This window comes from Butyrivibrio sp. AE2005 (genome assembly GCF_000686965.1).
Taxonomy (GTDB): Bacteria; Bacillota; Clostridia; order Lachnospirales; family Lachnospiraceae; genus Butyrivibrio; species Butyrivibrio hungatei_A.
In genome coordinates, this window is sequence record NZ_KK366045.1 from 1 (window position 1) to 54,789 (window position 54,789).

Consider the following 54,789-nt stretch of genomic DNA (forward strand, 5'->3'; position numbering starts at 1 on the left):
GATCTTATCGTAAAGTCCTTTGAATGTACGGCTGTCATGCTCATTGCCTGGGTTGACAGTGAAATCTAAAATCCATCCGTTCTTGTCACAGGCTGTTTCAATTCCATACGCGAATACATTCTTATGTTCACCTTTCCTGAACCATCCACTTTCAGGATCGGTAGTGCTGCACCTTACTTTCTTGGTATCTTTAGGAACGTCGTCTGTGAAATCACTGAAATCATCATGTCCACCAGCACCTTTATCGTCATCATCATCCTTGTCTTTAAGTGGCTTTTTGCCATGCTCAGCTCGGTCTTCGTTTATTTCCTTTTTGAGCATTTCTTCGTAGAACAATGCTTCCTGCTTTGCAAGTTTATGCTGCATCTTTCTGTTGTTTGCTCTCGCCTTTACATGAGTAGCATCTACAAATACAGCAGTAGGGTCTACCAGCTTGAAGCGATAGCAGTCTTCAAGAATGCGCTGGAATATCTGCTCAAAAAGGTCTGTATCCTTAAAGCGTCTTGTATAGTTCTTTCCAAAAGTTGAAAAGTGTGGGACAGGCTCGTTAAGCTCTAAGCCCAGGAACCATCTGTATGCAACGTTGACTTCTATTTCCTTGATAGTTTGTCGCATGCTGCGAATTCCGTATAGATACTGAATGAAAGGGATTTTAATGAGTGTGACAGGATCCATGCTGGGCCTGCCCATATCTGATGAATACTTATCTTCAACAAGGTCATATATGAATGACCAGTCAATTGCTTTATCAATAAGCCTGAGCATGTGATCCTGAGGTACCAGATCATCCATGCTCACAAACTGCATTTGTTCACGCTTTCTTTCGGTATTAGAAGTCATCATAAAGGCAATCCTCATCCCCAACTTTGATACTTCTATTATACCAGAAAAAGTACCTCAAGCCCAGATAAATACTGGGCTCGAGGCACTTTTATAAAGAAAAATCCACGGCAGATGCCGTGGACTTTGTCTACAGTCTGAAGACTGTGCCCTCTTTTTTAGAAGGCACAGTCTTTTGACACTCACATCTTTTTAATTATTTAGAAGACGATTAATCTCATCAACCATGTCATTGATTGCACTAGCCTGCTGTGCAACATGCTCAGTATTTGTAGCATTATTTCCAGCCATGGTACTGATAGCCACAAACTGCTCGTTCTCACTTCTGATACTCTCTGCGATATTCTGGTTAATCTCAACCTGTCCTGTAATCTCTTCTACGTTCTTCTGAACTCTTTCAATTATTGCACCAACGTCCTTAAGTGAGCTCTGCGTGTTTTCTGCAAGCTTACCAACTTCAGTTGCTACAACAGCAAATCCCTTTCCATCATCACCCGCTCTTGTGCTATTGCTCCTACCTTCGCTATCAGAACCACCTTCTCCAGAATTTTCTGACGTTCCATCATCTTCACCAGGATTCTCAGCATTGCCACCTTCTCCGGGTTCGGGCTTATCTCCATTTTCCTCATCATCTGAGTTCTTGTCAGCATCTTTGATAACTACAGAAAGTCTTCCGCCATCGTAGCTGTCGTTTCCGTCAGGATCCACAGCAAACATTACGATGTCACCTTCGTGAACAATATACTCTTCATCGAATGTTATCTCTTTTTCAGAATCAAAGTTGCCCTGGGTAATTCCACCAAACCACTTCTTTTCTTCGCCGTTTACGAAAATTCTCATGCAAATGCCGTTGGCATCAGGGTCTTCATTATTGGCAAACTTGGTGTAGCTTCCGCAAACCTTTATTTTTCCTGTATTAACTGCTTCCCATCTGTATGCAGCGTTTCTGCCATTTCCGGGCTCTACAAAATCCCTTTTCAGCTCAGGTTTTCCGTTATTATAGTATCTTTCATTATCAGGATCATAGGAAAGCTCTTCAAAGTTCTTTCCATCCCAGTCGCACATTCCATAGGTCCAGCCATCTGTGCCCTGCTCACCAAATGATTCAAAGAGATTAGTGTTGTTAGTCCGCAGTTCCTCACCTTCAGCCTTCTCTTTTGCCGCATAAACCCTCGCAGACAATCTACCTGCGTCATAGGCTATATTATTCTTTCCGTCAATAACAAATGAAAGCTTATCACCTCTCCTGACGTCAAGCTGAGTAAACATGAAGTCTGCCTTGTTATCATTGCCATCTCCCTGCAAAACCGCTATATCTTTTTCCTCAAGAAGCTCTTCATTTAAGAACACCTTAAGTCCCACACCATCCGGATAATCAGGATTTGCGTCAGTCTGCCCGAATTTGGTATAGTCGCCAAGCACATCGATTTTTCCATCTTCGTACACTACCCATTGATATATTGCTGCCTTCTTCTCTCCGGGATGAACAAAGTCTTTCTTCATTTCGAGATTCTTATTGGAAGGAGAAATAAAAGCAGTCTTATCCTCATTAGCATATACAAGGACTTTTGCACTGTTTAAGTCTTTTCCTTCAAGGAACCACCATCCGTCCTTACCCTGCTCGAATGATTCAAGATTACCGAGTACAGTGTTGTTGGTCCTGACTTCATCGCCTACTGAAACCTTGATTCCTTCAGAATCAGCAATATCAATTTCAAGTCTTCCTCCGTCCCAGGCATTATTCCTGTTGCAGCCTATGTCAAAAGTAAGGATGTCTCCCTTCTTAACCTGCAGTTTCTCGATGTTTACAGCTCTTGCATTATCGTTTCCTTCACCTTTCGAGCAGTTGCAAACAGTGTTATACAGTCTGGAGTTGTTCTTGAAGATCTCGATAGTTACGCCGTCAGGCCAGTCTGCATTTGGATCTTCATGGCCAAACTTCACATACTGACCGGTTATATCTATTTCTCCGTCAACTGCCACAACCCATTTGTACATTGCATCGGCATTGAGCCTTGGCTGCACAAAGTCCTTCTTCACTTCGAGGCCGCTAAATTTTCTTGAAATAAACCCTGTTCCATCAGCAGTCTTCTTTGACAAGACCTCTGCTTTGTCTATTCTTCTGCCTTCAAGATAGTACCAACCGTTACTGCCCTGCTCCCCAAAATCATAAGAAAGATTTGCATAATTCTTCCCGCTGTTATTGACCATCTTCATGGTCCTAAGCTCTGCATCTTCGATCACAAAAGTAAAGTTTCCGCCGTCATAAGCGGTATCTGCCTTTCCATCTACCAAAAGAGTAATGCAATCTCCGGCACGTACCTCAACATCCTCTACTGACAGATCCTTCGTGATCTTCTCATCGGTAAGTGGCGCGAAATCCTCTTTTTTCAAGACTTCTCTGTTCTTGAAAAGATACACTGTCACGCCGTCCGGCCAATCCGGATTTTTATCTTCATTAAGAAGTTTTGTATAGGATGCCATTATGTCGATCTTGCCGTTTTCAGCTGCGACCCACTTCACATTTGCAGATCTTCCCTTGTTAGCAGGCATGATGAAATCACGTTTTATCTCTATTCCGTCAAGAGTCGTGTATTTCTCGCCATTTTCTTCAAGTCGCTCAACGTTCACAGCAAAGTATGGATCCTGATAGTATCCTGACTGGAAGCACCAGCCGTTTTCTCCCTGCTTTCCGAAATCATCCTGGAGTGATGCGTTGTTTGAACGGCCTTTATCCCAATTTATAACGTCTCTCTCTGTCTGTCCCGTAAGCGCAGACAATCCCTTTATGGAAAAGTTATAAAGACCTGCATCATAGGCATTGTTTTCCTTACAATTGATGACCATTGATATATAGTCATCCTTGGCAACATCAAGTCCTGCAACATCAAGTCTTTTGGTAACTTCATTGAGTTCAGCATCAAAATCCTGCTGAACTAAAACTGTGCCATTATGATACAGTGTCACCCTTGTTCCATCCGGCCAATCCGGATTTTTATCCTCGTTCTTAAGCTTTGTATATGAAGCATCAATCCTGATCGTTCCGTTCTGGGCTACTTTCCACTTGATAACTGCGGACTTGCCCTTTCCGGGATTCACAAAATCTCTCTTTATCTCCAGATCGCGTGAATCAATGTATCGCTCTTCTTCAGGGCTGTATTTTCGCATATTGTAGGCGACGAACGGAGCATCTCCTATGCTTTCCTGGTAGAACCAGCCATTTTTTCCCTGCTCACCAAAATCATATTTAACATCAGCAAAGTTCTGCCTTGTCTCGCATTCGTTGATCGATATATCATTTTCTGTGGTAACATCGGTGAGGTCAAAAACGGAAAACTCGTATTTTCCCGCGTCATAGGCGTTGTTTTCCTTACAATTGATGACCATGGAAATATAGTCGTCCTTATTTACTTTTAAGGACTCAACATCCATGCGCTTAGATATTTCCTGCTTGGTGTCTGGCGCAAATTCCTCCTGTGTAAGAACCGTATTATTATGATAAAGAGTAACCCTGGTTCCGTCGGGCCAGCTTGGATTCTTATCCTCATTCTTAAACTTGGTATAGGAAGTATTAAGCCTGATTGTTCCTGTTTTTGCGACCTTCCATTTGATCACAGCAGATTTTCCTTTTCCGGGACTTACAAAATCGCTCTTTATCTCCAGGTAGCTGCTGTCAAAATATCTGTACTCCTTTTCGTCAAAGATGCGCATATTGCATACATCATTTGGGTCATCTCCATAACCTTCCTGATAGAACCAGCCGTTTTCTCCCTGTTTGCCAAAGTCATATTTAACGTCTGCGTAGTTTTCTCTTGTATCATCTCCGGCAATAACAACGTCTTTTTCGGTTGTGGCGCCGGTCCTGTCAAGGATTGCAATATCGAATGCGCCGCCATCGTAAGACGCATTTCCTCCTGCATCAACCACAAAGTATAATCTGTCTGACGTGCTTACGCTTACATTCTTTTCCCTGAAAGAAATCTCATTCTTGCCCTTCTTTGGTGCTGCAACTTTTTGGGAAAAGAGCTTTTCTCTGTTCCTGTAGACAGACACAGTTACACCATCCGGCCAGTCAGGATTTCCGTCGTTTTGCTCAAACTTGGTGTAAGTTCCTCTTATTTCAACGGCACCATCGACCGCAGGCTGCCAGCACAGCATCGCCTCATCATTTATTGATGGATGAATAAAGAACTGGCTGATTGAAAGATTTGGAGATGTAGAATTCATGTACTCTCCGTCCTTTTCTGTTGATACAAGTTTTGCATCAGCGATGCTTTTTCCGCACATATAAGTCCAGCCATTATTTCCCTGGTGGCCGAAATCATCAATGGAATAAGCATTATTATCAATTCTGTCTGTATCCTTTTTCGCTGTAGGACCGCCGGCATTTACATCGGAAATGGCAACATATAATGAACCACCGTCGTAAGCGTTGTTCATGTTCGGATTCACAACAAAGTACAGGCTTTCCAACTCATCGACATGTATATCTTTTAAGGACTCTTCTACAACTTCTTCCTTGTCTGTCTTTGCATCGACCTTGTATCTTCCGATAGGTTCATCCCCCTTGTAAACGTACAGTGTTACGCCATCAGGATACATGGGATTTTTATCATTATTTACGTTTTTGACATATGCAAGGTCAATATTTATATCTCCGCCCTTTGCAGCTCGCCACTCCAGTATTGATGCGACTTCCTCCGCGGTATGAATAAAATTGGACTTTATCTCTAATCCCTTTTGTCCGGGCTGAAAGTATCTCTCTCCATCATAAGATTCAAGTCTCTTAGACCTTGCCGGGTCCTGTGATGATCCATATCTGTAAAACCATCCGTTATTTCCCTGCTCTCCAAAATCTGCAACGTTAAAAGCATTATTGGTGCGGTTTTCATCATCAACATATTCCGGTTCGATATAGTCATGCGAAAAAAAAGATGAAGGCCATGAACTCGCAAGCGCAACAATCTCATCCTCGATTGACTGCTGAAGCGCTTCTTTAGTTCCGCATACCGCAATTCCTGTGCAGGTTGCAACGATCGCGAGCATTCCCCCGAGTGCAACTTTATATTTTGATGCAACTGCCACTACTTTTTTTAAATCTAACCCCATAACATTCCACCTCTATAAACGATATCTGCTTCCTAAGCCTTCTCCCAAAAGACAACTATCCTATCCTTACTTAAATGCCTTCAAATCTTCAAAACTTGCCTTTGATTCAACACTAAACACCCCAAAATCAGAGCCCTGTGACATGTACATCCTTGTTGTGAAAGCAATCTCATCGTTGACATACATGCACACAACGCCGTCTGCAACAAGCAGTGAAACATTCAGCTCATTCTTATCTGCTAAATTGAAATCAACATATGACTGAGCTGTTCTTTCCATAATATTGCTGCCGTTGTAGAACTCAATCCTGTTGTTGGCGCCGTTAAACACAATGTTCAGGCTTCCGACACTTTCTTCGTTTGTATCAAAGCAGAACCCAAACATACCGTCTTTATCAAAATCCCTGATCGTGGTCTTAATAAGATAACTGCCAAGAAGCTCCTTAAATCCCGCCATCTCATATTTTTCACCGGCAAAAGATATAACGCCCTCCGAAAGAGAAGCTGAATCAGTCATCTTGACTGGTGTAAGCGAAAGCTCATTAGATAAAAGCTTTTCAAGCTCAGGGTTTAAAACAGGTGTGAGGCTTCCATCTCCATGCTGCACAAGCTTATGAGTGACCATATTTCCGCCCCAGTCGTAGTCCTCATTGTCTGTATGCTTTTTCTTCGTTCCGTTCCATCCGACAACATATAAGTTCTCTCCGTCTGTCTCCATTCTTCCTGCATAGAAGCCGTTGCAGTCAAAGATGTCCTGTGAAGGGATCTCAAACGGGCCCTCAAAATTGTCTGCTATCCTGTAATGAACAAGCCTGTGAGGCCACTGATCAGAGAATGACAAGTACCACCTTCCTTTATAAGAAAGGAGTGTCGGGCATTCCAGATTTGAATCGGTTCCCATATCATTTTCAAAGAAAACACCGGCATCTTCCCAGCTCTTTAAGTCCTCTGAAGTGTATCTTGCAATGACTCCGATGTTGTTCTGTCTTGTTGCAACAAGCATTGAATAGCACTTTTCTGATTCAACATAGAAAACAAACGGATCCCTGAAGTCGTTCTGTGCATAATTCTCGTTTGCATAAAGTGTATCTTCGGGAATCTTTTCCCAATTTATAAGATCGCTGCTGACAGCATGCATCACTGCTTCTTTTGGCTCAAACATATCGTTATGTCCAGTATAAAAAGCATGGTACTTACCGTCATTTCCCTTTATTACACTTCCGGTTCCAAGAGCTATGTCCTGGTCTTCTACAGCGTCTCCATAATTCAAAACAACTCCCTTGTCATCATATGAGGCAAAGTCTGTAGTCTGGATCAGCCCCCAAGGGTGATATCCCTGCTTACCGTCTCTCTGGTCTGCCAGGTAAAAGACATTGTACTTTCCCTCGTCGTAAAACGGCATTGTATCGCCCACAAGTCCCTCCACTGATGACGGAAAAACGATATGATCTTCAATGTTCTCTCCCAGATACTTTTCATCCGCTGACTGCACGTTTTCCTCTGTTGTTTCATCTAAAGTAGTATCCGGTTCTGCGGCTTTGTATGAGCATCCAACACTGGCGATGGTCATAATGCCAATCAAAAGCAATGTTTTTATTCTATGCATAATTCCTCCCTTGGTGATTTTGCACTATCACTTGACAGAAACAATATAGCATTTTGTGTCATTTGTATCAATCTAAAAGTGCATATGACACTGCTTTTCGTGAAATTCAGTGTTTTTATGGGTTTCTTTTTTGTAAATTATGCACAATTGTCATACAGAAATTAGTGCATTTGACACATTACTATTGCAGCGTTATGATATTTACCGAATATAAAAAAACTCAGAAAGTATTGAGGGGACATCCATTATGGGAAAAAGAGTAACATTACAGGAAATTGCAGACGCACTTGGAATGTCAAGAAATACTGTTTCCAGAGCACTTAACAACTCAGGAAGCGTATCTTCGGAAACCAGGAGTAAGATCTGTCAGATGGCTACAGCCATGGGCTACAAGCAGTTTAGTTTAGCTGATACCGCTGATACAGCATCAAGTACGCTCTTAGCATTAAAGGACGGCAAGACAGAAATAGCCCTGTTCACTCATTCTTTTCCCGGTGCATCCCATTCAGGAACCAAGCTTCTTGAGGCATTTCAGAACAGAATAGATTCACTGGGCTACAAGCTTTCAATCAACATTATTAAAGATAATGATATTGAATCCTTAAGCCTCCCAACTAATTTTTCCATGGACAATATAGCAGGAATTCTCTGTATAGAGCTCTTTTCCGAAAAATACAGCAAATTCCTCTGCAGCCTGAATATTCCCATTCTCTTTGTAGATACCCCTGTTCTTCAGAAATTCGGATTGGCAGCTGATACTCTCTACATGGAGAATGTTACAAGCGTCTACCGCCTGATCAGTTCATTTATCCAAAGCGGAAAGAGAAACATCTCATTTGTTGGTGACAGATTCCATTGCCAGTCCTTCAATGAGAGGTGGCAGGCCTACGTTTCAGCCATGACAGATAGCGGGATTGGCATCGACACCGGATCCTGTATTCTTGATGACGACACGAGTCCGTACAAAGATACAGATTATCTCGCTGCAAGGATCAGCGAGCTTGGGAAAATGCCTGAAGTTTTCTTTTGTGCCAACGATTACCTTGCAATCTGCACCATAAAGGCCCTTAGGCAGCTTGGTAAAAAAGTTCCGAAGGACGTTGCGGTCTGCGGATTTGATAATGCGCCCGAAGCCACCATCATCGAGCCAAGTCTTACCACGGTGAAGATCCATTCAAGCTCCATGGGCTTTATTGCTGCGGATATTCTGCTTTCCAGGATCGCAAATCCAAATACTCCTTACAAAAAAACATATGTAGAAACAGATATCATAATAAGAGAATCAACCGGAAATACGATTAAATAAACTACACTTTTTAAAATATTGTTCAGCAAAGTGCGAGAAGCCCTTGCCCTGGTATTTGAACGCCATAGAAAAATAAATGAAAAGACCAAGACTTCTATATCCCCAGCAGATGAGGAATTACTAAAAAGTCTTGGTCTATATATCAATGATCAATTTCTGAAAATGATCTTACCTGTTGCAGGATCCATTCCATCAACTATTGCAAGCCTTGGTATGCGCCGATTGAATGTTGACAATTACGTTGTTCTATACATTGTAGATGAAACCAATGAGCGCGTTGAAATTGTCCGTAAACCTTATGGCGCAATGGATCTTGATAAATTCTTTGAAAAATGACCTAATATTTCAAAAAGCACAAATAACTATCAAACTTTTGCTCCCTAATCACTGTATTTATCGGTTTAAAAAATTGCACGAAAAAACGTGTAACCATGCAGCTTTATCGGGTTATAGTCGGATAAAAAAGTTTCCCTTGTATCTACCTCATAAGGGCAAAAACAAGGGAAAACCGCAATCCAATCACTATATAAAGGTTCACAATCCTTGTAAATAAGGGAAAGTTACCTTGTTATATCTTTGAGAAAATAGCCGTTTCCTCATCAAGTTCGCCTGCAATACGGCTATTCTCATCCATACGTCTTGAAATATTGTCCATATCGGATACAAGTACCTGAGTGCTTTCAGCTGCTGAAGAAACACCGCGGACGCCGTCTTCTATGGATGTTGTGATATTGTTGATAGACTCTGCTATATCACTGAAAGTTGACTTAAATCCTTCTGTCTTATTGCTGAAGTCGTTCATGACGCTTTCGATGTAATTGGCATTCTCTTTATATTTTTCGCCATCTTCAACAAACTTTTCAAACTGAGGCAAGATTGAATTCTGCAAATAATCAACAAGTTCATTTGCGCTGCTTGAAAGATTATGAGCCGCCTCAACAACAACAGAGTTGATTTCCTGAATGTTTCCGGCAGTTCTCTTACTGTTTTCGGCAAGAGATCCAATCTCACTCGCAACAACCGCAAAGCCTTTTCCGGCTGCTCCTGCTCTTGCAGCTTCGATAGAAGCGTTAAGAGAAAGAAGGTTTGTCTGTGTCGCAATACTCATGATCTCAGCTGTAAGTGAATTAACCTGATCAACACTCCGGCTGTCTTCAATAGCCTGATTAAGAGATGTAAGAATATCCTCAACCTTAGCATTTGTTTCAGCCATAGTTGTTCTTGCAGACTGTTCCATAGCATCCGCATGCTCTTTCATAATCTTTGAATATTCATTTATCTCGTGACTCTTATCAGCCATCTCATCAACTTCAGCTCTTACAGCTTCCGTATTTTTATTAATAGTACCTGCACTGTCCGCAACCTCCTCCATAGTAGCGGTAAGTTCCTCCGTAAGCGCAGAAAGATCTGCGGCACTGCTGTTTGATGTCTTTACACTTCCCAAAACATCGCTTACAACCTTATCCATTGCAGATGAATTGTTTGTGATGGTCAAAAAGATATTCTGAAGATGTTCAATAAATGAGTTGATACCCTTACCAAGAGCTCCGATCTCATCATTGGATTCAATCGTGATACGCTTTGTAAGATCCCCCTCACGTCTGTTGATACCTTCAATGATTTCATTAAGCTCCGCCTCAGCCTTGATCACAGGGCTTATTACATGTCTAAGTACAATGTAAAGTGCAATTACCACAGCAAGAATACTTATAAAAATCACCGCAAATCCCGAAATTCTTGCAACCATATAACTGGAGCCGAGATCCTGTCTTGCTGTATCGGAACTATCACGAAATACACCAATAATATCGTTGATGTCTGCATTCAACTGCTTTGAGCTCTCAGCAACAAGGCCATTTGCAGTCGCATATGCATCCTTGGTTTTCTGAGCTGCGCTCTGTGCCAAAAGAACCTTAACCGCATCTCTGAAACCATGATAATCAGCAATCATCTTATCATAGCTTGCCGTGCTATCCTTGGTGACATACTTTTTGTAATCAGCCATTGTCTGATCCATAACTGCCTCTTCCGCTTCAATTTCGGTAATTACATAAGTCATCGTCTCAAAATCAGTGGCTACAATATGTGACAGAGCCAAAGTATGGATGCTTTTGGATGTCTGTCCGATAGTATCAAGTTCATTTATGGCAGACATATAGTCATCCGCAATTGTTGACGCTGTCTTATTTACTTTTCTAAGGTTTGTTAATGACATTACATTTGAAAAAATGGAAACAAATCCCAATAGAAGGACCGGAACCATAATCATTACACGAATACTTGCTTTTCTCTTCATCGATCCAACCTCCTATTACTCACTTACCTCAGAACTTGCTTCTGCGCCGGCATCACTATCCGAGCTATCACCCTCTTCCGCAGTTTCTTCCGCAGAATCTTCTGCTGCCTCTTCTGTATCTGTTTCCTCTCCCGAAGTCTCAGTACCTTCCGCATCTCCTGTTGATTCTATACCTGTAATGTCGGTAACCATCTCATTTAAAAGTGTCTGCAGATTTTTGCCCTTAGTATTACCCTCGCTTATAATTGTTCCAAAATTTGTTGCAGGATCCCAGAATGTTCCACCGACTCTCTGAAGACTTGCAAACTCAGCCTGCTTCTGAAGTGCCTGAAGTCCCTTTGACTGAGCAACTTCACCTGAAGATGAAGCTGCAGTATTTGAAGGTCCCTGACCTCTCATCGAGAATCTGAGACTCTGATTCTGTTCATTTGTCATCCAATCGGCAAACTTATTTGCCCAAGCAGTATTTTCAGAATACGAATTGACACCTACAAGCTTATATCCTGCATAGCTTGACATCTGAAGCTGCTGCCCGGCAACAGTATATGTGGGAAGCTTTGTTGCAGCATAATCATTGCCCCATGCTTCCTTAATCTCGTTTTCATCCCATGTTCCGCTAATTCCCGCAATAATAGTTCCATTTGCAGCCCCAACGCCAAAGTCATCATTAACCGCACTCAAAAATCCCGGATTGCGAGCGATATCTAACATAGCCTGTGCAACATCCACACCCTTTATCTTGGTATTTTTTGCATTCCAGTTACAGAAAGTAGATATTCCGTCGTCATCAAGACCGATTTCCATATCTGTATTACCGAAAAATGAATAAATATACCAACCTGAAGTCAGTTCCATGAATAACTTTTTTCCCTCCCGTTCAGCAACAGCAAGGATTCCGTCCATAGTCTGCACATCTTCATCAGTCAAATACTTTTTATCATAAAAAAGAAAATATCCATTATCCGCTGTCAAAGGATAAGCATACAGATTTCCGTTAAAAGAAGCAGCCTCACTTGAAGCCGCAAGATTTCTTCCTGATATTTCCGAAGCATTGGGAACTTCTTTAAGAACACCCGACGCAATCAGCGCAAGCAACTGGTCATCCGCAAAAGTAAAAACATCAGGTGCATTGAGAACATCACCGAGAATATCATCCTTGGCAGAAGACTCGCTATGAGCTTCAAATGTAATATTGAATTTTGCCTGTGAGGAATATTCAGCTTCAAAACTTGATATGATCTGATTAATAAGATCTGTATCTTCTTCAGATCCCCATACTCTGAGATTAATATCTCCTGAAGGAAGCTCATTCTCATTAACAGCTTCTGCCTCAGAAATTCCTTCCTCACCGCCACTTGCACCACAACCTGCAAGTGAGCACAAAGAAATCACTGCAGACAGTAAAATTGTTAACACTTTTTTGAACATATTACGCCTCCTATTTCATTCTGAGGAAATAACCTATCATAATATTTTATACAATTCAATCAGTGCTGTAAATACTTTATAAATTATTTATAATCGCTTTATCGTTTTTTAATATTTTCCCGAAATTTCATTTTAAATTCTTTACAGCCCCCTTCATCAATTCTTGTCCCAATAATCATTAATCATTTTAAGCGCTTCTTTATCGATAAATGCCATCTTTGCAAGCTGCTTTGAAAAAAACGCACCTATTCCCAAAGTCGCATTTTCACCGATGCTATCAATCATGTAATACTGCTTCTTGTCCGAATGATAGAACTTAAGCTGCTTCGCCATGTCATTTGAACTTTTTTCATCAAAGCACGCTGCAAGTTTTTTTCCCTCGGAAATACTCTTTTTCATTCCTTTAAAGTCTCCCATGCAAACGCAAAGATATGCCTTTATCGCATTGTAAAAAGCCTTGTATTTGTAAAAGCATCCGACTTCGTCTTTTGCAAAAAAATCGATTACTTTGATCATCGTATCCGCGATGCAGACCGCCTCACCGATATTCGTCTTTCCACCTTTTCCGGAAAGAGCCAGAATCATGTATGCCGTAGAACCTATCAGTTCGCCAAGGTGGTTTATTATGCCCGATGTACTATAATTTAGTGCCTGATTTATTTCTCCGTTCTGAAGATACACAAACGCCAGGATTGTGTCGTTTATCCCACCGAAGTTGATTTCCTTAAACATTTCAAGGGCGGCCTTTTCATCTATGATCATGTAATTGTACGCGATCTGCGTTCTTATCACGAAATCATTTATGTCAGGATCTGTGTTTTGCGATATATAATCCATAGATCTTGTCAAAAGCCCCATTGCCTTACGCGCATCTTCCTTATCCATATTCTCAAGCGCCTTCACACAATAAAGTTTGGCAGATGCGTAGATGACAGAAAAATCATGAGGGTACCTTGAAATGGCATCTTTTGAAAGATTTTCCGCTTCATCGAATCTGTGCTCACATACAAGTGAATCTATACTTTCAACCAGTTTCGCGGCTTTCTTAGATGCCATGTCATATCCCAAAAGGACATCGATCGACACATCAAAAAAGCTTGCTATCGTTGCCAGCATCACTATATCCGGTGTATTGTTTCCATTCTCCCACTTAGACACCGCGCCAACAGTTACTCCCAATATCTCTGCAAGTTTTTCCTGCGTCAGATTTCTCTCTCTTCTTAATCTTTTTATATTTTCATGCAACTTAAGTTTCATCCGTTGTTCCTTTCTATAGTAAATAATCGCTTATGGAATAATTCTATTTGACTCTTTGGAAAAAAATAATACATCAAATGCACAAATAAGATAAAATATTTTTTCCAATTTGGAAACTTGCTCTCCAATAAAAAGAAACAGCTATCAACGTGACAGCTGCTCCTTTAATTAATCTTTATTCAATATCAAGTTTCGCGTAAAGCTTATTCTTAGCGTCATCCCCTGAAGCTAACGGTCCGGGGATAATGCCCACACCTCGGTGGTTTCCGAGATAATCCACATCAAAAGTAATCGGGGTTCCGTCGGGATTTTCAAACTTCTGCTGAGGTTCAAAAGCTTCGCCGAGAGTCTCGGTCGAAATCATACCGGCCTTAAAATCGCCAAGCACCTCGTAGATATTGGTATCAAGGAAGTATTCACCATCCTTTTCAACTATATCAACGTGTACCTTTCCCGAATCATCGAAAAATGCATTCTCCTCTTTTTTCCAGGGCAGTGCACCCTCAAAGTATGCATTTCCGTCAATCCATACGGGAAGATGGCTAAAGTGCGCATCTTCATGCTTCCTCATGTTTGGATATTCCGTCTCCATATCGAATTGCGGGATCCACTCATCATAAGTAGGATATTCGTCAAAGCAATATGTTCCGACTTTCCTGTTCTCCGTATACTTCTCATCCGGGTCAGAATCATTTAAAAGCTCAAGATCTTCGGCCGGCCACTTCTGTATGAAGATATTATTGTAGAAGCGGTCATCCCCGTGAAGAATCGTCATAAAGCCCATAACTTCCGTTCTGTGCTGCATATGATAAGGCGTATATCTCCAGGTCGTTCCGTCTCCGACATAGGTAAAAGAGCCCGCGCAAAGATTATGTACCATCGCAACGCCCTGAGTCGCGATCCTGAGCGAAACATCCGACAATAAAATGTTGTTATCGATAAGCGTAGGTCCGTGGCTTACTTCAACAAACAGATCCTGACAAGTCATACCGCCCTGCAACTGCTTTGCAAAAGAAGGACGCTGATTGTCGTGCAACAGGTTCTGCGTTATCCTTGTTCCCTGCGCCTCCCAGTCACACCAGATTCCCATTGTGCAGTGGTGAATATGATTTCGTCTCATTACAACATCGATTGCGGCATGCATCTTTATTCCCGCTATCTCGGCTCCTCCAAGCTCCATCATATTGTTTATGTGATGAATATGATTGTCCTCGATAACGCTGAACACTCCGCCCATACGGCCTATGATTCCGCCCTGCTCGCAGTGATGAATATTGTTTCTTCGGATTATATGGCCGCCGATCTTTTCTTTTAACCAGCCGTAATACTGACCGCGGCACACAGAATCTCTCTCCATCTGAGTAGGACTCTTAACATGCTTTGTTGTATAAAAATTGCTATTCTCGGGATCGTAATAGCGCCCGACGCAGATGCCCGCGCACTTACTGCCCCAGATCTCGCAATCCTCTATTATCCAGCCTTTACTCCAGTGCGGGCTTATCATTCCGTCCTGATAAGCAGCGGGAGGCGCCCATGTCGTTGCAGCTTTGTTGATATTAAAGCCGCTTACAGTTATAAAGCCAACGCCTTCTTTTTCAGGCATGAAGCACTCGCGCCTTACGGTAATCTCGACATTTTCTTTATTTGGATCCGCTCCGCCGAAATTGGCATAAAAAACTGTCTCGTCATTTTCATTATCCTGCTCCGCATACCACTTTCTCTTAGAGCTTTCGGGTTCCCACGAACACTCGTAGATTTTTCCTTCAGCGCACTCATCGATACTAAGAGCTTCATACAGAGCCTCATCATTAAGCCAAACGCAGCCTGTGTGCTTATTTGGCGTTGCAAAATACCAGTCGCCATAAACAAGCGTCGTGTAAGGATTGTAACTGCCAAAGATACTGTTTTTTACCCGTGCCGTCCACACACCGCCCTTAAACTCAGACCATTCCGTAACCTTCTCTGCACCTGTTATAACAGCGCCAAGCGGTTTTTCACTTCTGTAAGTTATGCGACTTTCTGCAGTTCCGTGATTGACCGGATTTACATATTCCCTATAAATTCCGGGCGCAACAACAACCTCATCTCCCGGCATCGCAACTTTCGCCGCTTCGTTTATTCTTTTAAAAGGTAAATTCCTGCTTCCGTTTCCGTCGTGCTCAGCACTTGCATCTACGTAAATTATCATAGGCCCCTTCCTTTACATTAAAAAAGTTTTTATTCCCGTAAGTTCTGTTTATATCGCCGTTTTCAGCCTTTAACCGCGCCTGCCATCATTCCTTTTACAAGTTTATCCTGGAAAACGATAAAAAGAGTTATCATGGGGAGCACCGAAAGAGTCAGTACCGCCAGGATTATCGGGATATCAAGCGAATGTTCGCCCTTAAACTGTCCAAGTGCAAGAGGTAATGTCTTTTTCTCGGGAGTAATGAGCAAAGTGTTGGCAAAAGCAAATTCATTCCACATCGAAACGCCGTTGTATATAGCAAGCGTTGAAAGTCCCGATTTGGAAAGAGGAAGTATCATCTTAAAAAAGTTCTGATAGCGGTTGCATCCGTCAATTTCCGCAGACTCCTCCACTTCCTTCGGAATCGTTTTCATAAATGCCGTCAAAATAAACACCGACATCGGAAGTGCAAATGCAACATAAGGTCCTATCAGCGATCCGAGCGAATCGTAGAGTCCCACCGATGTAGTGAGCTTAAAGATAGGTATCAAAGTCACATGCATCGGAACCGACATCATAGCCACGATAAGCGCATAAATGAACGGATTTAATTTAAAGCTCATTCTCGCAAGCGGATATGCCGCAAATGCCGAAATGGCAAGCATAAGTACAAGCGATATCGCAACCACGATCACACTTCTTAAGAAATATCCGAAAAATCCATGCGAAACAACATTTACATAATTATCAAAGAACCATGGATCGGGCAGATGGAAAACTCCCTGTTGCAGCATATCAAACTGTTTTCTGAACGAATTTATTATCATAAAGAAGAACGGTGTAAGCGTAAGTACCAGCCAGATGCATGCGAAAAATATCGCTACTCCCCACGCAATCCTTGATTTTATCTTGGACTTACGATAATCCGCTTCACTCATATTTGGATTGACCATACTCAATATTCCTCCTTAACCTTGAAAACTTTGTTAAATATCAACGCGATAGCCGTTATAAGAAGGAACATTCCTGCTGCCACTGCCGAACCATAACCCATATTGAACTGCTGGAACGAGAGCTTGTACATGTATGTAGCCATAAGTTCCGTCGAACCTGCAGGCCCTCCCTGAGTCATGTTCCAGATCATATCAAAGTACTTAAGCGAACCTATAAGAGACATCGTGCATGCGGTCTTGAAAATAGGTCCCAAAAGAGGAATCGCAATATGCTTTATATACTGCCATCTTGTTGCGCCGTCGATAATAGCCGCCTCATAGATCGAAGTATCGATGTTTCCGTATCCGGCGATGAAATAGACCATGTAAAAAGGTGTAAACTGCCACGCCATAACACCTATTACGGTATAAAGCGCATTGGGCGCGGTTCCCAAAAGATCTATCGTAGTTTTCTTACCCATAATAAGCGTAGCGAGTGATGAAACAATTCCTCCGTTTGTTGCAAGTGCATATACAAAAAGGAAAGCTATCGCAACAGAACTCATCAGATACGGCAGAAACCAGATGATTTTAAATATGTTGAATTTTTTTCCTCCCGCATCCAGGAATGTTGCAAGAAGCATACCCATGGGTATCTGCAAAAGAATCGAGAATACCATGACGATCAGATTATGTTTAAAAGATTTCCAAAACATCTCATCTTTAAAGAGTGATACCCAGTTCTCTGTTCCTATAAAAATCCTGTCGGATGAAATACCGTTCCACTTATATCCGCTTATCACAAAGGTATCAATTACCGGATAGATTATATATATCGTTATAAGCAAAAGAGCCGGTATAAGAAAGACCGTTGCCGCTTTTGCCGTGCTTTTTGCTCTGGCCTGTGCAAGCCCTATATTATTTTCATTTTTCACATAAACTCCTTCCTGCCGCATTTTCACTTTTTTATAACAGTCGCTGCCCGCAGGAAAAACTCCCCGCAGGCAGCGATCTATGCGCATTGCTTTTTATTTTCACTGTTCGGCAATAGCTTTCTTCATAGCATCATCATGCTCTTTTCCAATCTCTTCCGGTGTCTTTTCAAGGCCAAACAGCTCAGTCATGCAGTTCTTGTGTACTTCCGTTACTGATGCGGGAAGATACTGATCATACCAAAGCTGTACATTGGAAGCATTGAAGAATACATCAGCTATAACCTTCATGTTAGGATCGTCGATATTTTCTTCCATTCCTTTAATTGAAGGCTGTGTTCCGCTTGAAAGCTGGTCATTGTTATATGTGTCATCATTGTAATACTGTGTTGCAAGCACATAGCATGCGTCAAGTTTTTCCTGATCCACAGTTTTATCATCTTTGAAGCAGTTAAATGACATTCCCATACCGATTGCTGTACCGATCTCTACATCCTGAGGAACGCCCTTTGCCTTTGCTTCCGAATCTTCAGGGAAACGGAATACGCCGACATTTTCGTTGTACCACTCTTCGCTGTCCGCTTTTATTCCCGATACCTGCCATGCACCGTGAAGCATCATTGCAGCCGAACCGTCATAGAGAAGTGCTCTGTCCTGATTATCATCAGCTGAAAGTGAATTAACGCCATCAGGGAAATATCCTTTTTTAACCCAATCCTGAATCTTGGAGCCTGCATAAACAAATGCGTCGCTTGTGAATGTTCCGCCGTTTTCCTGTGTATAAGCCGCGTCAAACTCAGCATTTCCGGAGTGACGTGCTACAAGATACATGTAATACATTGAGCCTGTCCACTTTGATGCATTTGCAAGCGAGAACGGAATGATATTGTTTGCTTTCAGTTTCTCGCAAACAGCCTCAAGTTCATCAATCGTTTTGGGAACCTCAAGACCAAGATCTTTGAAGATTGTCTTATTATAGAAAATATCACAGCCCGAAAGTCCGCCGAAAGGAATTGCAAGCATCTTTCCGTCATATGTTGACTGCGCAACCGCAGCGTCTATAAATTCGGGATGATCGTATTTTGCATACATTTCGGTAAGATCGTTGGCAAAACCTGATTTGTAATACTCCGCCATAGGACCACCGCCCCAGTGAACATAGATGTCAGGCGCCTGTCCCGAACTCATCGCAACAACAAGCTGCTGTTTATAATTGTCATTCTGCTGATGTACCTGATTAACCTTGATATTCGGATAATCCTTCATAAATCTCTGTACAGCACCTTCCTGAGTGGTCTTTGCGGGATCCTCAGTAGCTATGTCCCAAAGGGTTATTTCAAGCGGCTCAGTCGTAAGTGTCGGTAGATTCTTTCCATCCGTCTGCTTTCCCGCTGAAGAATTTGCCTGCGCCGTCGCATCAGCTCCGGAGCCACCTGTCGACGGTGTCGTAGTGGCAGAACTTCCACCACATCCAACAAGCGTAGTAGTTGCCAAGATCGTTGCAAAAAAAGTAGCCAATACCTTTTTGTTCATACCTTACCCTCCTATCATATAAATACCTTTGTTACTTTTCAGATTCTCTGAAAATCTCTCCTTCATGAAACAATAAACTGTTTCATTCCTTTACATAATTCTATAATAATTTACTTTTTTACGCGTGTGGAAAATTGCCATCTACCATACCAAAATTGCTCTATTGTTTGTGCATTTTTTCACAGTTTACATTATTTATCTACATAAATTATGACATAATGCTGAGCTGTTAGACATTTTTACCATCAATTCATGCTATAATGTTGTATCATAAAACAAAAATTGCCTTTTATGATTTTGCACCGTTTTTTATTATTTCAGGAGTTCTTTTTGTAGTATGAAATATTGTTATTCAAGCACCAAAGAAAATGTCAGACACAAGATCAACACAAGTTTGCGGATGTTCATAAACCGTCTGCACGCCGATTTTCCGCCGCACTGGCACACAGATATCGAGATTATCTGGCCAAAAGAAGCACCCTACAAGGTAATCTGTGCCAATCAGACTTATCATGTCGAAATAGATGACATTCTATTAATCTGCCCCACCATTATTCATGAGATTTTTTCTCCGACACCGGGAACCAGAGTGTACATTCAAGCCGACTTTTCCGGAATAATCAATTTAAAAGAAATGGATCGGGCATTCCGTCTTATGTCCCCCGCTCTGCACATTAAGAAAAAGACATGTCCGCCTGATATATATAATTATCTGTGTGGCCTTATCGATACGATAATGAAGTTATATTTCGGTTCCGCACCGCGGGTTCATATGCACGAAGAAGAGATGGACGACGAAGTTATATCTTTTTCAGAACTCGCACCTTACGATGAACTTGAGATTTATTCAATTCTTATGCAATTTATTGCTTTCTGCGGAAAAAACATTAATCTTTTCCGTGAGCCCGAGTCTGCCTCAGCTTCGACTAATTTTAAAAACAATGCCTCTCTGAGCAATGTATGCAGCTACCTCTCAGAGCACTTTACGGAAGATCTGACTCTTGAAAGCGTCGCTGCTCATGCAGGTTTCAGCAAATATTACTTCGAGAGGATTTTTTCCGAATACACCGGAATGACCTTATATCAATATCTTCAGCAGATGCGAATAAGCTATGCCAAAACGCTTCTTTCAAATCCCGAACTGACCGTCACAGATATTTCCTATCAGGCCGGCTTTACAAGTTGTACAGCTTTCACACGTGCATTTAAGAAAGCCACCGGCTATCCGCCTTCACAATTCAGGATACTTAACGAGGAGCAACATCCGCTCTCCGCAAATCCGCATTTTGCAAAAATAAGGCCGTAATAAGCAATATCGCTTCACCAAAGTCCAAAGAAAAAGGGTTGTGAAAAGTTTTTGCTTTCCACAACCCTTATATTGATCGCTTTTTAGTATTCTCTTTTATCCCTGTGTATATTTCTGAAGTTCCTCAATCTTCGCAATAATACCGTCCATAGACTTCTTGAACTGTGCAACGAGTTCAACGTTTCTTGAACTTGCCTTGGAAGCCTCGGTCGAACTTGCACTTATCTCTTCACTCGTAGCTGACAACGTGCTGGCGCTGTCTACAATCTCGTTATTTGCACTGCTGAGTGATGAAATGAAATTAGCAATATCATTGATAGCCTGACTAAGTTCCGCAAGTTTCTCACTGATAAACTCAAACTTCTTGGATGCGCTCTGTGTATATTCAGTCTCGCGGATTGCAGACTGTGAGCTTATTGTAGCACAGTCAGCGACTGTATCGGCATTCGCTGTAAGAATCTCAATAATACGTGTGATATTCTCTGTCTCATTTCTTGTCTGCTCGGCAAGATTTCTGATCTCATCGGCAACTACCGCAAATCCCTTACCCACTTCGCCCGCTCTTGCAGCCTCTATGCTGGCATTGAGTGCAAGAAGGTTGGTCTGTGATGAAATTGAAAGGATAATGCTTGTGATTCCGCTTACATCCTCAGTGTTGGAACGAAGTTCATCCGCAGCTGTCTGAAGATTTTCTCCTGCTTTTCTGGCTTTTTCAACCTCTTCAAACAAGGATTCCATGACACCCATGCCTTCTTTGAGGGCATCTGAAGCTTCGTTGTTTATGTTCTCAACTATATCCGCACTCTTCTTGGTATCATCAATAATATCCTGAATATCATGCGTCTGGGTTGTCTGATGAGTGATCGCCTCAGCGGTATTCTGCGTTCCAACCATGATGTTTTCCATAGTCTCATCAAGAAGCTCTACAGATTCACCGATAGTTTTAAGCGCTTCGCTTACGGAAGAAACGTCTTCCACTACACTGTCGGCAACTTCCGTGATTTTTTCGGTGATTGTCTTATTTTTATCCGAAACCGATGTAACTTCATCAAGTGATTCCTCAAAGAATCTTGAAAGAAGCCCATAACCCTTAAGGATCGTAACAACCGTAAGGATTGAAATGATCGCCTCTATCATGATAACTTCAATATCATTCTGAATATTCGCTGAAGTAGTAATAGTAAGTATTACTCTTATAAGATTGGAAACGGCAAATCCGATAACTCCGACTTTTACACTTAAGCTATCAAGTGTAAGAAGAAATACGATCAAAAATGGGATCATATATGGATATGTCGTACCCGTGTTCCCGCTGTTAAGCATTGCACAATAAACTATAGAATATGTGATCGCAAGTATTCTTATATATGTAACTCCACCCTTACTGATGAAAAGATACACCGAATCTGCGATAAATACCAATATAACCATTATCAAGGGGATAATTCCTCTGATCGGAGCAAGATCTGACATTGTGATCTGCGACATTAGACCGACAATTGAAAAAAAAGTCGTAATTACGTGAATTAGAAATACTAGTTTACAAGTGCGTTTTAAATGATTTTCCTGCATAGCGCCCTTCCTCCGTTCTTTTACTATATTATAGATTATACCACCCTATTACGCATTTACGTAAATCTTGACAATCTTTACGGATTTTTAGCGAATTTTACAACTTTTTTATAAATATCAGTTGTATTTAAATCAAGAACAAAGAGTTGCAAAGCAATTTCATATGATATAAAAAAACTTCAACTGCCTATTTTCTGACAGTTGCAGACTCTTATATATATCACAGCAAAGGTGTTACCGCCTTATACGTTGAACTTATCTGTTGTATCCTGAAGATTTATAATGCTATCCATTACATCCTTGGTCTCACCCGAAACATTCGCACTGTATTCTGTGATACTCTGCATATTGTTCGAGATATCACGAACCGCTTCGCCAAGCTCTTTCTGCACGGAATTTATTCTTTCCAGTACATTGTTGATATCGGCTACGGATGTGCTTACTTCCTTGGCACCGCTGCCAAGCCCCTTACTTATGTCGCTGTAATAATTTGCATCATCCATGTAATTCTTCGCAAGAGTCTCAAGATTATCATAATCTTTAAGCACTCTGTCGGTAAGAAATGTGATGATCTGATTACTTACTCTCGAAAGCTCATTTACATTGGCTGTAACTTCGTTTGTAAGTGCATTTACCTTATCAATCTCATTTCCTGTTGTAGTACTTAAGCTGTTGATCTCACTTGCGACAACCGCAAAACCTTTGCCCGCTTCTCCCGCTCTTGCCGCTTCTATGCTGGCATTGAGCGCAAGAAGATTTGTCTGGCTTGCGATATCCTGAATTGCACTTGCCACATTCACGATCTGCTCAATTACCTGAATTCCCTTAAGAGCTTCTTCAAGCTCCTCTTTTGCCCTGTTCGTCATCTCAACCGCATGATTCTTGTTTGCAAGGATCTCGGGAACCATCTCTTTAACTCTTCCGATCACTTCATTGGTTCTGTCGCTCATACTCTTGGTATCAGCCGCAAAGCTCTCCGTTGCAGTCATAACATTATCACATATCTTGTCAATGTTCTGGATGCTGGCCGTCTGGGTCTCTATGCCTCCCTCCGTGCGTTGCATCGCTTCATTTATCTCGGAAATACTGTCTTTGATATCGGTAATCTTATCGGACGCACTCGTCATCTTGTCTTTTATAAGCTGCGATTCGTCTTTAGTCTTATGTATCGTATCAATGACGCGGTCTTCGAGCTCTGTCAAAAGATATCTTATTTCTTCCGTCTCTGAGCGGGTCTGCTTGATATTTTCATTGCCTATGACTTTCTCTTTTACAAAAGACTTCATTTCTTCCATAGGCGCAAGCTGCACACCTATAAGCTTTGTCATAATAACAATTACAGCAGCTATTGCTATCAACGTAATAATTATGGCAGTTACGATAAGTTGTGTTATGGTACCGCTGACGTTTTTCCTTGGCATAACAAGACCAAGCGCCCAGTTACAGCCTTCTATAGTGGATGTTGCGATGTAATTCTTTTCGGAATCGTAGTCCTTCGTAAGAACCACTTCGCTACCCGGCGTCGTAATTATCGAAGATATGCCCGGCATAACGTTAAGCACAGCCGTTGCCGTCTCTTCCCCCGGAAGGAACGCATCATTTTCATGCATTATGTAATTGCCGCTTGCATCAACAAGGAAGCCGTACTCGCCTTTGCTGTACGGAATGCTGTTGACAACATTTGCGATATAATCAAGGGTAAAATCTGCTCCGAGAACGCCCGCAAGCTGGCCGTTCCTGTAAACAGGCGTTGCGATTGTGATACACATACCACCAATCAAAACGTCCATATAAGGATCTGTCACTATGGTCGTTCCTGCTGCCTCTGCTGCCTTGTACCATCCCCTCTGTGTGGGATCGTAGCCCTCCGGCGGCTTTGCATTTGGATCCATCTGCAGATGTGTCTTATCTGCCATACCATAATAAAGATTAAGAAACTCAGAATGTCCGGCAGCCTGCGTCGTGACCATCTGCTGAGCATGTTCAACATTATAGGATTTGTCGGGAAGTGCAGCCAATGCCGCAGCACCTGCACTGTTAAGACCTTTTTCCATCTCAATCCAGGCATTAATCGAATTTGCATACTTATCAGCGTTTATCTGAAGCTGATTTGTAAGCTGTCCGGTAAGCTTGCCACCCGACGTTCCGACAATAACTGCCGAGGAAATGACCATTGCCGCGACGACAATGAGAATTACAACTAACGTAAGCTTTTCTTTGATAGTACCTTTCATATAAAACAGTTCCTCCTGCCTTTTACAAACCGGATCAAGCATTCCTAAAACGCCATTCCCCGGAAATTTTCAGTACACTCTGTTATTACTACGTTGATGCGTTATTGATTCATTTTAACATATTTTTACGATATACAGTATATTTTTCTGTGACTCAGACGACAGGAGGAATTGAACGCCTTTACTTTCTGTTGACCACATATATTCCCAGACTGACAAGCAAAAGAGCCGTCACATACCTAAGACTCAGCTTATCCCACTCAGCAAGGAAGAATGCGGACAAAAGAGCTCCGAAGATCGGATTCGAGAAACCGTAGATTGTAACCGTCGATACAGGATTGTGCTTGAGCAAAATCCCCCATATCGAGTACGCAACCGACGATATCAATGCCATGTATATGATAAGCAGAATGCCGATCGGTCTTGTCAGGTGAATCCTTCCACCTGCCGCAAATCCTACAACCATCATGACAAAGCCACCAATAAGGAACTGATATCCGCTGAGCGTCACCGGATTCTCTTTTACGGAGTACTCCTTTATAAGCACCGATGAAATTGCATACGAAACCGCAGCGATCAGGATAAAGCCTTCGCCGTTAAGCGCAAATCCCGCACCGATACTTCCGCCTGACAAGCTGACAATGATAACTCCCGCAATTCCGAGAAGGCAGCCGATTATCTTTTCCGAAGACAGGTGCTCCTGCTTCCTTACAAGGCATGCCAAAAGAATCGCAAAAAACGTTGTCATCCCATTGATTATCGACGACTTCACTCCCGATGCATGCGCAAGTCCTATATAAAAGAAAAAATACTGCAGCATCGTCTGAAAAACACTGAGAGTGCAGACCATCTTCCACGATGTTTTCTTAGGAAAAAGAACTTTTCTCTGAAGGAGGCTTCCGAAAATGATCGTCAGCACTCCCGCCAGCAAGAATCTTATTCCCGCAAAAAGAATCTGCGACACGCTGTCCTGCGCGCCGATCTCAAACATCTCATATCCCGCCTTGATACTCGGGAACGCACTCCCCCACAAGAGGCAACAGAATACCGCCAACAGACATACTACAAATTTGTTCTGCAGCAAAGTGCTTTTGGTCCCGGGGGACGGGGTTTGTGGTCCATTTTGTTTCATGAATAATTACCTTCCAAAGCTTTTATTTAGTAATAGTTCTCTCTGCCGGATCATGTCACAGCTCTTTTTCATAGCATAAAAAATCCTGATCGTACAAATGACACTCGCCCACTTCATTAAATCCAAATACCGCATATGAGCGGATTGCCTTGGTATTGTACTTACCGACAAGTATGTGAATTCCGTTACATCCGCGTCTCTTAAGCTCCTCCATGCCATGCTTAAGCATTATCCTTGCAAGTCCCTTATTCTGCTCCGCAGGAAGGACTGCAAGCCTAGCAAGCTCTCCCTCAGGTTCGAGATTCTTATCCCAACAGGGAAGCCTGTTAACTTCCTCATCTTCATCAATCGAAATCGCAGCTTTTATTATCCCGTCTTCCTTTAATACAAACAGTCCGTCACGCGCAAAATCCGCATCGATTGTCTCATTCGACGGATAATACTCATCCCACGGGCAAAGTTCCCTTCCGATCTGCGCTTTATACAGCGCCAATATCTCCTCACGGTCTTCCTCCGTGGCTGTTATGATCTTGTATTCTTTTTCCAAGTCTATAGTCCTTTCCATTGTTGTCATTTATTCATTCCGTCCACAACCTCCGTAGGCTTCACCGTTACTTCAACCCACGAGGGCACAAATCCGCTCCTTATCGCATTTCTTGCCGACCTTACATTCGACCACGCACAGCAATAAAACGGAACCTTGCCGCGTTTAAGTATCTCTTTTGCCAGCATATTAGTAAGAGCTGACGCTATTCCATTCCGCCTATACTCGGGAAGAACGTCCACTCCTATCTGCCACATATCGTCGCAGTCCGCAGAAGCCCCTGCAAATCCCACAAGCTTATCGCCATCGTACGCGCCCATTCCAAGAACATCGAGTTCCTTGCGGGCACTGCAAAGTGCATTGCTCCACTGCGGAAGATACAACGCCTTGAAATCCTTAGGTCCCAGAATCCTTGTAGCATATGGGCACTCAAGCACCGGCATCTTTTCAATATCGGGCAAAAAGAACTCTGCCATGAAACACACCTTATGCCCAAGTTTTTCAATCCTCTCAATGAGCCAATTCATATTTGGCGTCTCAAAGCAGTGATAAAACTCAAACTTTCCGACGTACTCTTTTACAATATCCGCAACTTCATCCGATGAAGCCGCAACCACGTTATTACCGTACGTTATGAAATTGCACGTTATCGGCTCCTTATAGTACTTGCGTGCCTTCTCACCTAGCCTGAACGGAACAACAATATTTTTATCCGACAAAAAATCCTCCGCACGACAACCGTTGTCTTCCGCCGACTGCCGAAGCGCTATTTCCAGTATTTCTTTGTTAGTCATTTTTAATCCTCTATGGTCTACAGGGGGACGGGGTTTGTGGTTCATTTTTCAAAGTGCTTCTTTTAAAAACTCCACCACACCGATATCCTGCCTGTTTACGTAATTCTCAAGTTCATCCTTGTTTTCTTTTCCAAAAGCAACAAGATTGTCTATCTCGTTATTATGCGTACTGTCCTTGAATCTGCCAAGCGCCGTGGTTAACTCATCCGCACTCATAGATGACTGAAGCACCGTGCCTATACCATATTTTCTGCCGTTAGTTATAAGATAGGTTTCTCCGACATTTTTGATACTATTCCTAATCTCTTTTCCGGCTTCTTCCTCAAGTTCTCTCATCGCGGTAATAAGCGGATCAAGTTTTCCCGTCACATCATCCTTATCTTCAGGATCCATCGCGCCTCCAATAAACTGTATCTTGCCTGTAAATTCAGAACCCGCACCATTTAGAGCAACAATATATTTTCCTTCACAAGATTTTAAAAGACATCCCGCGTAAAGATTCCTGCACGCAAATTCTCCCAAATCATGTATTTCACTGTACTTGTAATTCGCATAATCGGAAAGTGCGCACTCCAAGGTAATCTCGCCGTTGTTGTTCTCCATATCAAGCACCGAATACACCGGCCCGTTAAACATTCCGGGATGCTGCCTTTTTTGCTCATTCCAATATATTGAAACCTGTTCTTTTAGATTCTCCGGTAATTCCAGTATGTTCTCTTCGCCTTTTATGATCAGTTCTTTTGCCTTGATAATTGTAGTCATGTTCACCTCTCATCTATTTGCTATAGTCTACATGGGACGAGGTTTATGGTTCATTACAAAAAGTCGCATATATCCTATTTCTAAATTTATCTTTCACCCGTCTTAATGAATCGTATCAATTCCTCAACATCATCAAAATCGTCATAGTCTCCAATAATACCTTTCCTGTGATAGACTATGCCGTTTCGCTCATTCCTTTCTAGACAGTTAAGCAGTTCTTCCTCTCCGTATCTCTTTACAAAAAGTGTGAATCCATACGGCTTTATCTTGCCAAACATGCCTTTCTTGCAGTCGCTGTCGCAATCGTAGCAATGCCCATAGTCTTTCTCTTTGGAGCACTTCCTGTTCTCGCACCAAGCATCTCCCGGGCACTCACCAGAGTCACAACCTCCGCAATGATCGTTCTCACTGCAAAGGCAGCACGCCAATCCGCACCTTGCTATACCAAGTTCTCTTTTCATATTTTGCCATCTCCTACACAAATAATTCACTCACAAAATATACTGTCTCATCTCTTATCCTTATCCTTGTCTTTATCTTTTGCCATAAGAGTCTCAAGTGCCTTAGCCAGTTGCTCCGCAGAAACCGCTGATATCTTATCCGCATACTTATTCTGCTTGAGCTCGATTTCTTTCAGTTTCTTATCCTGGTTCTTTTTATCCATGCTTATCACCCTTTAACAAGCGCCGCAAGCCTCTTGCCGCAGATTACGCCGACAATACAGCACGCAAAACTAAGCGCCACATACACTCCGCCTGCGCCATACTGCTTCTTTTCAAAAAGATTGACCGCCTCAAGCGAAAACGTAGAAAACGTTGTAAAGCCTCCGCACACTCCCGTTTTCCAGAAAAGAACAGTATTTCCCGATATACCCTCATGGTTATCGGCAATCCCTACGATAAATCCGATCAAAACTGCACCTAAAATATTTGTAACAAGCGTCAGTATCGGAAATCCGGATTTAACCGGAATAAGACTTATCGCATACCTTAGCACCGCTCCCAAAGCTCCTCCGAGAGCAACAAACAAAAAATTCATACACACCTCTCCACCATATCAATCTCATAATCCATCAGCTCATAAATCCAATCACCAAGCTCCGAAAACTCAAATCCCAGCGCCCGCGCTTTCTGCGTATCAAGGCTCATGTCATTTTCAAGTCCATTATAAGGAGCCACGTCACCATCTTTGCTGTAAACCGCAGCCTTTCCGGTTTTCTTTTCAATATAACCGATAAGCTCAGAAATCTTGACAATTCCCTTAGAGCAGCCATTTATCGGCCCGCACACATCGGCACTTGTAAGAAACGCGATAAACTCGCCTGCTTCTTTTTCATGGATAAAAGAAATCCCATAATCAAGGTCATCCACAAACATCGGCAACTCATTCATGATATGCTCTACATAAAACCGAAGCCTTCCGGTATAGTCATTCTCGCCCAGCACGATGGGATACCTGACAAACACGCATTTTTCCGCATTCATAAACTCATAAGCCGCTCTTTCCGCCTGCCGCTTGGACTCACCATAATCCTGCGTTCTGTCCGCCCAAACCAGCGGATGTGCAGCCGCATCAAACTCTTTTTCCCCGATAAGCAGCGCATCTTTCGCATAAACCGAGCACGTCGACATCTGAATATACCTATCACACTTGATATTGGGCAAAAGAGCTCTCACATCATTTGAACTGTACGCAACCTTGTCAATTACAACGTCGAAATGTGCATCAGTAGCTTTTCCACAGCAACCTGGACTTGTCATTTCAGTAAATCTATTGCTTTCAAATGCTTTTTTCACACTATCAGCGTCCGTTCTATCCATAACAATATGCCTAACGCTCCCGCAAAAACCAAGAGCATTATTCCCGCGCGTCGCGACCGTCACATCATGCCCCGCATTTATAAGCGCATTCACCATAGGAATGCCAAAAAATCTCGTCCCACCAACAACTAAAATCTTCATACTCTGTCACACTCCCGCCGGCCAACCTTCATGTTTCCTTATCCTTGCATAAATAATGTATGAAGCAATGACCGTAAACATATCCGCGACAGCCTGCGTCCACACGATTCCCGTCATTCCAAACCAGTGATTAAACAGAATCAGAATAGGGATATTAAAGACAATCTGCCTTATCACCGCAAGCCAGAACGATTCCTTGCCGCGACCGATTGCCTGCGCAAAATGAACCATCGAAAAACAAAGGAACATCAGCGGCGTAGCAAAGCACCTCGCACGAAGGAACTGCGTTCCAAAGCGCACCGTGTCGGGATCTCCGATAAATGCCCTCATGATCAAAGGCGCAAATGCATAATACAAGATCACACTCACAACTCCTATCGCAAGCCCCACTACTCTGCCGAATCTGAAGATTCCGTCCATTCTTTTTCTATCACCCGAAGAATAACTGTACGCGATAAGCGGCACCATTCCCATGCAAATTCCGATTCCGATATTAAGCGGCAGACGCTCGGCTTTCAGCACGATACCGATGGCAGCCAGCTCAACATCGCCATATGACGCTGCCAGGCGATTTATAACGATCGTACACAGGTCAAAAAGAAGCACTCCCACAGCCGCAGGAATTCCCACTCCAAATATTGAGTAAAAAGACTCTCTCGAAGGATATTCGCCGTTTGTCCTAAATCTGAGAATAGTTTCTTTTCCCGCCTTATGGTAAGTAACGATAAAATACACCGAAACCACAATATTACTTAGCATAGTTGCAAGCGCGGCACCCATAACCTGCTTTCCGTCAGGCAAAATCACAAACATAAAAATAGGATCAAGCACAGTATTAAGCACGCCGCCCATACTAAGCCCAAACGATGCCTTTGCCGAAAGTCCTATGCTTCTTAGCATTGATGAAACCGTGCTGCTGAAAATAAACGGTACTCCACCGATAACAACCACAAAAAGCATGTACTGCCTGGAAAACTCAAGCACATTTTCGCTCGCCCCAAGAAAAACAAGTATCTTCGTCATCCCTATCAAACTAAGTAATGAGAAAAGGCATCCGACTCCCAGCGCCATACATATACAGGCCGCTGACACTTTCGATGCTTCTTCATCATTACCCGCACCGATAAGGCGCGCAATAAGCGTACCTCCACCAGCTCCAAAGATATTTGATATCACAATTGTCAGCATATAAATCGGCATCACCAGAGAACAAGCCGCCACCATGTACGGATTATTTGTCCTTCCGACAAACCACGTATCCGCAAGGTTATATATCAGTGCAATCAGCTGACTCGCAATCGCCGGAAGCGCCATCACTCCCAGCGCATGCGGTATATTATCTTTTTCAAAAAGAAATTTCTTATCTTCCATGAGTTTCTCTTTCGTTGGTATCCGTCCTTTTGGTCCATAGGGACGGGGGTTGTGGTCCATTATTGCACAACATATAATATATACCGTTTTTCACAGATTTTTTGCCATACACACCGCTCCGACCAGATTATCATACGGCGGATAATTCTCGATTTTGCTGTAGCCAAGCTTCTCATAAAGTCCAACAGCATCAGCCATTATCGCTCTTGTTTGAAGAATTGTTCTTTTATATCCAAATTCTCTAACTCTATCTTCAATCTGCTTCATTAAATCTTTGGCAATGTGCCTGCCTCTGTAATCAGGTTCCACCCAAACACGCTTAATCTCAGCATCATCGTTCGAATACGGCTTAAATCCTGCGCATGCAACGGCAACATCCCCGATATATGCAATAAGCACATTGGGTATTCCGTCAGAATGGTTATATGGCACAAAAGCTCTTCTGTTCTCTATTCCGCCAACAATCTTGCTGTAATATTCCTCTGTCTTTCTATAAAACTCCTGAAAATCCTTATTACTTCCGTCTGTCCAGTTATAAGCAATGCTGTCTGACATAAAATCTCCCTCTTAAGCACTATTCATGTGCTTTCCCATCAAGCGTGCGTTATCGCCTGAAACATAAACTCATCCTCACCGTTTTCGTCGAAGAACTTCCCTCTTACAAAAAGATGTGTATCTTCCTCTACAACCTCGCTCTTATCATAACCTGTCGAATCGTTCGGTGTAAATGCGAGAATGACTTTCTTAATTTCTTTTCCAAAAGCAGATATCACGCGGTCTATCGCGCCACTACCGACAACGGCATGAAGAATCAAAGTATCGTCCTCAATCTCTGCAATCGCATAACTGTCACAATCCTCGATATAAAAAGTATTTTCCCTCATGAACTGAGCCAGGTAAAACATGTACAGCCCAGCGTTGGAAACCATATACACCTTGGCATTTTGCTCGGTTTGATTAAGAATTTGCACCATTTTGTCCCAATCTCTCTTTTCCGACATTGGAACAAGCTGCGCAGTCCGCTCTGCATCATTATTAACAGCCTTACTAAACTGAAATTCTCTACTCTTTCGAAAGCCAAACTTAGGATAGAAATCAACGACAGAATCGTTTGCAAAAAGATATATTCCATCAACTTTGTTTTCGTAGTCTTCAACAATCTTCTCCATCAGCATCCTTGCGTATCCCCTCCCCCTGTAATCAGGATCGGTCATTACCGTTCCAATCTGGATAAGCTTAACAATTCTGCCGTCATAATTCATATTGCAAGCATTCACCGAAACATTCGAAACAACTTTTCCATCGATAACGATCGAATACGGAATGTAATTATCTTTCCAAAAGCCGTTTCGGTACCAGTCTTCAAAATTCAGCCCGCCAAACACCTTGCCTGCAAGCTCATTGAAGGAATTTCTGAGAGATTCGTTATCTCTGTAATTCTTTTCGATTGTCATATTACAAACCCTTCCTTATAACTTGTCACAGCTCAAGCAACATATATACAACTTCCTGATACCCGCTTACTCTTGAGTTAAAACCTCTGGGATTGCGGCCATACTCCACAAATCCCATCTTCTTGTATAATGCCACCGCTCTTTCATTCTCTGCAACAGCATTTAATTCCAGCTGCGTATAGCCTGCTTCTTTAGCGCATTCGATGCAAGCCTCCATGAGTGCCTTGCCAAGCCCAAGTCCCCAGTATTCCTTCAAAATAGCTATGCCGAGCTCCGCGCGGTGCTTTAGCTTGTACTTTGCTCCAACCGCTTCGATACCAGCTGTTCCGGCGACAACACCGTCTACCACTGCAACTATCTCAATCTCATTTGGACTCTCCGTTTTCTCCTTAAGAAACTCCGCCTCCTGCTGCGCATCGAAACTATTTTCATCAGGATAGGATAAAAGATAATCCGTCTCCGCATGAGTCTCATTAAAATTCACAAAAACAGCCTCGCCATCAGCATATTCGCCGTTTCGAAGAAGTGCCTCTCTTCCGTTTTTTAAAGTAATAATCTTGTTATATTTCATTTCTATTCTGTCCTCCAAAATTCTGTACGGTCCATTTTACGTCTGCCTGTACCGTACGCATCTTCTGTTGCTCATCTGTGCGGTGCTAATTTACTTTCCTGCACCGTACAGATCTTATCCCGCGCCTGTGTGCGGTGCTTATTCACTTCCCCGCACCGTACATATCTTCCACGACTTTCCTGTACGGTGCATATTAGCTTTTCTGCACCGTATATATCTTATGCCGCTCATCTGTGCGGTGCTAATTTACTTCCCCGCACCGCACAGATCTTCCACGACTTTCCTGTACGGTGCATATTAGCTTTTCTGCACCGTATATATCTTATGCCGCTCATCTGTGCGGTGCTTATTCACTTCCCCGCACCGTACATATCTTCCACAACTTTCCTGTACGGTGCATATTAGTTTTTCTGCACCGTACATATCTTATGCCGCTCATCTGTGCGGTGCTCTTTCACTTTTCTGCACCGCACGCATCATACGCCGCTCCTCTGTACGGTGCTTATTCACTTCCCTGCACCGTACATATCTTCCACGAATTATATATATGTTTCATCCAACATTCCGTGTTCATTTAGTTTCCTCAAGCCCCTCACTCGTAAGCAAATATCTCTTCGTGCACACTTCCTCAATATACTTCCTATCATGCGATATGCTGATCACCGCACCGGGAAAAGAAGCTATCATCTTCCTGATAACAGGTCCCGAAAGTGGCGAGAAGTTACGCGTTGGCTCATCCAAAACAAGCACATTCGCATCGGAAAGACTCATCTTAAGAAGTAGTACCTTCGCCTTCTGCCCGCCCGAAAGCTCCCTGATCGGATGCTCCATCTCATCCGCGGTATATTTAAGCGAACCAAGATAAGTCCTGATTCGTGTGCGAATTTCCTTATCCCCCGTGTCATCCAAAAATTCCACCGGCGTCACATCAAGCTCAAGCAAATCCTCGTAGTTCTGCGGCATATACTGAACCCGTAGGTCCCCTCTTGCAAGAAGCTCATCCGCGATTAGCCTAAGAAGCGTAGTTTTCCCAACTCCATTTGTTCCAACAATGCATACCTTCTCAGGTCCTCTTACCCTTAGAAAAATATCTTTTGCCAAGACCTTTGAACCATCGGGCGCAACCAACTCATCAAGAGAAAACTCGATAACCGTCTTACCTGCCGGCATCCTCGAATTTTCTTTTCCCAGTTTAAAAAAGATTGCCTCCTCCTGCTCAGGCCGCTCCGTTATGTTCGCATCCTGCTTCTCAAAGCGCTTTTCCATCGACTTCACCGCGCGCATTTTATCCTTAAGCATCTTTCCGACTCCCGGCTCCTGCCGCGAAACATTCGAAAGCGCCCGCTCAACCTTATCATGAATCCTGTTGTATCTCTCGTCACGAAGCTTCTTTTCCTTACGGTCATTAAGCGCAAGCTGCTCCTGCCTCTCGAAAGCCTCCGCTCTATGCGCAATGTAATGCCTGTAGTTGTCCTTCACGACCACGTAACGGCTCTTGGTCTTGCGCATGATCTGCTCGATATGAATTATCACATTGGCCGTGTTTTCAATAAGCGTCTCGTCATGCGAGATGAAAAGAACTATGTGCTTCCACCCATTTATCAGCCTCTCAAGCAGTTCGAGCGTGCTTATGTCGATATCATTTGACGGTTCATCTAAAAGCAGAACCGTCGGCTCGTCAATCAGTATACGCATCAGCTGCGCCTTTACTTTTTCGCCACCGGACAGACTTCCCATCTTTTGATCTGCGTAAAAGAAATCCTTAGAAACCCGGAATTCATTTGCCATCTCCGAGAGTTCTTTCGGTGTCTTGTCAAAAAAGCTCCCGGCTTCCGAAAAGTAATCATAAAGAGTTTTTTCTTTTTCCCATTCAGGAAGTTCCTGCGGCAGATAGCCAAGGACTTCGTCGCCAAGAATTCTCTCGCCTTCGCACTCTGCGTACTCTTCTGCAATCTCCGGATTGTAGATCCATCTCATCAGCGTGGACTTCCCGTTGCCCTCCTCGCCGATTATCACGGCTTTATCGCCATTATTAAGAGTCATATTGAATTTATCAAGAATGACGCGCAGGTCCTTGCGGTGCGTTATTGTTAAGTTTTTTACGTTAAGCATATTGTTCCTCCAAAGGTAAAATGATGAGTACGTAAGGAAGCTCTGCTCTCGCATTCGCTCGCCAAAATGGTCCACTACCCCCGTCCCCTGGGACCATATGGAAAAAGAAAAAGCCTATTCTGCATACGCAAAATAGACTCACACAAATAGACCCACATTACATATAGGCTAAACATGCATGATAATCCAGATTAAGCGCACACAAAACAGCCGCCGTAAGCAGCCTCATCATCACTGATAGTGTTCACCTAAACTAATTATCTTCTGTACATATCCTCACCTAAACGCTACGCGTTCTTTCTTTATATTTTTATACTATTACATGCTAACATCGATAAGCCCGCCATGCAAGCGGTTTTTTAAGCCTTCTGCATGAAAGTCCGCCGAAGGCTCACAACCTTTTCCAAACTCAAGGATTTCTTAAATATTCTCCGTCAACTTCCCTTTCGCCAAAACAGCCAGATGCTGCGTAGCTCTGGATACAGCCGTATACAGGCAATGTTTGCCGAGTTCATCGGAAGGATAAGACTCCGCATCTGCATCGGCCAGGATCACGTTATCAAACTCAAGACCTTTCGCAAGTGCAAGCTCTATCAAAAATGCACCTTTCTTTGGCAAACTGTCGCTTTCAGCAATAAGCTGCGGTGCTTTATCTCCGAGCGCCCCCGCAATCTTTTCAAGGCTGTAACCGCTTCTGCAAATAACTGCAGTGAGGCCGTCTTTCTTTTCAAACTCATTTATAAGAGAAGTAAGCTCCTCATAATACTCGCCATCTGAAGCACAGGTCTTTATAACAATCTCTTCTCCCGAGCGCTTTACCGATGAGACCATCATTTTCTTTTCCTGCGGAAGGAGCGAAGCGAACATTTCTGTTATCTCCGGTGAACTTCTGTAGCTTGTCATAAGCGGAAGCTCCACGAATTCTTTTCCTGCCGCTTCTGACATCTCTTTTATCCGGTCAAAAGAAATCGTGCCTTTTCTAATTGCCTGGAACTCATCTCCAAGCAGCATAAAACGCGCGTTGGGGAAAAATTTACTAAATACCATGAGCTGTGCCTCAGTGTAATCCTGCACTTCGTCGATCATGACATAACGCACATTTCTATCACACTTACCTGTAAGCTCCATCTTAGTATAGATCCACTCCGCAGCAGTGATATACTCGCTTCCGAGAATACGCTGCGCAACATGCTTGATGTTGACGAAATTACAACGTCTGATAAAGCTAAGCGCTCCGCCAAAGTCATTTTCAATGCGGTTTTCCTCAGCCGCATCAGATCCTGCCGAATTCTCGGAATCCTCATTAAAAATATCTTTGCTCCTTAGAATGTTTTTGGCCCGCTCTTCAAGTTCATCCGCAACCGTCTGGATCAGGCGCACTCCCATCGGGAATTTGGAAAATCTTTTTACCACATCAAACACATCGCTCTTTGACATCACAGTCTTGCCGTTGTGAGTAATATTGTAGAAATCATCCTCTTCGGGGCTCAACGTAAGCAAAGCATCATGGATCTTCTGCAAACTTCCGTCACCTGTGCCGTCATATTCGTTATCCGCAAAAGGAACGCCCACTTTCTTAAGAAACTCATGCCACGTCAAAGTCGGCGGATTGGTCTCTCCAAGATCCGGAAGGACATTGTCGATATAATCGCGGAATACCGGATTAAGGGTTAAAAGACATACATGCTCGGGACGAAGTGTCTTTCTCTTTTGATAAAAAAGATATGCTATTCTCTGCAAAAGAACCGAAGTCTTACCACTACCTGCAATACCGTTCACCAAAAGAACCTGCACATCGGGATACCTGATAACCGTATTTTGCTCTTTCTGAATTGTGGCTGTAATAGCCTGCATCTTGTCAGAGCGGGTCTGCGAAAGAGACTTAAGAAGCATCGGATCCTCAATCGCAATCTGTGTATCAAAAAACGAAACAAGCTTGTCCTTATTTATCTCAAACTGACGACGAAGCCTTAAGTCAACAGGTATTGTCCTGTCCTCAACCATGTAACTTGTGTGCCCGTTCTCCTGATTGTAGTAAACTTCGGCAATCGGAGATCTCCAGTCTACAACCATCTGATCATAGCCGTTTTCTGAGATTGCAGCTCGTCCGATGTAGTAACTTTCAGGCACACTCTCGCCTTCAAACACAAGCTCGATCTTTGCAAAATAAGGCGACTCCAGAAGTTTATTGACTGTCTCGAGTCTTTTACCCAAAGAATTACTCTCAACATTGTAGGTATCAATGTAACGGTTCCATACCTCAATCTCAGCGAGAGTCTCCATCGTAGTCTCAACATCTGCGTAATCAAAACGGATGTTGTCACGAATATCATTTTTATCTTCAACCGCTTTCTCATTCAGGGCAGTAATCTGCTCCTCGAGATTCTTCTTAATATCCAGCAGTTTATTATAGGTCTTTGTCAAATGGGCCTGTTCATTTTCAAATATTTCATTTCCCATGTCATTTCTCCATACATGCATCGCATGCACATTTCATCATTCTTTAGTTCTGCATATAAATTGTAAAGAAATACTCCTCAATTGTACAGCGTCAAAAAATATACGCATAAAAAGTAGCACTTTTTTCAAATCCGAAAGTGCTACCTAAAATCAGACGTATTTATTATCATATCACAAGCTTACAAATTTATCTCTCACAAAACTCCAGCACTCTGTCATAAAAATCCTTTGCTTCTTCAAATGCGCCGTGTCCAAGTCCATTGTAGATGTATTTATCGCTCCCCTTGATGCCGTCGCTAAGCTCTGCTGCCGCATCATTTCCTACCGTTTTATCATCGCTTCCCGCAATGATCAGCGTCGGCGCGGATATCTTTGAGAGTTCATCACGTACATCAAAATCCAAAATCGCATACGCATTCTTATAAAACCTATCATAACTTGCAGGCTTGGTAAGCTTTGCAACAAGCGGAAATATTTTTCTGTTCTTATCAAGGTACTTTTGCGAGTACATTTTTTCGGCAGTATCAATCATAAGCGTCTTGTGATCATCTCTCCTTGCCATATCGATCCACCCCGTCACAGCATCCTTCAGAACAGGATTGGCATACGGCGCCGTCACAGCAAGAATCAGCTTTTCAACCATCTCAGAATGATTTACGGCAAGACATTGTGCTATCATTCCGCCCTGCGACACGCCAAGAACAGAAGCCTTCTCAATTCCCAAACTCTTCATCGCCAAAGCCAGATCATCCGCCATATCCTTGATGCTGTACCCATCCGGCATGTCTTCCTTCCTGCTAAACATATAAACGGTATAGTCAGCCCAAAATTTCTTGTATGAACCCGCAAGAATCCACGCTTTTCCTTTCACCGTAGCAAGTCCATCCGACAATCCCGGCAAAACAACCAGTTTTTTCGCCCCATCTCCAAAAGCAACATAATGCATCACAGTATTGCCCAAAGTTACGTAACCATTCTTTTTCATGTTTCAAGCCCCATTTCATCCAGTTATTTAGTGTAATTAATGGTCCACTACCCCCGTCCCCCGGGTCCATTCAGCACCCACGAGAACGCCTTCGCAGTCCTTATGTCCGCATCCTTGAAGTGGTTTCCTTCATTCCATTCAAGCATACTCATAACGCCTTGCTTCCGCAACAGGTCAAAAGAAATCTCAATGCAATCCGCAACAGTCGCCATTACGGGATTCTTTGTCTTTGCCTCGCGATTTCCAAGACTCAGATACACCCTGTCCGCATTGATCTTGCCTGCTTTCATATGATCAACAAATCCCGGAAACCATATAGACGGCGAAGCTGCTGCCACTCCGGTAAAAAGATCTGTCTGATAAGCCGCCCACAGCGCAAATAAGCCCGCGAGTGAATATCCGCCGATGAAGTATTTCTTTTTCTCACGTGATATTCCCGTAACTTCTTTGCCAACTGTCAGCGGTGAAAACAATTTATCTTTAGTCTTCTCTGACAGTGCCTCATCATTCGTATACTCAGACAGCACATTATCACTTCTCAAATCCTGTAATAATTCTTTCAGCGTCTCACCCGCACCGCCTCCAAAACCTTCATCTCCAAACACTGCAGGTGCCTGCCACGGCGACAGCTCCATATTCCAATCTTCAACCTTATAGGCAAGCAAAAAGAAATCGTCTCCGACATTCTCTTTTATATGCGCAATTTCTTTTTCCATCCCCGAAACTTCGTGTTCCCCGATCATCTGTACAAGTACATTTGCAGAATCGGGATTTCCGTATTCGTAACGTTTCATCCGATAAGCCTCCAAGCCAGCATATTAGCTACATTTGCTCTATTCGGTTTCATCACCGTAAAATCATGATTAGCATTGTTTCCATCATCGGAAATCAAGCTCAGTATCGGTTTCATCACCAAAATCATGATCAACATCGATTTTAACCTATAAATCCGCGTCTTTTCGCCTCATCAATCAGCTTTGGCTGAATCAGCGGATAAGTCAGCTCTTGCGGCACCTCATCAAATAACGCAATTCTCTCGATCTCACTGTGGAGCTCTTTTTCCAGCTCTTTAATCTCAGCATAGAACAGGCCGCCGAAAGTTTCCGCTCCATCGAACTCATCAGGCTCCGTAACCGAATAGATGCAGACAGGTTTGATATCATACTTCACCGCGCCGGTCTCCTCATAAAGCTCACGCTTTGCAGCATCCAATATGGATTCACCATCTTCTCTGTGCCCGCCCGGAATCTCATATGTACTGCGCTCTCTGTGCTTGCAAAATACATACTTTCCATCCATCTTAGCAATAATAACCGCAAATTTAAGATGTGAATCTTCCATCTTGTCGTAAAATTTTATCTGCATGCTTTCACCTTCGTTCTATATTGTTGTGGATTGATTTCATGGCGCCGATTGACTCAACCTGGTGATTTTCTTTTCCGCAGTCATGCGGCTCCCCCGGCAATTGACTCAACTTAGCATTTTCCCCTCTGCAGTAATCCAATTCCGCTCCTGCGAATGACCCTATTCCGCAATTTCCTCTTCCAAAGTCATAGCATCTCGCAAAGCCATATGACCCAAATCAGCTTTTTCACCTTCTAGGGTCATAGCAGCTCGCAAAGCCATATGACCTAAATCAGCTTTTTCACCTTCCAGGGTCATAGCATCTCGCAAAGCCATATGACCTAAATCAGCTTTTTCACCTTCTAGGGTCATAGCACCTCAACAAGCCATATGACCTAAATCAGCCTTTTCACCTTCTAGGGTCATAGTATCTCGCAAAGCCATATGACCTAAATCAGCTTTTTCACCTTCTAGGGTCATAGCATCTCTCAAAGCCATATGACCTAAATCAGCCTTTTCACCTTCTAGGGTCATAGCAGCTCGCAAAGCCATATGACCTAAATCAGCTTTTTCACCTTCTAGGGTCATAGCAGCTCGCAAAGCCATATGGCTCAGATTGCCATTTCTTCTCCTGCAGTCATCCGATTACGCCCAAGCAGTTGACTCAACGTGGCATATTCTCTTCTGAAGTCATCCGATTACGCCCAATCACTCTTCGCCCCTACACCTGTATCAATACCCTCTCGCCTTATCAACCACATGCTTAAGCGGCCTGCCCTCGGCGTAATTGACCATATTCTCGCAGAACATCTCAACATTTTTATCAAGCGTATGATCAAGTGTCAAATTGCCTGCCACATGCGGCGTTATGATCAGGTTCTTGGTATTCCAAAGAGGACTCTCCTCCGGAAGCGGTTCGTTTGCAAATACATCCAGCGCTGCCCCCGCAAGCCTTCCACTCTCAAGATTCTCTACAAGTGCGCTTTCATCAATCGCCGATCCGCGTCCGACATTCACAACATATGCGCCCTGAGGCAGAAGTGCCATTCTTTCTTTGGATAACACCCCTTCTGTCTCCGTAGTCCCCGGAAGACACATAACCAACAATTCGGTATCACGGAGCACTTCATCAAGCTCATCAATTCTGAATATCTTGTCAAAAGAACTTTCGCTGCATTTTCCACTCCTGCACACGCCTACAATACTCTTAGGCTCAAACGCTTTCGCTCTTTTTGCAAAAGAACTTCCGATATCACCGGTACCAAGCACTGTAATCCTACAGTCTTTAAGCGATTTCTGAGGCAGAGGTTTTCCCCATTCACACGAAATAGACTTTCTGAAAAAGACATGCATCTGTCTCATCAACATAAGACTCAACATGACTATATGTTCTGCAATACTGACTCCATATGCCCCTGCAGAATTAGTAATGATGCAGTCCTCATTTGCAAATACACCCGGTTTCAAAAGAAAATCAACACCAGCTGAAGGTGCACAGAACCACTTAATATACCTGCTCTTTCCGATTGTTTTTAATCCTGTTCCATAAAAGACTTCTGCATCCTCAAACCCTTCCGGGATACTGTCTTCAGAATCTATAAAACAGACTTCAGCACCGACTTTATCTGCCATTTCGCTGATCATATTCTTGTGCCTCGATTTTAATGCATTGTTATAAACAATTACTTTCATCTAACCCCCATCCTTGTATATCAATTACAAAGCTGTATCATCATCCTTGGAGAGACAGCTTTGTAATCCAAATAGACTCTTTTTGCCCTCACACTAGAATTCAATTACAAACTTTATATCCGTAAAAAGCCATTTAGCATTCACTTATTTCTACGTGTACAAAATCTATTTATGGATTCTATGTCCGTATTATTACTCCTAAATCCACTTACCTCTACGTGTACAGATCAATTCTAAGGTTTTAATGTCCGTAAAGTCACTTCTACATTAGCTCATTTCTACGTGTACAGATCCATTTCTCAGATTCTATGCCCGTAAAGCCATTACCACATTCACTCATTTCTGCGTGCATAAATCTTTTTCTCGGATTCTATACCCGTAATACCATTCTCTATTCGATGCAAGAAGTCAGCCTTGCACAATAAAAGACAGCGTCTTTGCAATCTCAGACTCCGTGCATCCAATCTGCTGCGCCGCATGTTCAACAGTATCTATAGTCTCCGCATGCTCTGTAAGCCTGTCTCCAAAACCTTTTTCTTCAAGAAATTCTTTTACCTTTATATTAAGCATTATTTTAGCTCCTCCAATCTGCTTTTTATCTTAGATTTCCTGAAGGTACGCGCCCCTCATCTTCGGGAGAATATTCACTCCAAATTCCCTTTGAAAACCCAAAACTGTAAATTGAAAATCTTTCAAGTGTAGATCCATTCTTCAGATCATATGCATTTAAATCTTTTTTCAAATACTCCGTTTGAATCGTCCCCGATTCATCATTCGCTATATCGGGATGTGATAATAATACATAAATAATCCGCTTATTTTCATTATCGATAAGTGCATACTCATAAACACTACTATACCCGTCCGATGCAACATATGCAGGAAACTTATAGCTTTCAGTATCATATATGATATTTCCTATATGATAATCACTATCCTCATGCTTTGATTCGAACACCGTGCAAGATATTTCTGACAAACGTTCGACTTCTTTTTTGAACTCATCGTCTTCATATGTGGCTGAAAGAAATATATATCCATCCGTATCAAACATCCCTGATTTTAGAGACGATTCATATTCTACAGAAACAGCATTTTGGCCATCATTTGGAAAAATAAATAATCCGGTATCAAGATCAGATCCGTATTCTTCAAGCAAATACTCTTTATCATAGTTATCGATTCCCGACTTCTTATCATAGGGCTGGCTAGCCTCCAAAAGGCCAAGTCCGATAATAACCGTACTCATCATGATAAATTTTATGCTTATTACGATAAGCAAAATGACAATTACACGCACAACTGTTGTAAAATGTTTTTTCTCGGCAAGTTTTTCCAATATTCCATTGGCATAAAGCGTTGTTATGGCAAATGCCACCAATCCCAAAAAAGATAATACAACCGCCCCAAACCTGAATATATTAGGCTCATATTCAATGCACTGAAACACAACTGCCAGAGTCAGAAACATTGTTCCTATCAGGCTGATTATCCTTACCCATTTGAAAAGACTGCTTTTCTCCGTTCCTGCGTAATCTGCCATTTTGTCGGCAACTTCTTTTATTTCTTCATTCATCCCGCTTTTCCTTTCGCCATCAATTATTTCTCGCACATCCACATCGTAATAATCAGCAATAGCGGACAAAAGAGAAATATCCGGCATATTAGATCCTGTCTCCCAACGTGAAACGCTCCTTGAAGACACACCAAGGAGCTGCGCAAGTTCTTCCTGGGTAATCCCTTTTTCTTTTCTCAAGTCTTTTAAAAATAAGCCTATCTTCTTCTGATCCATGGGATACCTCCTTCCCTTGCATGATAATTTAATCCGAAGCAGCATTAACACGACACAAAGCGGGAATTGCCGTATTTACTGCATTAGACAGTAGTGTCTATAGTTCTTTTTCCCAAAAAAATCCCTATAAAACGTAATCATTTCACACGCTTTCCATGTATTTCACAATCAAGAGTGTAAGAGCCATCATCAGAAATCATTACGTTTTTCCAAGTAAAACTGTTGTCAGTAATATCAGAAAAAATCCAATAGGTATTCTCTTCATCCAGAACCTTTCCCACAAGTTCATTGCCTTTCTTATCAAAACGCAGTCTCTTCATACAGTGATCGCATGTATATACAACATCATAGCAATTCTCAAAATGATTAAACATGCGCAAAGAAGAGCCGTATTCGCCATCCGGCTGAGGCGCTTTTTCTTTGGTATCACGCGACGGAAATATAAAAACATCCTGTATTCCCGCACCTTCAAGCACTCTTCTAAAGAGCCATTCGCCTTTCACATATCTTTTTTGACCATTAAATTCATCATAGTAATCACAATCCCAATCACCAATAAGCGGTGCAAACCAGTCATATTCATCTGGGATTTTATCAGTTTTGACAGATAATAATGCATCAACAAAGCTATCCATTTTTATACCTTCCTTTTGGCTTCCTCTAAGTCATCTCATAAAAAAAACTCAAGAATATGTAATATCAAAAAAGTACCGCACGGATTATGTTTCGCTTGGTACTTTTATATACTAATAGTATTTCAATTTATCCTTCAAGAATATCAAGTTCATCATCTATTGCCCTTGATACAAACTGATTTATCGTGATTCCCTCATTTGCAGCGTATAAAGCGATTTTTTTATGCTGCTCCGGTTTAATACGCACATTAAAAGATCCTTTAAACTCGCGTTCAGGTTCTTTTCCAACTTGTTTACAGTAATCAAGGTAATTATCTATACAGTCGTGCATTGACTGAGTTAGCTCCTTTACAGACTCTCCATGAAAATTCAAAGAGTCATTGATTCCAAGCACATGACCTATAAAAATCTGGTCCTCACTGTCAAACTCAACTTTTGCATGATACCCATTGTATTCCATCAATGAACTGATCATTCTATCTCACCTACTTCCTTCAAAAAAGCTTTAATCATTTTGATATGGTATCGATATAATTCGTTTCCCGGATGTGGTCCATCAAACTGAAGTATTCGCTTAGTTTCCACATGATAATAACCTATTCCTGAACCTCTTCCACCTTCAAATTTTTCACATCCACACTGCTTCATCAGAGCATCAAGCTCTCGTATGGTAAAGCTTGTTGGTGCCGGTTTTGACAACAGTTTTTCCAATAACTTAGATTTCTTTGGCACAGCAACTCCTTTGCAACTATTTTCCAGTTACACTATAACATTTTGCAACATCCCAGTCAATTTTTTATTACTTACCGATAGCATATAACACTCGCAGTCTGGTCATACTCCTTATCGTTTTCAAGCTTGAACGGATGCTGTTTTGCCACGCCGCCGAACCAATTGTATGGCAGGTCATTTTCTGTTTCGCCGTTGCATATTTCAACTGCACCTTGCCGCATACACCTGAGCAATGATATGTCGTCAAAGCCTGTCGCATGCCCGTGCAGTAGCACATCAGCCTCTTTTTCCAAGAACATGATCTTATCAAGCGCCTTTACGTACTCATTCATCTCCGGGCAGCCGTCCAATTGCATCCATAAATGATGGTTAACGGAATCACCTGTGAAAAGAATCCTCTCCTCCCTTAGAAGCAACAGAATTCCGCCGGGAGTATGCCCCGGAAGTTCATATACTTCAAGTGTCTTTCCTCCAAGATTTATCACATCACCGCCTTTGATCGGCTTAAGAGGCGGAACAGAAACGCCTTTATCATTACATATTTCCACAAATTCAGGCTCATTAAAAAAAGACGATGCCATTTCAAAATCCTTAGGATTCATGTATGCCTCATCAAAGTATACATTCCCAAAGATATGATCCGGATTGCCATGCGTGTTTACAACAACGATCGGCTTGTCAGTAATTTCCCTGACAACCTTGTGAAGGTCATTATAGCCATTCATCGTATCGATCACGCAGACTCTTTCATCGCCTACAACTATGTACCCCGTCGCTTCGTGCGCCTCATCCATAAGATATAGAAAAGGCTTTAATTGCTTAATATACAATTCTTTTTCCATACAAAAGACCTCCCGAAACATTATCATAGTCTCATATCAAATGCCTTTTTTGAATCCCCGTCAAATCCTTTGCTTTCATAAAATCTATGCGCCTCTCCCCGTGCAGTTCCGCTTTGAAGAATAACCTTATAGCAATCCTTCTCTTTCGCGTATGCTACGGCCATATCAATGACCTTTGACGCCAATCCCCGATTTCTGTATTTCTCATCCGTTACTACATTTTCAATAAAGCAGATACCCCGATTGTTTCTTGTAAGATTAGGAATATACACCGCATAACAAGTAGATACTACCTTGCCGTCATCAACCGCTCCAAAATATTGAATATTCGGATTATTCTGAATTTCCTGCCACACAATCTTACTTTTTTCTGAAGATAAAGAATCATCAGGTTGAAGCTGTTTGTATAACTCAAGCAATGACAATAAATCCTCTTCCGTTAGTTTTCTAAATTCCATTCAAATCCTCCGGCTTGGTAAATCACGTTTTTTTCACCAAACTTCTAAAATCTTATGCTATATCAGCCTTCATCATCGGGAAGTTTTCTTTGAATTTCTTAACGAACTCAGGCTTTTTATATGTGATAAAAGTTCCGTTCGGGTCACCGAAAACTATCAGCCTTTTCTCAATCCCCTTTTTCTCAAAAACTGTATTTAAGAAAGATATGAATTTAACATCAAACCAATCGTAATACACCTTGGCTGTATAGTTGAACGCTTCCCCGTTACATTTAAAAGACACTTCACTTGTTCCGATTCCCTTTTCAAGAATTTCTTCCGAAACATTATTGTTTACATCACTAAAAGACAATTCTCCGGCTGAAATATCTTGGATTTCTTTTAGAAATTCATCATACCCGATGCCTTCAAAATCTGTAAGGAATGCATCCGAAAACGAAACAGCCGCCAGCATAAAGACGACAATCTCTTCTTCGCCCAAGTCCTCAAGCATATCCCTTGGATATTTTTTCAAAGATTCTACAACCGAGGCTTCATCTGCCTTAGCAGATAATCCGGCTTCTTTTATTTTAGGGAAAAATTTTTTTACCAATGCATCAAGATCAATCATTTTTCTTCCTCCTATGCTATTCGCTTTCTATAATGAATATGCCACAATTCCCACCACTGCCGACAAACAAATAAGCATGATAGGATTCAGGCCCTTTTTCAAAACCTTCCTTGAGCCAAAATATATAAGCGCAATAGCGCATGTCAGCCCGATTGTGAGAAAATCCGCCTTGGAATCAAATAACAGTCCGCAGTTTTTTACGAGCATATGTGTTCCCGTAACCAAAATAATACCGATAATACACGGCTTTAATCCACTCAAAACCGCTTTTACATATTGATTTTGGAGGAACTTATTCATAACTACCATGATCAGCAAAATGATGAAAAAAGCCGGCAACACAACCGCTGTAGTGGCAATTGCCGCACCTATAAGTCCTCCTTTTTCACTTCCCACATATGTAGCCATGTTTACCATGATCGGTCCGGGAGTACTTTCGCTTATTGCGATCATATATGTCAACACCTCTTCATCGAGCCATCCATGAGCCATAACCACATCCCTGATAAGTGGAATCGCTGCATAGGCGCCACCAAAAGAAAAGAAGCCGACTTCCAAAAAGCCTATGAGCAAATCAAGATATATCATTTCTCTACCCGCTCCTTTTCCGCATTTTTTATCATAAATACCATAAGTCCAATAACTGCAGCCGCGAGCATCAATACCATCGAAGATATATTTAGTGAAAAAAGATTGATCACTACCGTTGAAATCACAGCAAAGCAGACCATTGAAATCTGCAATGGCGCTTTTTTCATCTTTTTTAGCATCTTTAAAGCTGCGTCTATGATAAGAATTCCCACCGCTATCTTGATTCCCCTAAAAGCATTTGCTACCCGGGTTATCTCAAGAAAATGATCCAGAAATCTTGATATTAAATAGATAATTATGAAAGAAGGGAGCACCACCCCAAGCGTTGCTGCGATTGCTCCCTGTAATTTACCTTTCTTATATCCGACATAGGTTGCACAGTTAATCGCTATAGGCCCCGGTGTAGACTCCGCGATTACCGCAACCGTCATCATTTCATCATGTGTTATCCATTTTTTATTCTCAACGCAAATATTCTCTATCAGAGAGAGCATCGCATAACCTCCGCCAAAGGTAAACAATCCTATTTTGGCAAAGGTAAAAAACAATTCAAATAATACAGGCACTTTAACGTCTCCTTAATTATCACAAAGCCATTCTCATCGAAGCCACACCGTCAGTGCAATCCACTTCTTCAAAACCCATGCGCTTATACAGACCATATCCAACGCTCATCACTTCCGGCTTGGTAGTAAATTTCACTTCTTTAAAACCAAGCTCTCGGCTTCTGTCCAACATCTCATTCATAAGAATTCTTGCATAACCTTTTCCGCGATAATCAGGCTTAATATACAGTCTTCGCGCTTCACAGGTTTCATCATCTACATGTTTAATCGCGATAGTAGCTATAGGATTTTCATTTTCAAATCCAATCAAAAGAGCTCCGCCTTTATAATACGTGCCAAGATCCGCCAATTCTTTATCCAATGATACAAAGCAGCTCTCGGCACCTTTTATTTCAGAGTATTCCCTGATCAGCTTTTTCGCTACTTCGTAGTCCTCGCAGTCCTTTATTTCAAACATTTAATTGCCTCTCCTTTTATAATGTATTTTGTCATATATATTTTGTATCCGGCTTATCATGTTCATCAAACTCACGCCTTAGCGTAATATTGTGTTGTTTTGCCATTCCATGTATTCGGACGTAATAAGCACCGGCCTGCTGCCATGTTTCCAGTGCCCTAATAACTTGTATGTTCATAGTACCCTTTCCGGACTCAACTTAAATACAGCGGAAATTTATAAAGTTGCATTTCCCGCTGCCATAATCAAGACAAAAGCTTGCTTTTCAACAGCGGATTTTATAAAAACGTTTATTTCGCTGTCATAATTAAAAAAATGCTTCTTTTTCGGCGGCGAAAATCATACATTCACCGGTTTCCGCCGCTTTATCTCCACTTCTATTTTCCGTAAAGCAAAACTTTAAACGTAAAACTTTAAATTCGCATTTCTTTTTTAATCATGACCTCTTGATTTCGGCGACTTAGCTTACCCACTTCTTACAAATAGTATTTGCTAAAACAATAGTTGCGATAGAATTGCATTTTATACATTCTTGAACATGAAGTTCAAGAATGCATCAACCAAGCTAATTTGAATCGACTTCGTCGATAGGGCTTGGTTGACTCCTGAATCATGTTCTCACGAAATCCGCAGCCAGTGCGGATTTCTGTAATTTCAGTTAAGATATCATACTATTATATACCCTTCAGACGCCAAAACGTCCAACGCTCGCTCAAAGTTTTCTTCTTTCACAAGAATATAATCCGTGTTATATGTCGACACAGCGAAGATTCCGATTTTATGCTCTGCGAGTATGCCGGACAGCTTTGACAAAATGCCAATCAATGAAAAATCAAGAACCCCCTTAATACGAAAGCCTCTCCAGCCATCATCACGCTCGAGCGTGTTTTGTGGCGCATCCTCCGTTCTGCACACCAATGACAACTCTTCATCAGTCTTACCGATAAAGTAGAAAGGGGCATCCATGTTAATATTGGATGCCTCTGCAACTTTGCAAACAGTAAGTTTATGCTCAATTCTCTTCAATTCCATATGTAATCGTTTCCTCCATAAACTTCACCCCCATGCGCTTATACCCCTTTTATACCTCTTATTTCTTCAGCGCATCGTAAATATCCTTCGTATACAGCCTGGTGCCATAAAAATCTTTTCTGGAGCAACCGGCACGGCCACCTCCTGCACATGCGCATGCGCAGGCACAGGCGCAAGCACATCCGCCACCACCGCCACCGTCATGGACATGGTAATTACTACTTGTGCTCTTATTAAAATCCTGATCTATATAAAACTTTGCACCAAGTCCTCTTTTTTCCGAATATCCATCTTCACGTACCGCCTTACACACACTCATAAGGACAATGCATATAAGCAGTCCGCCTAATGGTATAACCAATAACATAATACTGCATAATTGCTTGTCCTCGTCAGTATATAATTCGCTAATGTCAGCTCTATGTTGGTCATTCGAAGGTTTGTCGCTTACATTTCCCGACATATAGTCATATTGATTTATGTCATAAGAAAGTCGTGCAGTTTCTTTCAGATTATATCCACCGGCATCATTGACCCATACATAATATCCGTTCTCAAGCTTAGGATTACCTCTGACATCCAAAACATCCTCAGCATTCCAACGAACTACCACTTTATCTACCGGCGTATCCGGAAACCATCCCGGAGTAAATTTATAATTGACACAATCTTTTTTCATTTTAAAAAGATTTTTTTGATGAAGCGAAAAATCAAGTACCAGTGTTTCGCCTGCCGTATATCTTTTATCCAGGTTAAGCCTTACGTAATCGCCATCATCAATGTAATGACTTATGGAATCAATATTGTCGGAAATCGCTTTAAATTCATCGGCATATCTATTGGCTAATCCAACCTTTACCCAAGTTAACGGTCCCTCTGATTCACTATCCAATACCTCCCATACGATATGATACGAAATATCACAGGAGCCATCTTTACGCATATCTACCGTCACTTCATAATCATGAATGTGATCTAAAGGTTTTGCCGCCTTTACAACCGGGCAGTATAACAAACTTGCAAAAAAAATTATTGCAACAGCAAACCCAAATATTCTTTTATTCATGTACTACCTCCCCTTCATTCATTTTACGAAGAGGGCATATTCCTTCAGCCTTTGCAGACTCCATTCGAATCTTCTTACATTTTCGCCCATTCCAAATCTTCTTCCAAGAATCCTTGAGCATATCGCCAAGGGTATCATCGGATAGCCAACTTTGACATGGTATTACCCTACCGTCCGGATTAATTGCCATATTGCTAAGGCATGCCCCGCAACTTGGTACGACCATGTGAAGCTGCGCTAATTTTCCACTATCAATCCATCCCGGAGATGTAAAATCTATTTCCATGTCATGATTGTCGGTATATTCTTTTGCAGCTCGTAATATTTCATATAATTCATCACTTGTAAGCTGGGATTGTCTTGATGCATCCGAAGTAGCATTTCCCGTGACAATCAAACCTGAACAAGTCACGTATTGCACACCTAATTCGTGCAGGAACTCCAGCATACCTACATAATCCTTATTAAGTGAACATAATGGTGTATTAACACTTAAATTCAAACCTGCTGCCAACGCATTTTTTATTCCGTTTATCGTATCATTGAAATGCTTTGAACCAACCAGCTCATTATGCACTTCTTCAATATGCGAATACAAAGTTACCTGAACACTGTCAAGTTCAGCGTCCATCAAATCCTTAGACAACTGCTCTGTCAGAAGTATTCCGTTAGTATTTAATCGCGTCACAAACCATCGCGAATATCGAATCAGCTCAACTAAATCTTTTCGCAAAGTCGGCTCTCCACCGGTAAAAGTAAGCTGAGGTATTCTTGCGCTCTTACAACAATCAATTACCTTCTTCCATTCAGAAGTTGACAATTCTTTAGTTTCCGCATATTTTTGGCCTGCGGCGTAACAATGAAGACAATGCTGATTACATGCCCAGTTGCCGTCTTTTGTCATGGCTGATACCATAAGGTCCATTCTATGTGGCGCTGTCATATGAGGTGCATACTCAGAAAGACTCATTACTCCAATATCAACAGCAGGAAGCTCATTTCTTGCAATGTCATCAAAAGTGCTGACGATTGTTTGCAAATCTTCTTTCAGAAGCTCGTCTGATACTGTTGGATATACTTTTCTTACGCGATGAAAAACACCCAGCAAAATATCATCAAGAATTTCCCGGCTCATCTGTCCATCGCCAAAACTATTAACCCCACGAACAAACTCGGTTAAAAGAATCGCCCATGCCTCATTGATTGGCAACACATCCTGACCATTTAAAATAACCGTAGAAGGTGCAAAATGAAATAATCTAAATTTGGGCGGAATCATGTGGATTCTGATCACACCGGGTCCGTTTGGATTCCATGTCGTATGTACAACGCCCTTCCACTCTTTTAATTCATATAATTTTTCACGTATCATATTTTTTACCCATATCAATTATTATGCTAAAAAAGTCTTCCAACAAATTACAACCATAAAATAGCGCACTGCATGGCATAGTTTATTCCAAACACCAAAACTACATATATAAATCCCCAGTATGGTCTTAAAATTCCAATGCCATCATCTCGCACCAATCCGGTCTCATCCGGCATTTTTTCTCTGATTTCCATTTCATTTTTATAATTGTAATAAGCACCTTTGGACAAGAAATACAAAACAAATATCTCAATTATTCCGCAAAAAAATGCTGAAGCAACCGCTCCCTTATGTCCACCTGAATCAATCAACATAAGAAATAAGAACATGTTAAAAAACATTACTATCAGTTGATGCTTACGACTCCTGTGGTAAAAACAGCGCTTATCCAGTAAATCGATGTTTTCCTTCGTGAACTTCGGCAGTTTTTCTCTGAGCATTGGATCAACTTCAGCCAAATAATCAACGAACATTTCATATCGTTCTTCCGCTTTTTTTCGCTCACCTAAATGACCCACATTATAAAAGAAAACTATCTTCTCAAATCCCAGCCAAAATTCAATGCCGCGGCTTCCTATGCGATAGTGTCCTGCATTTATAGATTCTGCCCATTCACTATAGCTGTGCTGTTTTGTAATCCCAAACGGCCACTCATATATGATTCCATCCGGATTCATTCTAAGTACACGCTCATTCATTTTTTCCCTAAATGCATTTTTCACAAAAAGCAGATATACTGCCAGTACAAACATTATGACTATGTTTGCATTTGTTCTGGAACTGACGGATTCATCGCTCCACAAAAAAATTAAACCAAATAAAACTGAAAACACAAGTAACCACATGCCCAAAAATTGCCACAGAAAATCATACGCTCCTTCTCCCAGTTCTGCGCGCGGTATATCATTTAAACTTTTGATTTGCCTATAAGTTCTTTTATTTTCTTTTACAGCTTTCATAACCCCCACTCACTTCTTACAAATAGTATTTGCTAAAACAATAGTTGCGATATAATTGCATTATATACTATATGTAATCGTTTTCTCCATAAACTTAAAGTTGCTGTTTTTTACTTCTTCTTGATCGGGATCCACAGCTCGCAGAATATATCCGGCCTGGTTCCGTCGTAGTAAAGTTCATAGTCAGTCTCTTCAGATGCTTCATAGCCCATCTGCGGCAAAAACTCCTTATAGAACTTTACCCAGGTCTTAGCGATGCAGTCGCCGTCTTCGCCTACACAGTCAAATACCACATACGTACCGGGATTGACGTCCCAGATGCGGAAACCTTTTTTCTCCAGATCATTCCGGTCAAATTCTGCGGTATCCTCATCTATGATTATACCGATGCCATATTCGAAAGTATCTTTCCCTTCTTTCGTAGGACTGCAAAGACCGTATAGGTCTCGCTTTCCGTCCTCTCTCAGCATGTAGATCGGAGAAAGCATCTGCTTACTGTTGCACTCTCCCCAGAAGTCCGCTACATCGTGATTTGCTTCGTCGTTAATGATACCGTTGCCGAACTCTCTTACCAGTGCAATAAACTTCTTTTCCTTTGTTTGAACAATGCGATAATCCATACTCTTACCACCTTTCACAGATATAGTAATCGTAAGCGGATTAAAAAGCACAAGTTTGCAGGCTTCTTCTCTGGCTGTTTTGGGCGCAACACCATGAAATCTTGTAAACGCTTTGGTAAAACTTTCCGGTGTCTCATATCCATACTTCATCGCCAGATCGGTGATCTTCGCATCGGTCTCCACAAGTTCTTTTCCCGCCAAAGACAAGCGGCGGTTTCTTATATACGCGTTGGCCGTTAAGCCCGTCACGAAACTGAAAGCCCTGTGAAACTCGTAGCTCGACGTGTGCACCTGCTTCGCTACATCTTCATAGTTGATTTCCTCGAGAAGATGCTCCTCCATATACGTGATGGCTTTTTGTAATGCTTCGATCCATTCCATGCTTTTGTTCTCCCTCTTACACAGTCCATTATGGACGAGATCCGGATTAGGTACATTTCCTCGTTTGCGAAGATTTGTCAGGATGATGTCGTGCTTCTTATTTTATATCCCTCAGCGCTCTAATCCACTGAGCCAGATTGTCTCGATTCATCTCTTTTAATGCACGAAAGTATACGTCAAATGCCACCGGATCATTTTCCTTCATAAATCGCAGTGCCTTTTTAGGGCCATGATAATACAAATGCTTTATATCAAAATAGATTTCCAGACTGTCCATAAGAAGCCAGTGCCACCTAAAATAGCCTTCCACATCTTCTCTGACAGTTCTTGCAAGCATCTTTTCGCACCAATTAATCTCTTGTTCTATTTCATCATCAGATTTCGTCGAAGCTTGGTCTATATGCTCATTTACTTTTCTAATTAGTTTTTCTGCCGCTCCATTCTGATCCTGAATTATAATGCCATCAAACACTTGAAGAAATTTCTCGGGATCATACTCAGAAAAAAACTTTTTCTCAGGATAAATCCAAACATCCAAAACAGCATCCGCAACTAAAGACGAATCATGCTTTTCAACATCTCCGGCAATCACAAGCGCATCAAAATCGCTATTTTCATTGGCACTACCATCAGCATATGATCCGTACTTGATAATTGCAGTAGGATTGTATGTCTTTTCCAAATACTCCACTATTTTCTGCTCTCTATTTAAAGTCATATCCATAGTCATCACCTTCGTAAAAAAATTTATGGTGCCTCATCTGTACCGGTTTTAGCGCCGGTTCTTCACTGTCCCTATATATTGCAGCGAGTTTTCGGCGGAATTTATAAATTTGCATTTCTCGCTGCCATAATTAAAGCCAATACTTGCTTTTCAACAGCGATTATTATAAAACTGTTTTTTCCCGCTGTCATGATCAAGGCGCAAGTACTCTTCTCGACAGCGGATTTTTGTAAAACTATATTTCCCGCTGTCA

At 42.1% G+C, this 54,789-nt stretch carries 52 protein-coding genes; 2 read left to right on the top strand and 50 right to left on the bottom strand.

All coding sequences use genetic code 11. The features are described 5' to 3' along the window. The 3 genes from DL92_RS0116865 to DL92_RS0116875 all read right to left on the bottom strand — a co-directional run. Window positions 1-843, bottom strand: an 843-nt coding sequence (locus DL92_RS0116865) for a transposase (protein WP_034469630.1), incomplete at its 3' end; no start/stop codon positions are given. A 189-nt stretch (window positions 844-1,032) separates the two neighbouring features. Continuing rightward, window positions 1,033-5,949, bottom strand: coding sequence for a methyl-accepting chemotaxis protein (locus DL92_RS21705; RefSeq protein ID WP_026668368.1), 4,917 nt, complete (start codon window positions 5,947-5,949; stop codon window positions 1,033-1,035). Window positions 5,950-6,015: 66 nt separating this feature from the next. Then, window positions 6,016-7,554, bottom strand: coding sequence for a glycoside hydrolase family 32 protein (locus DL92_RS0116875; RefSeq protein ID WP_026668369.1), 1,539 nt, complete (start codon window positions 7,552-7,554; stop codon window positions 6,016-6,018). 247 nt (window positions 7,555-7,801) lie between these two features. Between DL92_RS0116875 and DL92_RS0116880 the strand changes: the two genes are divergently transcribed. Further along, window positions 7,802-8,860 carry a LacI family DNA-binding transcriptional regulator gene (locus tag DL92_RS0116880; RefSeq protein WP_027208777.1) on the top strand — a complete coding sequence of 353 codons (1,059 nt, stop codon included), beginning with the start codon at window positions 7,802-7,804 and terminating at the stop codon, window positions 8,858-8,860. Window positions 8,861-9,428: 568 nt separating this feature from the next. On the opposite strand, the gene DL92_RS0116890 is transcribed toward DL92_RS0116880, so the two are convergent. From DL92_RS0116890 to DL92_RS19825, 7 genes are all read right to left on the bottom strand, one after another. Next, window positions 9,429-11,156 (bottom strand): methyl-accepting chemotaxis protein, encoded by a 1,728-nt coding sequence (locus tag DL92_RS0116890; RefSeq protein WP_026668372.1) that lies wholly within the window; start codon window positions 11,154-11,156, stop codon window positions 9,429-9,431. A gap of 15 nt (window positions 11,157-11,171) precedes the next feature. Beyond that, entirely contained in the window at window positions 11,172-12,584 is a 1,413-nt protein-coding gene (locus DL92_RS19815; RefSeq protein ID WP_081816942.1) for an extracellular solute-binding protein, read from the bottom strand. 156 nt (window positions 12,585-12,740) lie between these two features. Then, a complete protein-coding gene (locus DL92_RS20545) occupies window positions 12,741-13,841 on the bottom strand; it encodes a helix-turn-helix domain-containing protein (protein ID WP_051625401.1) in 1,101 nt (366 codons plus the stop codon). A 175-nt stretch (window positions 13,842-14,016) separates the two neighbouring features. Next, the gene (locus DL92_RS0116905) at window positions 14,017-16,029 is read right to left on the bottom strand and encodes a right-handed parallel beta-helix repeat-containing protein (protein WP_026668373.1); all 2,013 of its coding nucleotides are present in this window, start codon (window positions 16,027-16,029) and stop codon (window positions 14,017-14,019) included. 62 nt (window positions 16,030-16,091) lie between these two features. Then, a complete protein-coding gene (locus DL92_RS0116910) occupies window positions 16,092-16,961 on the bottom strand; it encodes a carbohydrate ABC transporter permease (RefSeq protein ID WP_242827187.1) in 870 nt (289 codons plus the stop codon). Window positions 16,962-16,963: 2 nt separating this feature from the next. Then, the gene (locus DL92_RS0116915; protein ID WP_026668375.1) at window positions 16,964-17,875 is read right to left on the bottom strand and encodes a carbohydrate ABC transporter permease; all 912 of its coding nucleotides are present in this window, start codon (window positions 17,873-17,875) and stop codon (window positions 16,964-16,966) included. 99 nt (window positions 17,876-17,974) lie between these two features. Then, window positions 17,975-19,405 (bottom strand): extracellular solute-binding protein, encoded by a 1,431-nt coding sequence (locus tag DL92_RS19825; RefSeq protein ID WP_034469634.1) that lies wholly within the window; start codon window positions 19,403-19,405, stop codon window positions 17,975-17,977. A 337-nt stretch (window positions 19,406-19,742) separates the two neighbouring features. Here DL92_RS19825 and DL92_RS0116925 point away from each other — a divergent pair, with 337 nt between their 5' ends. Next, on the top strand, window positions 19,743-20,711 hold the full coding sequence (locus tag DL92_RS0116925; RefSeq protein ID WP_026668376.1) for an AraC family transcriptional regulator: 969 nt from the start codon (window positions 19,743-19,745) through the stop codon (window positions 20,709-20,711). A gap of 96 nt (window positions 20,712-20,807) precedes the next feature. On the opposite strand, the gene DL92_RS0116930 is transcribed toward DL92_RS0116925, so the two are convergent. From DL92_RS0116930 to DL92_RS0117130, 40 genes are all read right to left on the bottom strand, one after another. Next, the gene (locus DL92_RS0116930) at window positions 20,808-22,184 is read right to left on the bottom strand and encodes a methyl-accepting chemotaxis protein (RefSeq protein ID WP_026668377.1); all 1,377 of its coding nucleotides are present in this window, start codon (window positions 22,182-22,184) and stop codon (window positions 20,808-20,810) included. Window positions 22,185-22,525: 341 nt separating this feature from the next. After that, window positions 22,526-24,517, bottom strand: coding sequence for a methyl-accepting chemotaxis protein (locus DL92_RS0116935; RefSeq protein ID WP_026654292.1), 1,992 nt, complete (start codon window positions 24,515-24,517; stop codon window positions 22,526-22,528). 181 nt (window positions 24,518-24,698) lie between these two features. Beyond that, complete coding sequence (locus DL92_RS0116940) at window positions 24,699-25,649, bottom strand: DMT family transporter (RefSeq protein WP_051625402.1); 951 nt, start codon at window positions 25,647-25,649, stop codon at window positions 24,699-24,701. Window positions 25,650-25,704: 55 nt separating this feature from the next. Next, entirely contained in the window at window positions 25,705-26,223 is a 519-nt protein-coding gene (locus tag DL92_RS0116945) for a GNAT family N-acetyltransferase (RefSeq protein ID WP_242827186.1), read from the bottom strand. Next, on the bottom strand, window positions 26,220-26,987 hold the full coding sequence (locus DL92_RS0116950) for a GNAT family N-acetyltransferase (protein ID WP_026668379.1): 768 nt from the start codon (window positions 26,985-26,987) through the stop codon (window positions 26,220-26,222). The genes DL92_RS0116945 and DL92_RS0116950 overlap by 4 nt, the downstream gene beginning before the upstream one ends. Window positions 26,988-27,035: 48 nt before the next feature. Continuing rightward, window positions 27,036-27,749: an NUDIX hydrolase gene (locus DL92_RS0116955; RefSeq protein ID WP_026668380.1), complete on the bottom strand. Its 714-nt coding sequence runs from the start codon at window positions 27,747-27,749 to the stop codon at window positions 27,036-27,038. Window positions 27,750-27,835: 86 nt separating this feature from the next. Next, window positions 27,836-28,210 carry a hypothetical protein gene (locus DL92_RS0116960; RefSeq protein WP_026654287.1) on the bottom strand — a complete coding sequence of 125 codons (375 nt, stop codon included), beginning with the start codon at window positions 28,208-28,210 and terminating at the stop codon, window positions 27,836-27,838. A 47-nt stretch (window positions 28,211-28,257) separates the two neighbouring features. Then, window positions 28,258-28,413 (bottom strand): hypothetical protein, encoded by a 156-nt coding sequence (locus tag DL92_RS21180; protein WP_155833779.1) that lies wholly within the window; start codon window positions 28,411-28,413, stop codon window positions 28,258-28,260. 5 nt (window positions 28,414-28,418) lie between these two features. Beyond that, a complete protein-coding gene (crcB, locus tag DL92_RS0116970; RefSeq protein ID WP_026668381.1) occupies window positions 28,419-28,787 on the bottom strand; it encodes a fluoride efflux transporter CrcB in 369 nt (122 codons plus the stop codon). Then, window positions 28,784-29,710, bottom strand: coding sequence for an NAD-dependent epimerase/dehydratase family protein (locus DL92_RS0116975; RefSeq protein WP_026668382.1), 927 nt, complete (start codon window positions 29,708-29,710; stop codon window positions 28,784-28,786). Before DL92_RS0116975 ends, crcB begins: the two co-directional genes overlap by 4 nt. A gap of 6 nt (window positions 29,711-29,716) precedes the next feature. Continuing rightward, on the bottom strand, window positions 29,717-31,081 hold the full coding sequence (locus DL92_RS0116980) for an MATE family efflux transporter (RefSeq protein ID WP_034469638.1): 1,365 nt from the start codon (window positions 31,079-31,081) through the stop codon (window positions 29,717-29,719). 90 nt (window positions 31,082-31,171) lie between these two features. Then, complete coding sequence (locus tag DL92_RS19830) at window positions 31,172-31,636, bottom strand: GNAT family N-acetyltransferase (protein ID WP_051199059.1); 465 nt, start codon at window positions 31,634-31,636, stop codon at window positions 31,172-31,174. 38 nt (window positions 31,637-31,674) lie between these two features. Next, entirely contained in the window at window positions 31,675-32,535 is an 861-nt protein-coding gene (locus tag DL92_RS0116990; RefSeq protein ID WP_026668384.1) for a GNAT family N-acetyltransferase, read from the bottom strand. Between the two features lie 25 nt (window positions 32,536-32,560). Further along, window positions 32,561-33,106 carry a GNAT family N-acetyltransferase gene (locus DL92_RS0116995; protein WP_026668385.1) on the bottom strand — a complete coding sequence of 182 codons (546 nt, stop codon included), beginning with the start codon at window positions 33,104-33,106 and terminating at the stop codon, window positions 32,561-32,563. 570 nt (window positions 33,107-33,676) lie between these two features. After that, on the bottom strand, window positions 33,677-35,218 hold the full coding sequence (locus DL92_RS0117000; protein WP_026668386.1) for an ATP-binding cassette domain-containing protein: 1,542 nt from the start codon (window positions 35,216-35,218) through the stop codon (window positions 33,677-33,679). A gap of 420 nt (window positions 35,219-35,638) precedes the next feature. Beyond that, window positions 35,639-37,678 carry a HelD family protein gene (locus tag DL92_RS0117005; RefSeq protein WP_197027277.1) on the bottom strand — a complete coding sequence of 680 codons (2,040 nt, stop codon included), beginning with the start codon at window positions 37,676-37,678 and terminating at the stop codon, window positions 35,639-35,641. Window positions 37,679-37,865: 187 nt separating this feature from the next. Then, window positions 37,866-38,663, bottom strand: coding sequence for an alpha/beta fold hydrolase (locus tag DL92_RS0117010; protein ID WP_026668388.1), 798 nt, complete (start codon window positions 38,661-38,663; stop codon window positions 37,866-37,868). Between the two features lie 47 nt (window positions 38,664-38,710). Next, window positions 38,711-39,457, bottom strand: a complete 747-nt coding sequence (locus DL92_RS0117015) for an alpha/beta hydrolase (RefSeq protein WP_026668389.1) — start codon at window positions 39,455-39,457, stop codon at window positions 38,711-38,713. Between the two features lie 142 nt (window positions 39,458-39,599). Next, complete coding sequence (locus tag DL92_RS0117025; RefSeq protein ID WP_026668390.1) at window positions 39,600-40,028, bottom strand: NUDIX hydrolase; 429 nt, start codon at window positions 40,026-40,028, stop codon at window positions 39,600-39,602. Between the two features lie 159 nt (window positions 40,029-40,187). After that, entirely contained in the window at window positions 40,188-40,379 is a 192-nt protein-coding gene (locus DL92_RS0117030; protein WP_026668391.1) for a hypothetical protein, read from the bottom strand. Window positions 40,380-40,385: 6 nt separating this feature from the next. After that, window positions 40,386-40,595, bottom strand: coding sequence for a hypothetical protein (locus DL92_RS0117035; protein WP_155841215.1), 210 nt, complete (start codon window positions 40,593-40,595; stop codon window positions 40,386-40,388). 144 nt (window positions 40,596-40,739) lie between these two features. After that, window positions 40,740-41,699 (bottom strand): D-2-hydroxyacid dehydrogenase, encoded by a 960-nt coding sequence (locus DL92_RS0117040; RefSeq protein WP_026668393.1) that lies wholly within the window; start codon window positions 41,697-41,699, stop codon window positions 40,740-40,742. Between the two features lie 408 nt (window positions 41,700-42,107). Beyond that, the gene (locus DL92_RS20885; RefSeq protein ID WP_242845880.1) at window positions 42,108-42,269 is read right to left on the bottom strand and encodes a YbaK/EbsC family protein; all 162 of its coding nucleotides are present in this window, start codon (window positions 42,267-42,269) and stop codon (window positions 42,108-42,110) included. Window positions 42,270-42,294: 25 nt separating this feature from the next. Further along, on the bottom strand, window positions 42,295-43,491 hold the full coding sequence (locus DL92_RS20890) for a helix-turn-helix domain-containing protein (RefSeq protein ID WP_081816944.1): 1,197 nt from the start codon (window positions 43,489-43,491) through the stop codon (window positions 42,295-42,297). Between the two features lie 137 nt (window positions 43,492-43,628). Further along, entirely contained in the window at window positions 43,629-44,126 is a 498-nt protein-coding gene (locus DL92_RS0117055) for a hypothetical protein (protein WP_026668394.1), read from the bottom strand. Between the two features lie 127 nt (window positions 44,127-44,253). Further along, window positions 44,254-44,601 carry a type II toxin-antitoxin system HicB family antitoxin gene (locus DL92_RS0117060; protein ID WP_026654270.1) on the bottom strand — a complete coding sequence of 116 codons (348 nt, stop codon included), beginning with the start codon at window positions 44,599-44,601 and terminating at the stop codon, window positions 44,254-44,256. After that, window positions 44,598-44,858: a type II toxin-antitoxin system HicA family toxin gene (locus DL92_RS0117065; protein ID WP_026654269.1), complete on the bottom strand. Its 261-nt coding sequence runs from the start codon at window positions 44,856-44,858 to the stop codon at window positions 44,598-44,600. Before DL92_RS0117065 ends, DL92_RS0117060 begins: the two co-directional genes overlap by 4 nt. A gap of 71 nt (window positions 44,859-44,929) precedes the next feature. Next, a complete protein-coding gene (locus DL92_RS0117070) occupies window positions 44,930-45,700 on the bottom strand; it encodes an MBL fold metallo-hydrolase (RefSeq protein WP_026668395.1) in 771 nt (256 codons plus the stop codon). 23 nt (window positions 45,701-45,723) lie between these two features. Then, complete coding sequence (locus DL92_RS0117075) at window positions 45,724-46,158, bottom strand: GNAT family N-acetyltransferase (RefSeq protein ID WP_026668396.1); 435 nt, start codon at window positions 46,156-46,158, stop codon at window positions 45,724-45,726. Between the two features lie 52 nt (window positions 46,159-46,210). After that, window positions 46,211-46,768 carry a hypothetical protein gene (locus tag DL92_RS0117080; RefSeq protein WP_026668397.1) on the bottom strand — a complete coding sequence of 186 codons (558 nt, stop codon included), beginning with the start codon at window positions 46,766-46,768 and terminating at the stop codon, window positions 46,211-46,213. Between the two features lie 27 nt (window positions 46,769-46,795). Then, the gene (locus tag DL92_RS0117085) at window positions 46,796-47,356 is read right to left on the bottom strand and encodes a chromate transporter (RefSeq protein WP_026668398.1); all 561 of its coding nucleotides are present in this window, start codon (window positions 47,354-47,356) and stop codon (window positions 46,796-46,798) included. Beyond that, the gene (locus DL92_RS0117090; RefSeq protein ID WP_026668399.1) at window positions 47,353-47,925 is read right to left on the bottom strand and encodes a chromate transporter; all 573 of its coding nucleotides are present in this window, start codon (window positions 47,923-47,925) and stop codon (window positions 47,353-47,355) included. Before DL92_RS0117090 ends, DL92_RS0117085 begins: the two co-directional genes overlap by 4 nt. A gap of 19 nt (window positions 47,926-47,944) precedes the next feature. Beyond that, complete coding sequence (locus DL92_RS0117095) at window positions 47,945-48,382, bottom strand: GNAT family N-acetyltransferase (RefSeq protein ID WP_026668400.1); 438 nt, start codon at window positions 48,380-48,382, stop codon at window positions 47,945-47,947. Between the two features lie 31 nt (window positions 48,383-48,413). Then, the gene (locus DL92_RS20895) at window positions 48,414-48,560 is read right to left on the bottom strand and encodes a hypothetical protein (RefSeq protein WP_197027278.1); all 147 of its coding nucleotides are present in this window, start codon (window positions 48,558-48,560) and stop codon (window positions 48,414-48,416) included. A gap of 488 nt (window positions 48,561-49,048) precedes the next feature. Next, on the bottom strand, window positions 49,049-49,414 hold the full coding sequence (locus tag DL92_RS0117105) for an ACT domain-containing protein (RefSeq protein WP_026668401.1): 366 nt from the start codon (window positions 49,412-49,414) through the stop codon (window positions 49,049-49,051). Window positions 49,415-49,472: 58 nt separating this feature from the next. After that, on the bottom strand, window positions 49,473-50,480 hold the full coding sequence (locus DL92_RS0117110; protein WP_026654263.1) for a hypothetical protein: 1,008 nt from the start codon (window positions 50,478-50,480) through the stop codon (window positions 49,473-49,475). Beyond that, entirely contained in the window at window positions 50,473-51,852 is a 1,380-nt protein-coding gene (locus DL92_RS0117115) for a radical SAM protein (RefSeq protein ID WP_026668402.1), read from the bottom strand. Before DL92_RS0117115 ends, DL92_RS0117110 begins: the two co-directional genes overlap by 8 nt. A 47-nt stretch (window positions 51,853-51,899) precedes the next feature. Continuing rightward, entirely contained in the window at window positions 51,900-52,811 is a 912-nt protein-coding gene (locus DL92_RS0117120; protein WP_026668403.1) for a hypothetical protein, read from the bottom strand. A 110-nt stretch (window positions 52,812-52,921) separates the two neighbouring features. Further along, window positions 52,922-53,812 (bottom strand): AraC family transcriptional regulator, encoded by an 891-nt coding sequence (locus DL92_RS0117125; protein WP_026668404.1) that lies wholly within the window; start codon window positions 53,810-53,812, stop codon window positions 52,922-52,924. A gap of 97 nt (window positions 53,813-53,909) precedes the next feature. Continuing rightward, window positions 53,910-54,536: a nucleotidyltransferase domain-containing protein gene (locus DL92_RS0117130; RefSeq protein ID WP_051625403.1), complete on the bottom strand. Its 627-nt coding sequence runs from the start codon at window positions 54,534-54,536 to the stop codon at window positions 53,910-53,912. Between the last annotated feature and the right edge of the window lie 253 nt (window positions 54,537-54,789).

Coding starts and splice junctions, on each gene's coding strand:
- DL92_RS21705 (WP_026668368.1), bottom strand. CDS start 5,949: ATGGGGTTAGATTTAAAAAAAGTAGTGGCAGTTGCATCAAAATATAAA.
- DL92_RS0116875 (WP_026668369.1), bottom strand. CDS start 7,554: ATGCATAGAATAAAAACATTGCTTTTGATTGGCATTATGACCATCGCC.
- DL92_RS0116880 (WP_027208777.1), top strand. CDS start 7,802: ATGGGAAAAAGAGTAACATTACAGGAAATTGCAGACGCACTTGGAATG.
- DL92_RS0116890 (WP_026668372.1), bottom strand. CDS start 11,156: ATGAAGAGAAAAGCAAGTATTCGTGTAATGATTATGGTTCCGGTCCTT.
- DL92_RS19815 (WP_081816942.1), bottom strand. CDS start 12,584: ATGTTCAAAAAAGTGTTAACAATTTTACTGTCTGCAGTGATTTCTTTG.
- DL92_RS20545 (WP_051625401.1), bottom strand. CDS start 13,841: ATGAAACTTAAGTTGCATGAAAATATAAAAAGATTAAGAAGAGAGAGA.
- DL92_RS0116905 (WP_026668373.1), bottom strand. CDS start 16,029: ATGATAATTTACGTAGATGCAAGTGCTGAGCACGACGGAAACGGAAGC.
- DL92_RS0116910 (WP_242827187.1), bottom strand. CDS start 16,961: ATGGTCAATCCAAATATGAGTGAAGCGGATTATCGTAAGTCCAAGATA.
- DL92_RS19825 (WP_034469634.1), bottom strand. CDS start 19,405: ATGAACAAAAAGGTATTGGCTACTTTTTTTGCAACGATCTTGGCAACT.
- DL92_RS0116925 (WP_026668376.1), top strand. CDS start 19,743: ATGAAATATTGTTATTCAAGCACCAAAGAAAATGTCAGACACAAGATC.
- DL92_RS0116930 (WP_026668377.1), bottom strand. CDS start 22,184: ATGTCAGATCTTGCTCCGATCAGAGGAATTATCCCCTTGATAATGGTT.
- DL92_RS0116935 (WP_026654292.1), bottom strand. CDS start 24,517: ATGAAAGGTACTATCAAAGAAAAGCTTACGTTAGTTGTAATTCTCATT.
- DL92_RS0116940 (WP_051625402.1), bottom strand. CDS start 25,649: ATGAAACAAAATGGACCACAAACCCCGTCCCCCGGGACCAAAAGCACT.
- DL92_RS0116945 (WP_242827186.1), bottom strand. CDS start 26,223: ATGACAACAATGGAAAGGACTATAGACTTGGAAAAAGAATACAAGATC.
- DL92_RS0116950 (WP_026668379.1), bottom strand. CDS start 26,987: ATGACTAACAAAGAAATACTGGAAATAGCGCTTCGGCAGTCGGCGGAA.
- DL92_RS0116955 (WP_026668380.1), bottom strand. CDS start 27,749: ATGACTACAATTATCAAGGCAAAAGAACTGATCATAAAAGGCGAAGAG.
- DL92_RS0116960 (WP_026654287.1), bottom strand. CDS start 28,210: ATGAAAAGAGAACTTGGTATAGCAAGGTGCGGATTGGCGTGCTGCCTT.
- DL92_RS21180 (WP_155833779.1), bottom strand. CDS start 28,413: ATGGATAAAAAGAACCAGGATAAGAAACTGAAAGAAATCGAGCTCAAG.
- crcB (WP_026668381.1), bottom strand. CDS start 28,787: ATGAATTTTTTGTTTGTTGCTCTCGGAGGAGCTTTGGGAGCGGTGCTA.
- DL92_RS0116975 (WP_026668382.1), bottom strand. CDS start 29,710: ATGAAGATTTTAGTTGTTGGTGGGACGAGATTTTTTGGCATTCCTATG.
- DL92_RS0116980 (WP_034469638.1), bottom strand. CDS start 31,081: ATGGAAGATAAGAAATTTCTTTTTGAAAAAGATAATATACCGCATGCG.
- DL92_RS19830 (WP_051199059.1), bottom strand. CDS start 31,636: ATGTCAGACAGCATTGCTTATAACTGGACAGACGGAAGTAATAAGGAT.
- DL92_RS0116990 (WP_026668384.1), bottom strand. CDS start 32,535: ATGACAATCGAAAAGAATTACAGAGATAACGAATCTCTCAGAAATTCC.
- DL92_RS0116995 (WP_026668385.1), bottom strand. CDS start 33,106: ATGAAATATAACAAGATTATTACTTTAAAAAACGGAAGAGAGGCACTT.
- DL92_RS0117000 (WP_026668386.1), bottom strand. CDS start 35,218: ATGCTTAACGTAAAAAACTTAACAATAACGCACCGCAAGGACCTGCGC.
- DL92_RS0117005 (WP_197027277.1), bottom strand. CDS start 37,678: ATGGGAAATGAAATATTTGAAAATGAACAGGCCCATTTGACAAAGACC.
- DL92_RS0117010 (WP_026668388.1), bottom strand. CDS start 38,663: ATGAAAAAGAATGGTTACGTAACTTTGGGCAATACTGTGATGCATTAT.
- DL92_RS0117015 (WP_026668389.1), bottom strand. CDS start 39,457: ATGAAACGTTACGAATACGGAAATCCCGATTCTGCAAATGTACTTGTA.
- DL92_RS0117025 (WP_026668390.1), bottom strand. CDS start 40,028: ATGCAGATAAAATTTTACGACAAGATGGAAGATTCACATCTTAAATTT.
- DL92_RS0117030 (WP_026668391.1), bottom strand. CDS start 40,379: ATGACCCTAGAAGGTGAAAAAGCTGATTTAGGTCATATGGCTTTGCGA.
- DL92_RS0117035 (WP_155841215.1), bottom strand. CDS start 40,595: ATGACCCTAGAAGGTGAAAAAGCTGATTTAGGTCATATGGCTTTGCGA.
- DL92_RS0117040 (WP_026668393.1), bottom strand. CDS start 41,699: ATGAAAGTAATTGTTTATAACAATGCATTAAAATCGAGGCACAAGAAT.
- DL92_RS20885 (WP_242845880.1), bottom strand. CDS start 42,269: ATGCTTAATATAAAGGTAAAAGAATTTCTTGAAGAAAAAGGTTTTGGA.
- DL92_RS20890 (WP_081816944.1), bottom strand. CDS start 43,491: ATGGATCAGAAGAAGATAGGCTTATTTTTAAAAGACTTGAGAAAAGAA.
- DL92_RS0117055 (WP_026668394.1), bottom strand. CDS start 44,126: ATGGATAGCTTTGTTGATGCATTATTATCTGTCAAAACTGATAAAATC.
- DL92_RS0117060 (WP_026654270.1), bottom strand. CDS start 44,601: ATGATCAGTTCATTGATGGAATACAATGGGTATCATGCAAAAGTTGAG.
- DL92_RS0117070 (WP_026668395.1), bottom strand. CDS start 45,700: ATGGAAAAAGAATTGTATATTAAGCAATTAAAGCCTTTTCTATATCTT.
- DL92_RS0117075 (WP_026668396.1), bottom strand. CDS start 46,158: ATGGAATTTAGAAAACTAACGGAAGAGGATTTATTGTCATTGCTTGAG.
- DL92_RS0117080 (WP_026668397.1), bottom strand. CDS start 46,768: ATGATTGATCTTGATGCATTGGTAAAAAAATTTTTCCCTAAAATAAAA.
- DL92_RS0117085 (WP_026668398.1), bottom strand. CDS start 47,356: ATGATATATCTTGATTTGCTCATAGGCTTTTTGGAAGTCGGCTTCTTT.
- DL92_RS0117095 (WP_026668400.1), bottom strand. CDS start 48,382: ATGTTTGAAATAAAGGACTGCGAGGACTACGAAGTAGCGAAAAAGCTG.
- DL92_RS20895 (WP_197027278.1), bottom strand. CDS start 48,560: ATGAACATACAAGTTATTAGGGCACTGGAAACATGGCAGCAGGCCGGT.
- DL92_RS0117105 (WP_026668401.1), bottom strand. CDS start 49,414: ATGGAATTGAAGAGAATTGAGCATAAACTTACTGTTTGCAAAGTTGCA.
- DL92_RS0117110 (WP_026654263.1), bottom strand. CDS start 50,480: ATGAATAAAAGAATATTTGGGTTTGCTGTTGCAATAATTTTTTTTGCA.
- DL92_RS0117115 (WP_026668402.1), bottom strand. CDS start 51,852: ATGATACGTGAAAAATTATATGAATTAAAAGAGTGGAAGGGCGTTGTA.
- DL92_RS0117120 (WP_026668403.1), bottom strand. CDS start 52,811: ATGAAAGCTGTAAAAGAAAATAAAAGAACTTATAGGCAAATCAAAAGT.
- DL92_RS0117125 (WP_026668404.1), bottom strand. CDS start 53,812: ATGGAATGGATCGAAGCATTACAAAAAGCCATCACGTATATGGAGGAG.
- DL92_RS0117130 (WP_051625403.1), bottom strand. CDS start 54,536: ATGGATATGACTTTAAATAGAGAGCAGAAAATAGTGGAGTATTTGGAA.